We start from the raw sequence: 54,363 nt of genomic DNA, 5'->3' as shown, positions 1-54,363 counted from the left end.
ACATCGGCCTTGCTGCGCACGTTGCGGTCGTCGCTCCACACGGTGAAGTGGCGGTGCCGCAGCGTCTCGCGCCCTTGTGCGCAGGGGCGGCCTTCCGCCTTCCACTTGGCGATCCCGCCATCAAGCAGCGCCACATTGGTCGCGCCGAACATCGTCAGCATGAACCAGGCGCGCGTTGCGGTCTTCACCGGGCTGTCGTCGTAAAGCACGATGCGGCTGCCATCGCCGAGGCCGAGGCTCTGCATCCTGCTGGCAAAGCGTTCGGCGCTGGGGAGCATGTTGAGCCCCGGACGCTCCGGGTCGGTCAGCTCCGCAAGGTTCATGAACACCGCGCCGGGGATGTGGCACGCCTCGTATTCCAGCACCGGATCGCGGCTGTGCTCGGGCAGGAATGCGCTCGCATCGACGATGCGCAGATCACTCGCGCCCAGCTCGCTCGCGAGCCACTGGGTCGAGACCAGGGAATCCATGGGGTTTGCTCCGTCCTGCATGCGGCCCGTCTTTGCGGGGCCTTGGGGCCAATGATTAACCCTCTTGCTGCGCTGCGGCAAGGAGGAAGGGAGTGCTCCTGCCCCTCACGCCCGCTTGCCCCGCCGCGTCCGCGGGTGCAAAGGCGCGCGCAAGAAAGGACTTTGCATGACCGATATCGGCGCCACCCCGCTGCATCTGGGCCAGACCAGCAGCCTGCCCGCCTCGCCCGAGGAGGCCGTGCTCGATTACGTGCCCAATCCGCGGCAAGGCTCGCTGTTCCTCGTCCGCTTCGCCGCGCCCGAGTTTACCTCGCTCTGCCCGGTCACCGGCCAGCCCGATTTCGCGCACCTCGTGATCGATTACGCTCCGGGTGAAACCATCGTCGAATCAAAGTCCTTGAAGCTGTTCCTCGGCGCCTTCCGCAACCATGCCGGCTTCCATGAGGACGTCACCGTCGGCATCGGCCAGCGCCTGTTCACCGAAATGCAGCCCCGCTGGTTGCGCATCGGCGGCTATTGGTATCCGCGCGGCGGCATTCCCATCGACGTGTTCTGGCAGTCGGATGCGCCCCCCGCCGGACTGTGGGTGCCCGATCAGGGGGTCGCGTCCTACCGCGGCCGCGGCTGAGGTTCACAAGCCCCAGCGCTGCCCTGCCGCCTCGTCGATCCAGTGGTCGATGCGGTCATAGTCGCGCTGGATCCGCCCGACCGCGCGCCAGTCGCCTTCGGCGCATTCGTGCTGTTCCCTCCACTGCAGCCGGTCGATATCGCGCTGGATGCGCCGTGCGGTGCGGTAGTCGATCAGCCCGCGGCTGGTCTTCCAGCGCAGCTGCCGCTCCAGCCCATAGCCGCGCTGGCCCGAGCAGGCGCCGCCGAAATCGCCGCGATCCCCGCGCCAGCCGCCGCCATAGGGCTGGTTGTAGCCCCAGCCGTTGTTCCAGCCGCCGCGCCAGTCGTGCGCGCTGGCCGTGCCGGAGATCGTCGCCGCGCTGCCGAGGGCGAGCGCCGCTGCCAGAACCTTGGTCATCGTCTTCATCGTCGTGTCCCTTCACTGGTGCCGATGGTGCGGTTGTGCCTGATTCGCCGTGGCACGAGCCTGAATGCGACGTTGGCATTTGTTCAGCTTTCATCGAACTTTTCTGAACACCCCGTCGATCCCCTTGCACAGTCCGCCATCCCTGCCGAAAAGGAGGGCCGAGAGGGCGAACCGCCCCGCTGGAGAGAATGCGCATGAGCGGCGATACCGATTTCACCGGCCGGAAGGTCCTCGTCGTCGGCGGATCGAGCGGCATCGGCAACGGCATCGCCCATGCCTTCCGCACACGTGGGGCGCAGGTCCATGTCTGGGGCACCCGTGCCCGGGCAGAAGACTATGACCCCGCCGAAGGCTCGGACCTCACCGGCCTCGGCTATACCTCAGTCGACGTCGGCGATCCCGGGGCCGTCGAGGCTGCACCCATGCCCTTCGCCAGCCTCGATGTCCTTGTCCTCTGCCAGGGCACCGTCGTCTACAAGCGCGGCGAGTTCCAGCGTGCCGGGTGGGACAAGGTCATGGCGGTCAATCTCGACAGCCTGATGCACTGCGCGATGAAGTTCCGCGCCATGCTGGCCGAAGCCAAGGGCAGCATTGTCACCGTCAGCTCGGTCGCCGCATGGGGCGCCAATATCGGCAACCCGGCCTATGCCGCGTCCAAGGCCGGTGCCGTCAGCCTCACCCGCACACTCGGCAATGCCTTCGCGGGCGAAGGTATCCGCGTCAACGGCATCGCCCCGGGCCTCGTCGCCACCAAGCTCACCAAGGTCACCACCGACCACCCCGAACGCCTCGCCGGTTCGATCGCCCGCATCCCGCAGGGCCGTCTCGGCACGCCCGAGGACATGGCCGGCGCGGTCCTGTTCCTCGCCTCGCCGCTCGCCAGCTACGTCACCGGGCAGACGCTCATCGTCGATGGAGGGCTCTCGCTGTGAAGTCATATCTTTCCTGCGCCCGCACCCTCCCCACGCCGCTCACCCTGAGCCTGTCGAAGGGTGCTGCCTGCGCGCGCAGTGCGGGCATGCTTCGACAAGCTCAGCATGAGCGAGGATGGGAGTGGCAGGAGACGAGCAGTTCACCGAAAGGGTCCCGCCCATGAAGGCTCTCCGCTACTACGGCGCGCGCGACGTGCGCTATGAAAGCATGGACGATCCTGCGCCCCAGTCCGATGGCGATGCCGTCGTCCGCGTCACCGCCTGCTCGATTTGCGGCTCCGATCTCCACATCTACCACGGCCACGGCTTCTCCAAGGATGTGGGCTTCTGCGTCGGCCACGAGGCGGTGGGCGAGATCGTCGAGATCGGCAAGGGCGTGCAGCGCCACAAGGTGGGCGACAAGGTGATGATCCCCGCCGCCGTCGGTTGCGGCCGCTGCCGCTCGTGCCTTGCGGGCGTGGTCAACACCTGCGAGTTCGGCATGGGCGCATGCTACGGCCTCTCCGCCGCGCTGCAGGGCTCGCAGGCCGAAGCCGTGCGCGTCCCCGCCGCCGATGCCAACGCCGTCGCCATCCCCGAAGGCGTCAGCGAGGAACAGGCGCTGATGATGACCGACGCGCTCGCCACCGCCTGGTACGGCGTGCGCAATGCGGATGTCGTCCCCGGCGCGTCGGTCGCGGTGATCGGCCTCGGCCCGATCGGCCTCATGGCGGTAGACAGCGCGATGGTGATGGGCGCGCACGTCGTCTACGCCATCGATCCCATCCCCGAACGCCGCGCCATCGCCGAAGCCAACGGCGCCATCGCGCTCCACCCGGACGAAGCGCTCGAACGCATCAAGGCTGACGGCAAGGGGAAGAAGCTCGATTGCGTGGTCGAAGTCGTCGGCAGCGACGCCACGGTCGATTTCGCCCTGCGCCTCGTCCGCCCGCGCGGCACTGTCTCGGTCATCGGCGTCCAGCAATCCCGCCGCTTCGCCTTCCCCTTGGAACGCGCCTTCGCCGCCGGCCTCACCTTCCGCACCGGCACCTGCTCGGTGCCGGAGGAACTGCCTGCGCTGTTCCCGCTGGTCCGCTCGGGCCGCCTGAAGCCCGAACGCTACGTGAGCCACCGCATGCCGCTGAGCGCAGGCGCGGAGGCTTATCGGTTGTTCGAAGCGCGCGAGGCGGGTGCGCTGAAGATGGTGCTCACGCCGGATTGAGTAACCGCCACACCACTTCCCGTTCGTGTCGAGCGAAGTCGAGACACCAAGCGCCGCGCATTGTGTCTCGACTTCGGGTCTTTGACCCGAAGTTTATCCCGAGCTTTTCGAGGGGCTCGACACGAACGGGAGGGGCAAATTAGACTACCAGAAAACCGCTCATGCTGAGCTTGTCGAAGCATCATCCGTCTCGGTCCGCCGCCACAGGATAAACACTGCATTGGCAGTCGAACCCATGGCCTTGATCATTTCCGCTTCATCGAACCCGGGCAACGTCATCAGATAGTTGACCACGTCCCTCTCACCATCGATCCCTTGCGGAAATGCGCCCGCCAGCGCGTTGTCCGGCCCAAACAGAATCCACCACACGTCATCGCCCCAAGGGCCGCTGTCGTTGGTCTCGATGATGACGGACGAAATGTCGTCCTTTGCGATCGAACGGACATCGCCCTTGATATCGTGAATCGTGATGGTTTCTGCATCAATGGTGGCGGCCCATTCACTTTTTGGCGCGCGCTCGCGGCGAAATCTTTTCAGCCATCCGAACATGTGTACCTACCCCGCCACCACCAGCTCCACCCCCGCCGCCTTCACCATCGCTGCATGCTCCGGCGCGATCCCTGCGTCCGTCACCAGCACGTCCACCTCGTCCAGCCCGCAGACGATGGTGCCGGACCCGGAGGCGAACTTCGCCGAATCCACCAGCAGGATCACCTGCTCCGCCCGGTCGATCAGCCGCCGTTCCGCCGCCACCAGCACCACATCCTGCTGCATCACGCCCTGCGGCCCCACCGCAGCCGCGCCCATGAACAGCTTGGGCGCATGGAAGCGCGGCATCGATTCCTCACCCGCCGCGGCCAGAATGATGTTCTGCTCGCGAAACACCGTGCCCGATGGCACCAGAATGCGCGTCCCCGCCTGGGGCAGCAGCGCGTTCACGATATGGAGCGAATTGGTCAGCACCTGCAGGCCGAGGCCAGCGAGGTGCGGGCACATCTGCAAGGTCGTCGTGCCGCCGTCGATCATCACGCCTTCGCCCGGCTCGCAGCGCAAGGCCGCCGCCGCGCCGATGGCGCGCTTGGCCGCCATGTTTCGGTTGATCGATTGGTCGAACGGCGTGCCCGCCAATTGCAGCACCGGCGCGCGCGGTCCTTCGACCAGCTTCGCCCCGCCGTGCACCCGCACGATGGCCCCGGCATCCTCCAGCCGCGCCAGATCGCGCCGGATCGTCGCGGGCGAGGCCTCGAGCGTTGCCTCCAGCTCGCGATAGGTGACGAAGCCGGTGCCCTGCATCGCCTCGACGATCACCTTTTCGCGTTCCGCCGCGTGCACCGATGCCTCCGTGATTACATGCAATCAAAAACCGTCATGCCGCTCGGTCTCGAGTTGTTCAAGGCTTTTGCCCTCGTTGCGCGGTGCCCACACGAAGCCGATCACCCCGGAGATCATGAGAAAGCCGGTCAGGATCAGCGCCAGCGTGGTAAAGCCCGTCGCGGTCAGCAGCGGCACGAACACGCTGAACACGCCAAGGCTCACCCGCACGATGGCAAAGCAGATCCCCTGCGCGGTCGAGCGCAGCATGGTCGGAAACATCTCCGCGCTCCACAGCTGGAAAAAGCTCTGCGCGCCGAACCCGCCGCCGAACTGCAGCAGGAACACATGCAGCAGCGCCACCGGGATCGTCAGCGGGAAGACCGCGAGCAGCGCCATGCCGACGACCTGAACCACCGCCGAAATCGCAAACAGCGTCCGCTGGTTCACCCGGTCCGCGAGTTGCATGAACACCAGCCCGATCGAGGCCATGCCGATGGCAAACGAAAGCGCCTGGATCGCCACCGCCTGCGCCTGCGTCGCCGCGCCCACCGTGCGCAGGATATAGGGGAAGAAGAACCCGTTGGTGCCCGCCCACAGGTTCCAGAAGCCATACATGCCAACCAGCCCAAGGATCGAGGCGAGGTGCTTGCCCTTCAGCAGCGAGGAAATCGGCGGTCGTTTCGCGCCTGAAGCTTTGGCTTCCTCCCACCGCGCCGATTCCGCCATGCGCGAGCGCAGGAAGGTCAGCGCAATCGCGATCACCAGCAGGTGCCCGAACACGATCCGCGCGCCCAGTTCGCCCAGCGAGGTGAGCGCCAAACTCATCAGCAGCACCACGACCGGCCCGAGATACCACAGCACTTGCGCCATCCCCGAATGCCGCGCGCGCTGCCCCTCCGGCGCGCCCTCCGCAATCAGCGACCACGAGGCGGGAATATCCGCGCCCACCGCCAGCCCGACAATCAGGAACCCCGCAATGATCATCCACGGCGCGACAGCAAAGACCAGCAGCGCCATGCCCGCCGCATAGAGCAGCATGTCCCACTGGTAGATCGTCTTGCGCCCCAGCCGGTCGCACAGGATGCCGCCGACCAGCGCGCCGATCCCCGCGCCGATGGCATTGGGCCCAAACGCCCCGATCAGCCCCAGAAACCCCGGCGAAAGCTGGTAATGCTCCTGCCACAGCGCCAGCGCCACCGACCCCGCCACGATCGAGCCCGCATCGATATAGTTGGCGAGCCCCGCAAGGATCGTGTCGCGCCAGTGGTGCGAAGGTGACGTCAACTATTCTCTCCCCCTGATACCAAAAACCTCGTCGGCCCGTGCTTGACACGGGGCTTGGCTGGCCTTGGCCGCCCAGAAAAGCCCAGGCCCGTGTCAAGCACGGGCCGACGAGACCGGGGTTGAACCGTTCCAACCCGTCATGCCAGATTATCCCGGCTGATCCGGTCCACCCGCGTCACGCCGGTCAGCGCCATTGCCACGCGCATTTCCGCCTCGATCAGGCGCAGCATCTTGGCGACGCCCGCCTCGCCGCCCGCCGCCAGCGCAAAAGCCCAGGCCCGGCCCAGCAGCACGCCCTTCGCGCCCAGCGCCAGCATCCGCACCACATCGAGCCCCGAGCGCACGCCGCCATCGGCGAGCACCGTCAGCTTGTCCCCCACCGCATCGACAATCGGCGGCAAGGCGCGCGCGGTCGACAGCACACCGTCGAGTTGCCGCCCGCCATGGTTCGAAACCACGATCCCGTCCGCGCCGACGTCCGCCGCCGCCTTCGCATCCTCCGGATCGAGAATGCCCTTGAGGATCAGCGGCCCGGTCCACTCGCTGCGGATGAAGTCGAGATCGCGCCAGTGGATCGAGGAATCGAAATTCGCCCGCATCCAGGCGAAAAAGTCCTCCAGCCCCGTCCGCCCTTGCAGCAAAGGCGCGATGTTGCCGAGGTGGTGTGGGCGGCCCCAAAGGCCTACGTCCCAAGCCCAGCCGGGGCGCATGGCTGCCTGCACCACGCGCCGCATCGCGCCCAGCGGACCCGCCGCGCCCGCCAGTCCCGAACGCACGTCGCGATACCGGCTCCCCGGCACGGCCATGTCGACCGTGAACACCAGCGCCGGGCACTGCGCCTCGCGCGCCTGCGCCAGCAATTCGCGCATGAAGCCCCGGTCCTGGATCATGTAGAGCTGGAACCAGAAGGGCCCACGCGCCGCCTTGCGCACTTCATCCAACGGGCAGACCGATACGGTAGAGAGCGTGAACGGCACCCCCGCCGCCTCCGCCGCGCGCAGGGCCTGCACCTCGCCGCGCCGCGCGTTCATGCCCGCGAGGCCAATCGGTGCCAGCGCCACCGGCATGGCCAGCTTCTGGCCGAACAGCTCCGCCGAAAGGTCGATATCCGCCACATCGACAAGGATGCGCTGCCGCAGCGCGAGGGCCGCCAGATCGCTCACATTGCGCCCCAGCGTCGCCTCGGCATAGGAACCGCCGTCGATATATTCGAACAGGAAGTGCGGCAGCCGCCGCCGCGCGGCTTCGCGAAAGTCGGCGATATTGGCAATGATCATGTTACCGGTCACTGGGCGGTCTCCTGCAGCCACCGCGTGCGATAGGCCTCCCAATCGCCCGCCAGCGGCTCCACTTGCCTGAGCCGCGCGGCCGGCGCCAGACCGGATTTGATCAAACGGAGCGCCCCGAACGCGGCATCGCACGGCCCGTCCGCCACCAAGACGCGGCAGTCCGGCCGCAGCCCTGCCAGTGCCCGCACGAACACTTCGGCTGCCGCGAACCGCCCCTCGACCAGCACGGTTTCCCGCGCCCCGATCAGCTCCAGCGCCGCATCCGCCATCAGCGCCGCGTAAAGGCACGCCGCCGCGCGCCCATCGCCCGGCTCCCCGATCCACCGCGCCGTGCTGTCCGGAAACGGCCCGCAGCCGGGCGCCAAGGTCGGCAGCAGCATCGTCCCCGCCGCCAGCAGACCCGGCACTGCAGCCAGCATGTCCGCCTGCTCCGCCGGATCATCCACTCGCGCCCCATGCGCCGCCAGCTCGATCTCCCGCCCGCCCATGAACCGCGCCGAAGGCACCGCGCGCCCGTCGGCATCCACGTTCACCAGGCAGTCGCGCCCCTCCGGCAGCACCGGCGCATCGCCTTGCGCCCGCCGCATCGCGACAAACCACGTACCCGTCGAAAGCACCGTCGCCTCGCGGTCCGCCACTTCGGCAAACCCCCGCGCCGCATGGAGCGCCGCGTTGGAATCATGCACTCCGGCCAGCACGCGCACCTCTGGCGAAAGCCCCGTCGCCGCCGCGATCTCCCGCCTCAGCGTGCCGACAACAGCCCCCGAATGGACCACCGGCGCAAACCGCTCCGCCCAGCCCATCCGCTGCGCCAGCGGCGAGAACGCGGCCTCAGCCGGCGCCCACAGATCGGTATGGCACCCCAGCGAGCTCACCTCGCTCACCGCCGCACCGCTCAGGTACCACGCCCAGTATTGCGCCCAGGGCAGCAGCGTCGTTCCCTCCAGCGCGCCTTGTTCTTCCAGCCACCAAAGCTGCGCGCCAAGGTTCAGTCCATGGGGCAGGGCAGGGGAGCCCGTCACCTCAAACGGATCGCGCGCCGCGCGGTACCGCGCCATGACGTCATCCGGAATCGTCGCCTCATAGTCCACCGGCGCAAAGGCCAATGCGCTGTCCTTCAGCGCCGCCACCCCGGCGCCATGCCCCACTGGCACGATCGCCTCCACCGGATGCCCCCCAAAGGCCCCCAGCGCATCGACCAGCCACGCGGAAATCCCGGCAACATCGAGCACACCGCCAGCCGCCACATTGGGGCGCGTGCGCACATCGAGCCGCCGCCCGGCCCGGTCCCACAGCGAAACCTTGGCCAGCGTCTTGCCCATGTCGATCACGATGAATGCGCCGTGCTTCAGCGTCCGTCTCCCTTTTCTCAAACGATCAATATCAATCAATATTGATCGTTTCTAGTAGAAATGTTAGCAGGCTCTCGCAATCGCAGCCCATCGCTGCCCCCGGAAGGATGCCATGAACGCCCATACGCCTGTAGCTCCAGCGATTCCCTTCGCCGTGCCCGCCAGCCGCTGGGACGATGCGCACGCCGCCACGCTCAGCCCCGAGGAACTGCTGCTCTATCGCTCGAACCTCCTCGGCAGCGATCTTACCGTCACCAACTTCGGCGGCGGAAACACCTCGGCCAAGCTTACCGGCATCGATCCGCTGACCGGCGCGGACGTCCCCGTCCTCTGGGTCAAGGGCTCGGGCGGCGATATCGGCTCGATGAAACTCGACGGCTTTTCAACGCTCTATCAGGACAAGCTGCTCGCGCTCGAAGCGCACTATTCCGGGCCGGACGACGACGACAAGATGGTCGGCTTCCTTCCCCACTGCACCTTCAACCTGAACGCCCGCGCTGCCTCGATCGACACCCCGCTGCACTCGCTGCTGCCCTTCGCGCATGTCGATCACGTCCACCCCGATGCGATCATCGCGCTCGCGGCCAGCTCCGGCGGCGAGGCGGCGACCCGCGAGATCTGGGGCGGCCGGGTCGGCTGGCTCCCCTGGAAGCGCCCCGGCTACACGCTCGGCGTGATGCTGCGCGACTATGTCCGCGCGAACCCGCAGGTCCAAGGCGTCATGCTCGCCGGCCACGGCATCATCTGCTGGGCCGACAGCGCCAAGGCTTGCTACGAACACACCATTGGCCTGATCGCCGACGCCGCGCGCCATCTCAATGCCGCGATGGCCGGAAAGCCCGCGTTCGGCGGCCAGGTCATCGCGCCCCACCCGGACCGCGCGGCCATCGCCGCCGATCTCATGCCCCGCCTGCGCGGGCTGATGACCGGCACGCGGCGCAAGCTGGGCCACTTCTCGGATGATGCCGAAGCCCTCGAATTCACCGGCAGCGCGGACTTCCAGCGCCTCGCCGCGCTCGGCACCTCGTGCCCCGATCACTTCCTGCGCACCAAGATCGCGCCGCTGACGCTCGACCCTGCGCGCCTGACCGATGACGCCTATCTCGCGCAGCAACTCGCCGACTACCGCGCGCTCTACGCTGCCTATTACGAGCGCTGCAGACGCCCCAATTCCCCCGCCATGCGCGATCCCAACCCGGTCGTCGTCCTCGTCCCCGGGGTGGGCCGCATCACCTTCGCCACCGACAAGACCACCGCGCGCCTCGCCGGCGAATTCTACGGCAACGCCATCAACGTCATGCGCGGCGCCGAGGCCATCGGCGACTACATTGCGCTGGACGAACAGGAAGCCTTCGACATCGAATATTGGCTGCTCGAGGAAGCTAAGCTCCAGCGCATGCCCGCGCCAAAGCCGATGGTCGGCCGCATCGCGCTCGTCACCGGCGGGGCGGGTGGCATCGGCGCCGCCACCGCCGCGCGCTTCCTGCGCGAAGGCGCCTGTGTCGTCCTCGCCGACCGCGATGCCGCCGCGGCCGAAGAAGTCCGTGCCGGTTTCGCCGCCCAGTTCGGTAAGGACGTCGTCCGCGCCGTCGCTTGCGACGTCACCGACGAAGCGCAGGTGGCGGCCACCTTCGCCTACGCCGCGCGTGAGTTCGGCGGCCTCGATGTGCTGGTCGCCAACGCCGGCATCGCCAGCTCCGCCCCCATCGAGCAGACCACGGTCGAACTGTGGGACCGCAACTTCGATGTCCTCGCGCAGGGCTACTTCCTCACCGCCAAGCACGCATGGGGCCTGCTCAAGCGCATGAAGGAGCAGGGCGGCTCCTCGGTCGTCTTCATCGGCTCGAAAAACGCCGTCGCCGCCGCCGCCGGGGCCTCCGCCTATGCTTCCGCGAAGGCCGCCGCCAACCACCTTGCGCGCTGCCTCGCGCTGGAAGGCGCGCCCGAAGGCATCCGCGTCAACGTCGTCAATCCCGATGCGGTCATCAAGGGCAGCAAGATCTGGGACGGCGACTGGCGCAAGGAACGCGCCGCCTCCAACAAGGTCGACGCCGGCGAGGAACTCGAAGCCCACTATCGCAATCGCTCAATGCTGAAGCGCGACGTCCTCCCCGAAGATATCGCCGAAGCCGCCTTCTGGCTGGGCTCCGATCTTTCGGCCAAGTCCACCGGCAACATGATCAATGTTGACGCAGGCAACGTCCAGGCGTTCACCCGGTAAGCGGGAAGGGGAGAGAGAATGACCGAATTGCCCATCTCGTCCGACCTCATCGGGACATGCAACCACGCCCACCGCGAGGCGCTGGAGGACGACTACGCCGCCCTGGGCCGCAAGCTCGCCCGCGCCGGGATCGATATCGATGCGGTGAAGGCCAAGGTTGCCAGATTCTCCGTCGCCGTCCCCTCATGGGGCGCAGGGCGCGGCGGCACGCGTTTCGCCAAGTTCCCGATCCCCGGCGAGCCGACCAATATCCATGAGAAGCTGGAAGACTGCGCCGTCATCCAGCAACTCGGCCGCACCACGCCGCGCGTCTCGCCCCATTTCCCGTGGGACAAGGTCTCGGATTACAAGGCGCTGCGCGAGCACGCCGCCGCCCTCGGCCTCGGCTTCGATGCGGTCAATTCCAACACCTTTCAGGACCAGCCCGGCCAGCCCCACACTTACGCCCACGGCTCGCTCGCCGCGCAGGATGCCGCCACGCGTCAGCAGGCGGTCGAACACAACATTGAATGCATCGCAATCGGCCAGCAATTGGGCTCCACCGATCTCACCGTCTGGGTCGGCGATGGCACGAACTTCCCGGGCCAGCAGGATCTTGGCCGCAGCCTCGATCGCTATCTCGAAGCCGCCGCGCAGATATACGCCGCGCTCCCCGATGACTGGCGCATGCTCCTCGAACACAAGATGTTCGAGCCTGCTTTCTATTCCACCGTGATCAGCGACTGGGGCTCATCCATCCTCGCCGCGCAGGAACTCGGCCCCAAGGCCAAGTGCCTCGTCGATCTCGGCCATCATGCGCCCAACGTGAACATCGAACAGATCGTCGCCCGCCTCCACCGCTTCGGGAAGCTCGGCGGCTTCCACTTCAACGACAGCAAGTACGGCGACGACGACCTCGATTCCGGGTCCATCAACCCGCACCAGCTGTTCCTCGTCTTCAACGAACTGGCCGAGGCCGAGCTCAACCCGCGAGACGGCTTCAACCCCAGCTACATGATCGACCAGTCGCACAACGTCACCGATCCCATTGAATCGATGCTCTCTTCTGCCGAGACGATCACCCAGTGCTACGCCAAGGCCGCGCTGGTGGACCGCGCCACGCTCCACACCGCGCAGCAAGCCAACGACACGATGATGGCCTTCCAGGCCCTGCGCCGCGCCTACAACACCGATGTCGCGCCCATCCTCGCCATGGCGCGCTTGGAAGCCGGCGGCGCGATCGACGTGCTCGAGGCCTACCGCCTCAGCCAATATCGCAGCCGCAAGGCGCAAGAACGCAAAGCAGTGGGTCTGGGCGCAGGTATTGTGTAAGCAGACGCGATACTGCCCATGAAATCTGACGATATCTCGTCAAATTTCAGTCACGAAACTGGCGTTGCCACGCAACCGATGGTCTAGAGATCGCGGTTTTACCGGGAGTCTTTACCATCCGTCAGATTGCTGCCCTGCCGTACCGCTTCGAAGACGTCTCTGCCGATGCGCAGGTGCGGCTGATGCTGGTCACCTCGCGCGAGACGAAGCGCTGGGTCATTCCCAAGGGCAATCTGCCGGGCTCGCTGCTGCCCCACGTCGCCGCCGCGCGCGAGGCGGAGGAAGAAGCGGGCGTGTCCGGCGCCGCCTGCCCCACCCCGCTCGGCAGCTATCGCTACCGCAAGAAGCGCGGCAACGGCGCTTCGCTGATGGTCGATGTCGATGTCTTCCCGCTCGCCGTGACCCGCGAAATGCCCGCGTGGAAGGAACAGCACCAGCGCGAGCGCCGCTGGTTCACGCTGGCCGAAGCGGCGGACGCGGTCGACGAGCCGGACCTGCGCGATCTGATCCGATCTTTTGCCGCATCAGAATTCAGGGCAGCGACACAGCGTACGAGTGTGCTAGGGGCGGCCCTACACCACACACGGATGGGATCGATGTTCGCCTGGTTTCAGCGTCTCCTGCCCCGCACGGGCAATTTCTTTGACATGTTCGAGGCTCACGCCACCGCTGTCCTCGCTGCTTCGGACGCCATGGCGCGCCTGCTCGAGGAAGGCTCCTCCAGCGCCGACCACATCCGCGAGATCATCGAGCGCGAGAACGATGCCGACGAGATCACCCGCTCGGTGCTCCAGACCGTGCGCAAGACCTTCCTCACCCCGTTCGACCGCGGCGCGATCACCAGCCTGATCGGCGCGATGGACGATACGGTGGACGAGATGCACTCGGCCGCCAACGCCATCGCCATCTACGAGCTCAAGACTTTCGCGCCCGAAATGCGCGACATGGCCGCGATCATCGTCGATGCCGCGCGCGTCATGGCCGAGGCCGTGCCGCTGCTGCGCGATGTCGCCCGCAACGGCGCGCGCCTCCACGAACTCACCGAGCGGCTGGTGCGGATGGAAGCCCATTCGGACGAGATCCACGCCGCCGGCCTGCGCCGCGCGCTGCGCGATCATGGCGCGACCGATACGCTGCGCTTCGTGGTCGAGCGCGAGGTCTACAAGCATCTCGAACGCATCGTCGACGCCTTCGAGGATGCGGCGAACGAGATCGACGGCATCGTCATCGATCATTCGTAAGGCGGGCAGGGGGCTTACCGCATGCATGAGCTTGCCTTCCCGCTGCTGGTCGGGCTGATCCTGATCGCGCTGGCGTTCGATTATCTCAACGGCCTGCACGATGCGGCGAACTCCATCGCCACGGTCGTCGCCACGCGCCTGCTCAGCCCGGTGCAGGCGGTGGTCTTTGCCGCCGTGTTCAATGCCGGCGCCTATTTCCTGACGATCACGTTCCCCAGTTTGCAGGCTGTCGCCGCCACCATCGGCAAGGGCCTGATCGACAAGGACCTCGTCACCCCGGCGGTCGTCTTCGGCGCGCTGATCGGGGCGAGCACATGGAACATCCTCACCTGGCTCAAGGGCATTCCCTCCTCCTCCAGCCACGCGCTCGTCGGCGGGCTGATCGGCTCGGGCCTCGCCCATGCGGGGATGACCGGCATCCAGTGGAGCGGCCTCAACAAGACGCTGATCGCGATTGTCCTTTCGCCCACCATCGGCATGCTGCTGGCGATGCTGGTCATGCTGCTGACCAGCTGGCTCTTCCGCAACGCCACCGCGCGCGGCGCCGAGACGCGTTTCCGCTATCTCCACCTGCTCTCCTCCGCCGCCTATTCGCTGAGCCACGGCCTGAACGACGCACAAAAGACGATGGGGATCATCACCGTGCTGCTCTATTCGACCGGGCGGCTCACCGGGCCCTTCGAGGTGCCGCACTGGGTGGCGATCTCGTGCTACCTCGCCATCGGCCTCGGCACGCTGACGGGCGGCTGGAAGATCATCGAGACGATGGGCGGGCGCATCACCAAGCTCTCGCAGCACCAGGGTTTCAGCGCTTCGGCGGCAGGCTCGATCGTGCTGTTCGGCGCCTCGGCGCTCGGCATTCCGGTCTCGACCACCCACACCGTCACCGGCGCCATTATCGGCGCCGGCACTGCTCGTCGCGCCTCCGCCGTGCGGTGGGGCGTGGCACAGAGCGTGGTCGTCGCCTGGATCATCACGATCCCGGCGTCCGCCGCTGTCGGCGCGCTGTTCTATGCGCTGACGACGCTGTTCTGAGGTTCGCGCCGGCAGGCGTCCGGTCCGTTTCTTCGCCGGACCTGTAGCTATTTGCCCGTACCGTCCGAACCCGTCGGACTGCAAAAGAGAGGGATCATGCCGGAGCACAGCTTCATCCTGTGGGGCACGCCGCATTCGCTGTTCACCGGCAAGGTGCGCAGTTATCTTCTGAAGCACGGCATTCCCTTCACCGAACGGACGCCCGCCGATCCCCGCTTCGCCGCCCAGATCGTCCCCGCCATCGGCTTGCAGGTCGTGCCGGTGCTCGAGACTCCGGACGGCGCGTTGTGGCAGGACAGCACGGTCATCATCGACCGGCTCGAGCACCGCGAACCGCGCTTGCAGGCAGCTGGCACGGGGCTGTGCGGCGTCATCGCGCACCTCCTCGACGCCTTCGCCTGCACGGCGCTGCTCCCCATGGCGATGCATTACCGCTGGAGCTACCGCGACCAGCAAGAGCAGTTCCTGCTCGCCGAATTCGGGCGGGCGATCCCTCCGGGCGCCGTCCCCCCGGCCCACAAGGCGGCCACCACGGCCAGGGTCATGGACAAGTTCGCCGGCTTTCTTGCCGGTCTTGGCGTGACAGCGGACGTCATTCCGGTGATCGAGCAGGACTACCTCGATCTGCTTGCCGCGCTCGAAGATCACTTCCAGCATGAACCCTATGTGCTGGGCCGCGCGCCCAGCCTCGCCGATTTCGGCTTGATGGCGCCGCTCTACGCCCATCTGGCGCGCGATCCGGTCCCCGGCTTCATCATGAAGACCAGGGCGCCGGCAGTGGCCCGCTGGACCGAGCGGATGAACACACCGGGACTTAGCGATCCTGAATTTGGCCCCGCCGAAACATCCGAACCGGCAGGCTTGCCGCCGACGCTGCCCGCCATTCTCGAAGTCGTCTTCCGCATCTGGACACCCGGCCTGCTGGCCGACGCGGCGCTGTTCAATGCCTGGTGCGGCGCGCTCACCGATCCGGCCCCCGGCACGCTGGTTTCGGCAGATTCGCGGCGGCTCGTCCATGCGCGCCTGGGTCCGGTCACCTACACGCGCGGCGGCACCACGTTCAGCCGGGAAAGCCAGCCGCAGGCACTGTGGCATCTCGCCAGAGCGCAAGCCGCCGCTGCCGCGCTGGAGCCGCACCAAGCCTCCGAATTACACGCGCTTCTGGAGCAGACGGGCGGGCTGGGGGCAATGGGGATCAGCCTTGCGCGGCCGATCGTCCGTCACGACAACGTGCTGGTGCTGGGGTAGAGTGTTTGGGAAATGGTGCCGGCTGAGGGATTTGAACCCCCGACCTTCGGTTTACAAAACCGCTGCACTACCACTGTGCTAAGCCGGCGCTGAAAGCCCCTTAGCGTCAGGTGGCGCCAAAGGTCCAGCCCTCGGTGCGGGCAATTGCATCCGTAAGGCCTGCCGGGGCCCACAGCGCCGGATCGTGCGCCACCTTGCGCAGCCATGCTGAGGTGATCAAGGCATCGCAGGTGTGGTCGTCAACTGGGCCGCGCAAGCCTGCCCGAGCGCTCCCCAGCTGCGCCAGCGCTTCATCCAGTTCCGCGCCATCCCTGATCTTCGACCGGCTCGCACTCCGCCCCGCCGCCATCGCGGCGATCGTTGTGTAGATTTCGCAGACGACCGAGCCCGTCTCCGGAAACGGATCGATCGGCCAGACCGGCAGCCCTCCCTCCAGCCGGTGCAGCACGCGCATTCCCGAAAGGCTCGATTTGCCCACTTGCGCCGCGCCGACCAGATTGAAGTTTGAATAAGGCGAGCAGCCCATGGCCTGCTGCGCCAGTTCGGTCACCCGCAGCCGCCCGCGCCCGCCTCCAAAGGCGGCGCCTTCACGCCCGCCATGCCGCCGGAAATGCGCACTCGCCTCGGGATGGTCGACGAACGCCCCCACCGACAAGTGCGGCTCATCGGCGCAAATCGCGTCGATCAGCGCCCACAAGCCCTTGGCATCTGCGGGGCTTTCCGGCCAGCCGGGAAAGAACGCGCCTCGATCCACAAAGGCGAGAGAGATCCCAAGGTCCACCCCCACCAGCGTATCCGCCGGCAGGTCCTCCACCAGCCAGTGCAGCACGTCGGTGCGCGACCACCGGTGACCCGCCCGCACCAGCCTTGGCGCAGCTGCACCCTCGTCGCAAATCGCCAGCGCAATTCCCCGGTGCCGTTCGCCCGCCGCGCCGGACCAGTCGATGGCCGCGAAATGCCGGAACCGTCCGGCTCTCATTCCCCCCGCCGCTCACGCCGCTTCTTGTCCCACCAGTCGAGCCGCTTCTGGATCTCGCGCTCGAACCCGCGCTCGACCGGCTTGTAGAACGTCTGCGCGCGCATCCCCTCGGGCCAGTAGTCGGCGCCCGAAAAGCCGTCCTCCGCCTCGTGGTCATAGGCATAGCCCTCGCCATAGCCGATCTCCTTCATCAGCTTGGTCGGGGCATTGAGGATATGCGCCGGAGGTGAAAGCGATCCCGTCTCCCGCGCGCTCGCGAAAGCCGCCTTCTGCGCCGCATAGGCCGCGTTCGATTTGGGCGCGGTGGCGAGATAGAGGCACGCCTGCACGATGGCGAGTTCCCCCTCCGGCGAGCCGAGGAACTGGTAGGCATCCTTTGCCGCCAGGCACTGCACCAGCGCCTGCGGGTCGGCGAGCCCGATGTCCTCGCTGGCAAAGCGCACCAGACGTCGCAGCACGTAGAGCGGCTCCTCGCCTGCCGTCAGCATCCGCGCCATGTAGTAGAGCGCCGCCTGCGGGTCCGAACCGCGCAGCGCCTTGTGGAGCGCGGAAATCAGGTTGTAGTGCCCGTCGCGGTCCTTGTCGTAGACCGCCACCCGCCGCATCAGGAACTTCGCGAGGTCCTCCGGCCCGAGCGGCGCAGGCAGCGAGACATCGAACAGCGTCTCCGCCTGCCCCAGCAGAAACCGCCCGTCGCCATCCGCCGAGGCAATCAGCGCCTCGCGCGCCGGCGGCGTCAGCGGCAAACGCAGGCCCGTCAGCTCCTCGGCCCGCGCCAGCAACGATCCCAGCGCCTCGGCATCCAGCCGGTGCAGGATCAGCACTTGCGCGCGGCTGAGGAGCGCCGCGTTCAGCGCAAAGCTCGGGTTCTCGGTCGTCGCGCCGACCAGCGTGACGGTGCCCTTCTCGACATAGGGCAGAAACCCATCCTGCTGCGCCCGATTGAAGCGGTGGATCTCGTCCACGAACAGCAAGGTCTTGCGCCCGATCTGCGCCATGGCTTCCGCCTCGGCAAAGGCCTTCTTGAGGTCCGCCACGCCCGAAAACACCGCGCTGATCGCCACGTAGCGCAGCCCCACCGCATCGGCGAGCAGCCGCGCGATGGTCGTCTTGCCCGTGCCCGGCGGCCCCCACAGCACGATCGAGGAGAGCTTCCCCGCCGCGACCATCCGGCCAATCGCGCCGTCCGGCCCCGTCAGGTGATCCTGGCCCACGACTTCGCCAAGGTTTGCCGGACGCAGCCGCTCGGCCAGCGGCGCATCATCGGCAGCGTGCTCGCGCGGCGTTTCGGCGGGGGCAGGGGCGAAGAGATCGGCCATCGTCCTCCCGATCTAGTCACCTCCAGACGATTTTGCATCCACCCTCTTGCCAAGATTGTTTAAAGATATATCTTAGAGCCATCATGAAACATCAAGGACGCACAATGCGATTCGCCAAGGACAACTCTTTTCACGGCCACGGACATGGCCATAAACACCACTTCGCCATGAAGATGATGGCCAGAGGATTTGGCGGCGGTTGGGGACACCGCGGCGGCTTCGGTGGCTGGGGCGGCGGCGAGGACTGGGACGATGAAGGCCCGGGCTTTGGCGGACGCCGCGGCCGCCATGGCGGCAGGGGTGGCCGCATGTTCGGCCCCGGCGAACTGCGCCTCCTGCTTTTGCTCTTGCTCGACGAGCAGGACCGCCACGGCTACGAACTGATCAAGGCGATCGAGGAACTCGCCGCCGGCGCCTATGCGCCCAGCCCCGGCGTGGTCTATCCCACGCTCTCGCTTCTGGTCGACGAAGGCATGATCGCAGAGGTTCCGGGGGAGGGCGCCCGCAAGGCCTTCACCATCACCGATGCTGGCCGCGCCGAACTTGCGCCCCGGCTGGAGGAAGCCAAGGCCATCGTCCAGCGCCTCGGCGATTTCGGCAAGGCCCGCGCTGACGCCGAAGGCCGCACCGGCAGCCCGCCCTTGCGCCGCGCCATGGCCAACCTGATGATCGCGCTGCGCCACCGCGCCGGCCGCGGTCTCGACGAACCTACCGCCCACCAGATCGCCGATATCCTCGACGAAGCCGCCCGCAAGATCGAACGCCTCGGAGCCGCGCAATGAGCCCAGAGTCCAGCAGTGCAATCGCCAACGTCGCCACAGCCCATGCCAGCAAGTACCTCCAACAGGTCTGCAAGCACTGGGAACACAACCTTGCCGTCAGCTTCGATGCGCAGCGGGGCACCGTCACCTTCCCCCGCGACGCGCGCGGCGCCTCGTGGGCGGGTGACGCGCTCGTCACCTTCACGGCGCACCCCGAAGCACTCGAATGCCGCATCGATGCCAGCGAGCCGGGCCAGCTGGGCGGCCTCAAAGGCGCCGTCGAACGCCACATCGACCGCTTCGCCTTCCGCGAGACGCTGACGTGGGATTGGTCCGATCTGGCAGGTTGATTGCCCTTCCTTCCGCTCCGGCGTATCATCGGCGCCGGAGCGGGAGAACACTGATGCCCCTGAACCCAAGACCTAGAGCAACGGTATCCTTCTGGTTCGTCGCCGTCCTCAGCCTGCTGTGGAACCTGTTCGGCTGCTACGATTATCTGATGTCCAAGCTTTCGCCCGAAAGCTATTTCGCCAGCATGGGGATGAACGCCGAAAGCGTTGCCTACATGGCCGCATTGCCGGGCTGGCTCACCGCCTTCTGGGCACTCGGCGTGTGGGGCTCCCTTGCAGGCTCGCTCCTGCTGCTGGCCCGCTCGCGCCTCGCCGTACCCGCCTTCGCGCTTTCGCTCGCCGGTCTTGCGGTCAGCCAGCTCACGCAGGAGTTCTGGCTCCACCCACCGCAGGCAGGCCCCATCGGCCTGATCCTCATGGTGTGGTCCGCGCTCGTCTTCTTCCTGATCTACGCGCGCAGCATGGCCGCCAGGGGCGTACTGCGCTAGCGCCGCTTCAGCGCGTCCTTCTGGCGGATCAGCCTCAGGTAGGTGTCCGCCACCGCCTGGTTGATCGCATCCCAGCTGAAATCGAGCGACCGCCGTTCGCCCGCCGCGCCGTGCTGCGCACGCAGGTCGGCATTCTCGACATAGGCCCGCAGCGCCTCGGCAAAGTGATGCAGTGCCCCCGGCGCGATCAGGCGGCCCGAAACGCCGTCGGAAACAAGGCTCTGGCTCCCCGTCGCCGCCGCCGCCACGACCGGTACCGCGCAGGCCATCGCTTCCAGCGTCACGTTGCCGAATGTCTCGGTCACGCTCGGGTTGAACAGCACGTCCATCGCCGCCACCGCGCGCCCCAGATCCTTGCCGCCCTGAAACCCGGTGAACACCGCGCCCGGCAGCCGCGCCTCGAACCACGTCCGCGCCGGGCCTTCGCCCACCACCATCACCCGGTGGCGCGTGCCTTCACGCGTGCCGCGGCGGTTAAGCTCGTCGATCGTGTCCGAAAACACGTCGAGCCCCTTTTCCATCACCAGCCGCCCGAGAAAGCCGATCACCACCTCGTCGTCGGCAATGCCCAGACTGCGCCGCCATTCCAGATCGCGCCGGCCGGGGTTGAAGATCGTCCGGTCCACCCCGCGCGACCACAGCGAGATGTCGTAGTTCATGCGCTCCTCGCGCAGCACTTGCGCCATCGATTCGGACGGCGCCACCAGCGCATCGCAGCGGCGGTAGAACCGGCGCAGCAGCGCGGTCAGGATCGGCTCCAGCCACGCCATGTTGTAATAGCGCGGGTAGGTGTCGAAGCGGGTGTGCACGCTTGCCAGCACCGGCAACCCGCGTCCGCGTGCCCAGGTCACCGCGCGGTGCGCCGCCGGATCGGGCGAGGAGACGTGGACGACATTCGGCTGGAATGCCTTGAGGTCGGCGCGCGCCTTCCGGCCCAATGCGAAGGGAATGCGATACTCCGCGCGGCCCGGCACGGGAAACGAAGGCAGCCCCACCAGCTTGCCCATCGAAGGAAACGCGGGCTTTCTCACCTTGGGCGCGAACACATGGACTTGCGCGCCCTGCCGCTGGAGATAGCCCACCAGCCGGTTCAGTGCCTGGTTCGCCCCGTCGCGCACATAATTGTAATTGCCGCTCAGCAGCGCGACCCGCAGCCCCTTGAGCGGCGCTTCGGCGAAGCTCGGTTCCGGCGCGGTATCGAAGCTCTCGGCTGGGGCAGGGCGGTCCATCCGCGCGGCCATAGTGTCTTTTGCTCATATAAGAAAGGCGCACCGATCACCTTGGCGCATGACGCCGCAAGGTGACCGGTGCGTGCAGGGGTTCGTGGAGGCGCAAGCTTGGAGGACCCGAGCTTACCAACCGCGCCAGCCTCCACGATCACCCCAACGATCATGCTCCCAGCGTTCGTGTTCCCAACGCTCGTGCTCGCGCCAGCGCCGCCATTGTTCATAGCGCGGATCATAGCCGCGCCACACCGGATAGGGGCGGTAGACCGGATAGGCCGGGTAGTAATACCCGCCGTAATAGCGCGGGCGGTTGTCATAGCGGACATAGACGTCCGAATTGCGGTCCGATGCGATCGCCGCGCCCACGGCTAGCCCCAGCACGCCTGCGCCGATCGCGATGGCGGCATCGTTGCCGCGCCGCCCGTGCGCCTCGGCCGGCACCGCCATCGCCATGCTGCCCGCAGCGAGCGCGGCAGCGACAAGTCCTGGTTTCCAAAGCTTCATGGCTGTTCTCCTTGGCAGGCCCGGTCCGGCCTGCATGTGCTGCAAAGAGGAGCGCCTCCGGGCTGAACCGTTTCTGAAGCGGCGCGGGCAATGCGCCGCGCCGCTCCAAAGCTGCGATCAGTTGCCGTCCTGGTCATAATCCGGATCGCGATAGCCGCGCCGGTCGTAGTAGCCGTCGTTCCCTTGCGGATAACCATCGCGGCTGTAGCCCGGCTGCCCGCCCTGATAGCGCTGGTCATAGGGATCGCCGTTATAGGCGCCCTGCCAGCTGGGCTGGCCCCGATACTGGTTCTGGTATTGGCCCTGATAGCGGTTGTCGTACCGGCGATAGGCGTGGTCGCGATCCCGGTTGCGATTGCTGTTCGCCGCCGAAACGATGATCGCCCCAAGCGCAAGGCCGATGATGCCCCCCGCAATCGCCGCGCCGGTGCTGTCGCCGCCGCGATGGTGGCGATAGCCGCCATAGCCGCCGCCGTAATAGGGATCCGCCATCGCCGGCGTGGCGCTGGCGAGCGCGGTGGCGGCAAGGGTGACTGCCAGCACGGCCTTCTTCGCGAAGTTCAACATGGTCCATCTCCTGCGGGCGAAGGAAAGGCCAAGCGGATCATCCCGCCGCGATTCGTCGCCGTCGAGGATGGGATTAGGCTTTGCCGCCTGACTGCACGCGGAATGGCCAATGCAGCCGTTGTTCAGGTTTGCGATGATTTAAATGAACAAAACACCCCGATCTCGTCACTGCGAGCGCAGCGAAGCAATCCAGAGCAGCCACGCGCGCCGCTTGCAAACTCACGCGCCTCTTTCCAGCTCCGCCACAAAGCCCCGCACAATTGCCAGATCGTTCGCAAACACCGCATGATCCGGCGCCAGCGCCACCAACGCAGCGCTGATCCCCTCCGCCTGCCGCGCAAGCTCAAGCGCCTCAGCGCTCCGGCCAAGCTCCGCAAGCACCCCGGCCACGCGAATGAGCGAAACGAACACATCGCGTTTGTTGCTCGCCGAGGAAGGATCGGCCCTGGCGAGCGCTTCGCGGATGCCAAGGCCGCGTTCAAAGCGCGTGAGCGCGTCGTCCAGGCGTCCCTGCGCCACCATAACATCGCCGACCTTGTTGAAGCTGACCGAAATATCGCGGCGGAGGCTGGCCGAGGAGGGATCGGCCTCGGCCAGCGCTTCGCGGATGCCAAGGCCGCGTTCGAAGCGCGCGAGCGCGTCGTCCAGGCGTCCCTGCGCCACCATGACATCGCCGACATTGTTGAAGCTGACCGAAATATCGCGGCGGAGGCTGGCCGAGGAGGGATCGGCCTCGGCCAGCGCTTCGCGGATGCCAAGGCCGCGTTCGAATCGCTCGAGCGCGTCGTCCAGGCGTCCCTGCGCCACCATGACATCGCCGACGCTGTCGAGGCTGACCGAGATGTCGCGGCGGAGGCTGGCCGAAGAAGGATCGACCCTGGCGAGTGCTTCCATGATTTCGAGGCCGCGTTCGAAGCGCTTGAGCGCGTCGTCCAGGCGTCCCTGCTCCACCATGACATCGCCGACCTTGATGAGGCTCACCGAAATGTCGCGGCGGAGGCTGGCCGAGGAGGGATCGGCCCTGGCGAGTGCTTCCATGATTTCGAGGCCGCGTTCGAAGCGCTTGAGCGCCTCGGTAAGGCGTCCCTGCGCCACCATGACATCGCCGACCCTGTTGAGGCTAACCGAAATGTCGCGGCGGAGGCTGGCCGAGGAGGGATCGGCCGCGGCGAGCGATTCTGCGATTTCGAGGCTGCGGTCGAAGCGCTCGAGCGCGTCGTCCAGGCGTCCCTGCGCCACCATGACATCGCCGACCTTGATGAGGCTGACCGAAATATCTCGGCGGAGGCTGGCCGAGGAGGTATCGGCCCTGGCGAGCGCTTCGACGATGCCAAGACCTGCCTGGAATTCGTGCAAGGCTTCGGCCAGATTGCCTTCTGCGACCAGAACGGCCCCGAGTTCGTTATGGAGTACGCTGCGGTCGCGCTCATCCGTAACGTGTTGCAAGGCGCTGCCGAAGCACGTGCGCGCGGCGGCGAGCGTCTCGTAGTCTGCCTTCAGCCTGCCGAGTTCGATCCACGACCAGACATCGGTGGGGTCAAGCAAGACCGCTTGTTCATACGCTGCCTTCGCCTTTGTTCGGGCAAACGGCGCATAGATACGGGCAGCTCGTCTGGCGGTTTCGGCATCGCGGCGCTTGCCTTCGTGCACCTGCGCCATAAGGCTGTCACCGACAACCTCCGGACCTCCATCGACAATCTCCGCCAGGATGCCTTGATCCTCGGCCTTGTCAGAAGCGGCAAGCTCTTCGGTCGCCACCGCAAAGGGTGCTGCTTCCCGCTGGTCTGATATCTGCGCCGAAAGAGCAGCGATCGCCGCCAGAATTGCTTCATTCTGCGCGGTTGTTTTCGCGAATCCCGCGTTCATTTCGGCGCGGAGATCGGCAATCGCGTCGATCAGGCCTTGTATGCGGGCTGACTGCGCCTCGGCGAGTTCGACCAGCGCCTCGGCGCGCGCGTAGATGGCATTGCTGCGGTCGAACTGCAGAATGCGGAACAGCGGGGTCGATGATTTCACCTTGTCCGCGAAGAACAGCTCGAAACTGCCGGCCCAACCGGGATATGTGCCATGCCCGAAGCGAAAGACCGCGCGAAGCCCGTCGGTGAGCGGCACGCCCATCGCGCTTTCGACAATGGTGATGACGCTGGCTGTCGCTGCCGCTGCAGCATTGATGCCGTCATGCCCGTAAATCGCCTCGACCCGCTCCTGCAGCAGCGCGACAGGAACATTCGAAGCATCGGGGTGCATCCGGGTCAGACTGCCCGAGCGCACCATCCGGTTCAGCGCCTGAGATGCGCCATAGTCCTGCACGGTCACGTTGGCATCCGCACAGGCCTTGGCCATCACACCCAGCGATTCCGCGAAAGCCTCGTGCATCGCGTTCAGCACATGATGGTTTTTCGGGAATGTCTTGAGATCAAGCAGGTCCGCACATTGCTGTGCCGCATGCAGAACTCCGGCGTCGAACCGATTGCCGAGCAGGCCCCCGATGCAGGAGCCCAGAATGTCGACCGACGCGAAGAGAGCAATCGCACTCACGCCGGAAAGGATGACGCGAGTGGGTGACAGTTTCAAGGTGCGAAGACCACAATAAATGGTCTTCGCACATGACTATCGCAGGTATGAAAGGCTGAAAATGCGCAGCGCTTACGCCGCTTCCTTCTTCCGGCTCGCCTTCTTGCGCTCATGCGGATCAAGGATCGCCTTGCGCAGGCGGATCGACTTCGGCGTCACTTCGACCATCTCGTCGTCGTCGATATAGGCGATGGCCTGCTCCAGCGTCATGATCTTCGGCGGGGTCAGGCGGATCGCGTCGTCCTTGCCGCTCGACCGGAAGTTCGTCAGCTGCTTCGACTTCATCGGGTTGACTTCGAGGTCTTCCGGCTTCGCGTTCTCGCCGATGATCATGCCTTCATAGAGCGGCGTGCCAACGCCCACGAACAGGATGCCGCGCTCTTCGAGCGGCCCAAGGGCATAAGCAACCGCCTCGCCGGTGCCGTTCGAGATCAGCACGCCGTTCTTGCGGCCCTCGATGCGGCCTTTGTAGGGGCCGTACTTCTCGAACAGGCGGTTCATGATGCCGGTGCCGCGCGTGTCCGAAAGGAACTCGCCGTGATAGCCGATCAGCCCGCGCGAAGGAGCGGAGAACGTGATGCGGGTCTTGCCGCCGCCCGAGGGGCGCATGTCGATCATCTCGCCCTTGCGGTTGGCCATCTTCTCGACGACCGTGCCCGAGAATTCATCGTCCACGTCGATCACGACCGTTTCATACGGCTCGGTGCGCTCGCCGTTCTCGTCCTCGCCGAAGAGCACGCGCGGGCGGCTGATGCCCAGCTCGAAGCCCTCGCGGCGCATCGTCTCGATCAGCACGCCCAGCTGCAGTTCGCCGCGGCCCGCCACTTCGAAGCTGTCCTTGTCGGCGCTCTCGGTCACGCGGATCGCGACGTTCGATTCGGCCTCGCGCTCGAGCCGGTCGCGGATCATGCGGCTGGTCACCTTGGTGCCCTCGCGCCCCGCCATCGGCGAATCGTTCACCGCGAAGCGCATCGAGAGCGTCGGCGGATCGATCGGCTGCGCGTGGAGCGGCTCGGTCACGGTCGGATCGGCGATGGTGTTGGCCACCGTCGCCACGGTGAGGCCCGCGATCGAGATGATGTCGCCCGCCTTGGCTTCGTCCACCGGCACGCGCTCGAGCCCGCGAAACGCCATCAGCTTGGAGGCGCGGCCCGTCTCGACGATCTTGCCATCCCGGTCCAGCGCGTGGATCGGCGAGTTCACCTTGATCGTGCCCGACTGGACCTTGCCGGTCAGGATGCGGCCGAGGAAGTTGTCGCGGTCGAGCAAGGTCACGAGGAACTTGAACTGCCCGTCGACATCGGCGGCCGGCGGCGGCACGTGGTCGACGATCTTCTGGAACAGCGGCGTCAGCGTGCCCTCGCGCGCGTCCTGGTCCTCGCTCGCATAGCCGTTGCGGCCCGAGGCATAGAGCACCGGGAACTCGAGCTGCTCGTCATTGGCATCGAGGCTGACGAAAAGGTCGAACACTTCGTCGAGCACTTCCTGCGGACGGCCATCGGGGCGGTCGATTTTGTTGACGACGACGATGGGCTTGAGGCCGAGCGCCAGCGCCTTGCCGGTCACGAACTTGGTCTGCGGCATCGCGCCTTCGCTGCTGTCCACCAGCAGGATCACGCCGTCGACCATGCTCAGGATGCGCTCCACCTCGCCGCCGAAGTCGGCGTGGCCGGGGGTGTCGACGATGTTGATCCGCGTGCCTTCCCACTCGACCGAAGTGCACTTGGCCAGAATGGTGATCCCGCGCTCCTTTTCGAGATCGTTCGAATCCATCGCGCGCTCTTCCACGCGCTGGTTGTCGCGGAAAGTGCCGGACTGGCGGAACAACTGGTCCACCAGCGTGGTCTTGCCATGGTCGACGTGCGCGATGATCGCGATATTGCGCTGGGCATTGGACATGAGCATGCTTTCGGTTGAATATCTGCGGCGCAGCCCGCTGGCTCCGCCGTATCCGGCCAAACTGAGGCCGGACTAACGGGCGCGCGCTTACCCGCAATTGTGCGCTGCGGCAAGGGTACGTGGGTGCCAAAGCGGGGGCAATGCTTGCCGCACCCGCCGATTTGTGGCTCAACCTTGCCAAACGGCACCACCACGGGAGGCGCGCGATGAACTGGATGCTCATGCCATACCGGCGCTACGCCGAGTTCACCGGCCGCTCGCGCCGCCGGGAGTACTGGAGCTTCGTGCTGTTCTATATCCTGGTGTTCGTGGTGCTCAACGCCCTGTTCGGCACCAACGAGCTCACCCGCACGCCCACCGGTTTCGGCTATGGCAGCCGCCTCGTCGGCGGGGGCGGCGTGCTCGGCGGCCTCTTCGCGCTCGCCAGCTTCATCCCTGCACTCGCGGTTTCCGTCCGCCGCCTGCACGATCAGGATCGCTCGGGCTGGCTGCTGCTGCTCGGTCTGATACCCTTGTTCGGCGGCTTCGCGCTGCTCGTCCTGATGTGCCTCGAAGGCACGCGCGGCCCCAACCAGTACGGCCTCGATCCCAAGAACCCCAGCAGCGTCGACATCTTCAGCTAGTCACAACCGGAAGCCCCCCTCCCCGGCGGGGAGGGGATGGGGGAGGGGGCTCGGCCTCTCTGGCAAACGTGGCGCACCCCCACCCGGCCTCCCCCGACCGGGGGAGGGGAAGAGAAGATTAGGGGTCAGCGCTAAAGCGCTCGCAGCGCCTCGGCCGGCCGCGTCCGCAGCACCGAAAGCGAGCCCAGTACCGCCAGCACCAAGACCAGCGCCACCCCGCCGCCGAGCACAGCGAGCACACGCCCCCAGTCCGGCGCCCAATCAAACTCGAACAGTTCCACGATCACCAGCCACGCCGTCCCCCCGCCCAGCACCAGCGCCACCGCCGCCAGCACCGCGCAAAGCAGCGCATATTCCGCCGCCAGCAGCGCCAGCAATTGCCCCCGGCTCGCGCCCAGCACGCGCAGGATCACGCTGTCATACTGCCGCGCCGCCCGCGCCGCCGCGATCGCGCCCGCCAGCACGGCAAGCCCCGCCAGCACCGCCACCCCCGCCGCCGCAAAGATCGCCGTCCCGACCTGTCCCAGCAGCGTGCGCGCCTGCCCCAGCACCGGCCCCACTTCGATCACCGAGCTTTCCGGCAGTGCCTTGACCAGCCCCGAAAGGATCGCGCGGCGCACCCCATCGCGCTTTTCCGGCGCAGCCAGCGTGATCGTCGCAGCGTAAGTATGCGGCGCGTCCTCCAGCGCATTGGGGCTGAACACCAGCGCATAGTTGAACCCGAACGAGGACCAGTCGATCCGCCGCAGCGACGCCACCCGCGCCTCGCGCTCGGTCCCCAGCAGGCTGATCCGCAGCTTGTCACCCACCTTGAGGCCAATCGCTTTCGCCTGATCCGCATCGACCGAAACCAGCGGCTCGCCCTTGTAGTCCTTCGGCCACCAGCGCCCCTCGGTCAGCGTGTTGCCCGGCGGCACCTCGTCGGCATAAGTCAGCCCCCGGTCGCCGCGCAGCAGCCAGGTCTCGTCGGGCACCGCCTTCAGCGTGGCGACATCGGTCATCGCACCCTCCGGCCCGAAGGCCAGCACGGTGCCGCGCATCGCGGGCACCATCCGCACCGCCGCGCCGGGCGCCTCGCGCCGCACCAGCGCCTTGAACGTCTCCGCGCCTGCCCCCCTCGGAACATCAAGCACGAAGTAATCCGGCGCCCGCTCCGGCACGCGCTTGGCGATGTTCGCATCGATGCTCGTCTGCACCGCCGCCAGCAGCACGAAGGCCGCCAGCGCAAAGCCGAGCGCCACCACCAGCGCCGATGTCTGCGCGCCCGGCCGGTGCAGATTGCCCAGCGCCATCCGCAGCAGCGGCCGCGACGGACGCGGCAAGCGCGCCGCCCCCCACGCGAGCGCCCGCCCGATCAGCGCGAGCAGCGCAAACACCGCTGCCGCACCGCCCAAAAACCCGGCTGCAAGCCAAGGTTGCGGCGAAGTCAGCACCGCCAGCGCGGCAATCCCCATCAGCCCGAGCCCGACTGGCAGCACCCACAACGGAACCTTCCACCCGCGTCCCACAGGCGCCACCCGCGCCCGCAGCAAGGCCATCGCCGGCACCCGCCGCGCTTCCAGCAAGGGCGGTGCCGCAAAAGTCAGCGCGATCAGCAGGCCATAGGCGCCCGCCACCGCCAGTGCACCCGCATCCACGGTAAAGCCCGGCGGGATCGGCAGCAGCCCCTCCAGCGCCCGCGCCAGCAGCGGCGTGATTCCCACACCCAGCGCCAGCCCAAGCGTAAGCGCCGCCAAGGCCGCCGCCGCGATCTGCAGCAGATAGATCCGCACCACGTCGCCCGACTGCGCACCCAGAATCTTCAAGGTAGCAATGCTCGCCCGCCGCATCTCGAGGTACGAGGATACGCCCCCCGCGATCCCGATCCCGGCAATCCCCAGCGCGGCGAGCGCCACCAGCACCAGAAACTGCCCCATCCGCTCGACAAACCGGTCCAGCCCCGGCGAGGCCTTGTCGCGCGTCTTCACCTGAAAACCCGAATTCACGAACCGCGCCTTGAACGCGTCCGCCAGCGCCGCCGCATCCGCTCCCTTGGGCAGGCGCACGCGGTACTTCCAGCGCGCCATCGAGCCGACTTGCACCAGCCCCGAAGCCCCCAGCGCCGCCTCGCTCACGATCACCGTCGGCCCCAGCGCAAAGCCTTCGGAAAGCCGGTCCGGCTCACCCGCGATCACCCCGCCGATCACCAGCTCGGCGTCGCCGACGCGCAGATGGTCCCCCGCCTTCACCCCCAGCCGGTCGGCTACGCCGGGGTCGATCCACGCGGTCATCCCCTGCGGCGCACCCACCACGCGCCCGCTGTCTACCTTGAACTGCCCGTACAGCGGCCACCGTGCATCGACAGCCTTGAGCTCCACCGGCGCGGCATCCTCTCCCCGCCGTGCCATCGCCTGCAGCCGCGTTCCCTGCGAGACCGTGCCCAGCACCTGCATCGCTGCCAGCTCATCCGCCGCAGCTTCACGCCCCGCCAGCGTCAGCTCCAGATCGCCGCCCAGCATCGCTTGCCCGCGCGCCGCCAGTTCGCGCCCGATCCCGCCGGTCAGCGTTCCGATCGCCGAAAGCGCCGCTGTCCCCAGCACAAGGCACACGATCAGCAGCCTGAGGCCGCGAAACCGCCAGTCCAGCCCCCGCCGCGCGAGGCGCCACGCCAGTGCCCAGCGGTTCAAGATCCTTGCTCCAGACAAAAAGGCTCGCTCACCCTGAGCCTGTCGAAGGGTCCTCGCGCAACCTCGGCCCCATAGCCCCTCACGCCGCGCTGTCCGAGGCGATCCGCCCGTCCTCCAGCCGCACGATCCGCCCGCAGCGCCTCGCCAGGGCCTCGTCATGCGTCACCATGATCAGGGTCGCGCCCGCGTCCGAGACCTGCGCCAGCAGCAAGTCCGCCACCGCCTCGCCATTGGCATGGTCGAGGTTGCCCGTCGGCTCGTCGGCAAACACCAGCGCCGGACGCGGCGCCAGCGCGCGGGCAATCGCCACGCGCTGCTGCTCGCCGCCCGAAAGCTGCGCCGGATAGTGCCCCAGCCGGTGCCCGAGGCCGACCGCCTCCAGCGCCGCCTTTGCCTGCGGCGCCGCATGGCGCTCCCCCGCCAGCTCCAGCGGCGTCGCCACGTTTTCAAGCGCGGTCATCGTCGGCAGCAGGTGGAACGCCTGCAGCACCACCCCGATCCGCCCCCGCCGCGCCGCCGCCAGCGCATCTTCCGAAAGGCCCATGAAGTCCTGTCCCGCAACCGTCAGCGTACCCCCGCCGGCGCGCTCCAGCCCCGCCAGCACCGCCAGCAGCGAGCTCTTGCCCGAACCCGAAGGCCCCAGCAGCGCGAGCCGCTCGCCCGCTTCCACCCTCAGGCTCACCCCGCGCAGCACGTCCACCCGCGCCTCGCCCTGACCAAGGCTGAGCGTGATATGGCGGGCATCGATAAGGGGCGAAGCGGGGGAGGGGCTTGTCACCTGTCGACATTGGCATAGATCAGTTGCATGGTGCAACCTGATCTAAGGCGCACCCCCATTTCCGTTCGTCCCGAGCGAAGTCGAGGGACAAACGGCCGAGCGCAGCCGAGGCCCCACGCAAGTTCTCGGCTTCGCTCGAACAGGTCCCTCGACTTCGCTCGGGACGAACGGGTAGGTGGAACTGTTTCTTATGCCGGGGACTCCGATGCGCCGCCTTCTGCCGCTTATCGCTTTTGCTCTCGCCGCCTGTTCGCAGAGCGCGCCCGTCCCCGAAGCCCCGAAATCGCAGGCGAGCGCCACCCCCGCCATCCCCGCCGACGCCCCCGTCATCCTCGCTTTCGGAGACAGCCTCTACGCCGGCTACCGCCTCGCGCCCGGCGAAGGCTATCCGCCTCGCCTCGAAGCCGCGCTCAATGCGAGTGGCGTGAAGGCCCGCGTCGTCAATGCCGGCGTCTCGGGCGATACCACCGCCGCCGCGCGCGAGCGCCTCGCCTTCACGCTCGACAACCAGAGGCGCAAGCCCGCACTCGTCATGGTCGGCCTCGGCGGCAACGACATGCTGCGCGGCCTCCCCCCCGCCGAAACCCGCGCCAATCTCGATGCCATCCTCACCGAGCTCGACAAGCGCCAGATCCCCGCGCTGCTCACCGGCATGCTCGCCGCGCCCAACATGGGGAAGGACTATGTCGCTGCCTTCAACCCGATCTACCCCGCGCTCGCCGCCAAGCACAAAGCGCCGCTGGTGCCGTTCTTCCTGCAAGCGGTGATCGGCAACGACAAACTGATGCTGGACGACCACGTCCACCCCAATCCGGCGGGTGTGGACAAGATCGTCGCGGCCACCAAGGACGAAGTGGCCAAGGCGCTCAAGGCGGCCACGTCGCGCTAGAACCCACCCCCAACCCCTCCCGCAAGCGGGAGGGGAGCAGGACAGCGCACAGACAAAGCCCCTCCCGCTTACGGAAAGGGAGAGGACACCACTGCTCTTTAAGCCCCTCCCGCTTGCGGGAGGGGTTTGGGGTGGGCCGCCTGCAAACACTACCGCGCCACCGCCCCATCCGCCACGCGCCACACTGCCGCATCCGCCCCCAGCGGTTCGAACGGCGCCAGTTCCGTCCCCGTCATCCACACTTGCGCCCCGGCCTTGCCCAGCCGCTCGTAAAGCGCGGCCCTGCGCAGCGGATCAAGATGCGCAGCAATCTCGTCGAGCAGCAGCACTTGCGGCCGCGCTCCCTTGGTCAGCGCGGCATGGGCGAGCACGATCGAAATCAGCATCGCCTTCTGCTCACCGGTCGAACAATCCGCCGCCGGTGCGTCCTTGCTCTCCATCCTGACGCCCAGATCATCGCGGTGCGGCCCGACGAGCGTGCGCCCCGCCGCCCGGTCGCGCCGCCGGCCTTCCCGTAGCGCCCCTCGCAGCGCATCGACTTCCACCGGCCCGCCCGCCACATAGGCCAGGCCCGGCCGCGCAAACGGCGCCTCGGGCAGGTCCGCCAGTGTCTCCGTCAGCCCCGCGATCAGCGCCATCCGCGCCCGCGCCAGCTCCGCCCCCGCTTCGGCCAGACCCGCCTCGATCCCGTCGAGCCACAGCGGATCGGGCTCGCCCGGCGCCTCCAGCAAACGGCCCCGCTCCCGCAGCGCCGTTTCATAGCGGCTCGCGGCCCGCGCATGCCCCGGCTCCACCGCCAGCACCAGCCGATCGAGAAACCGCCGCCGCGCCGAGGCGCCTTCGGCAAAGAGCCGGTCCATCGCCGGGGTGAGCCACGTGATCGAAAGCCATTCGCCCAGCCGCGCCGCCGGACCATCCGCGCCGTTGATGCGCACAGTCCGCCGCCCCGGTGCCGCCGGAGACGTGGAGGTCGCCAGCAAGACCGCGCCGTCCTCCAGTTCCGCCGCCACCGCAAAGCTGCCGTCCCCGCCGCGCCCCGCCATCTCCGCCGGCTGCGCCCGCCGCAGGCCCCGCCCGGGCGAAAGCAGGCTGATCGCCTCCAGCACATTGGTCTTGCCCGCGCCGTTCTCCCCGATCAGCACATTGAACCGCGCCGTCCCCTCCAGCCGCGTCGCGGCATGGTTGCGAAAATCGCGCAAGGTGAGGCGGGTGAGCGGCATCGGTTCGCGGCGTTAGAGCTTTTGCGCGCGCGGTGCAAAGCTGCCCGATTGACAAGACCCCGTGCCAAACGGAAACTCACCCCATGCGCTTCCTCCTCCCGATTGCTGCCGCGCTCCTGCTCAGCGCCAACGGCCCGGCACCGAGGCTCCCGATGAACCCCGTCGTCCATTTCGAAATCCCCGTCACCGATCTCGACCGCGCCGTCCGCTTTTACGAAGCCGTGTTCGAGATGAAGCTCGCCCGTCAGGACGTCGATGGCTATGCCATGGCCTTCTTCCCCCGCGCCGATGGCAAGCCCGGCGCCAGCGGCGCGCTCGCCAAGGGCGATGTCTATGTGCCCACGAAGTCGGGTGCGATCCTCTACTTCGATGTGCCGAGCATCGACCCGGTCCTCGCCCGCGCTGCGGCGAGCGGCGGCAAAGTGCTCTATCCGAAGAAGGACATCGGCGAGGCAGGTTTCGTCGCCGAGATCGAAGACAGCGAAGGCAACCGCATCGCGCTGAGCGCGCCTGCAAACTAGCCCACTTCCCCCCGCTCCAGCAGCCCGTGCTTCCTCAGGCAATGCCGCAGCTGGTCATAGGTCAGCCCCAGCGCCTTCGCCGTCTGCCGCTGGTTATACCGGTTGCGCCCGAGATGGTGCTCCAGAATGGCCCGCTCGTGTGCATCGACCGCGCTGCGCAGGTCCGCCACCGCGTCGAAATCGCTGGCGACCGCCGCCGGGGCAGGGCGGTCCACCGCTGCCGAACGCGCCGGCACCGGCGCCCCCATCAGGGCAGCAGGCCGCCACGGGCTTTCAAACGGATCGAACTGGATATGCCCGATCGCACGGCCCGGATCATCCCAGCGATAGACCGCGCGTTCCACCACGTTGCGCAGCTCGCGCACGTTGCCGGGCCAGGCATACTTGTCCATCTGCTCGCTGACGTGCGCGGCGAACCCCGGCCACGCAGGCCAGCCCAGTTCCGCCGCCATGCGCCGCCCGTAGTAGTCCGCCAGCACCGCCACATCGCCCTCGCGCACGCGCAGCGGGGGGAGGGTGATCACCTCGAAGCTCAGCCGGTCGAGCAGGTCGGGGCGAAAGCGGCCTTCCTCTGCCATTCGCGGCAGGTTCTCGTTGGTCGCCGCGACGATGCGCACGTCCACCGTGATCGGCTTGTTCGCCCCGATCCGCGCCACTTCGCCATATTCCACTGCGCGCAGCAGCCGTTCCTGCGCGCCCATCGAAAGCGTGCCCAGTTCGTCGAGGAACAAGGTGCCGCCGTTGGCTTCCTCAAACCGCCCCGCCCGTGCCCGCGTCGCCCCGGTAAAGGCGCCCGCCTCGTGGCCGAACAGCTCCGCCTCGATCAGCGTTTCCGGGAGCGCCGCACAGTTCATCGTCACCAGCGGTTCCTGCCACCGTGTCGAGAGGCGGTGGAGGCGTTCGGCGATCAGTTCCTTGCCCGTCCCGCGCTCGCCAATCACCAGCACCGGGCGGCGCATCGGCGCGGCTCGGCTGGCGCGCTCCACGGCATCCAGAAACGCGCTCGACTGGCCGATGAACTGGACTTCGCGATCCATGGGGAACCCTACCCTTGTGAACGCGCCTAGGAGTAGCAGAATTTCCCAAACCTAGGCAAGAATTCCCATATAAGCATTTCCGCCGATCCGCCGAAACCGCGTATTTTGCGCGCTTCACGCGAATTGGCACGCCTCCTGCAAAGCATGGTGCATACCCGGCAACGGGATCTGACAGGAGACTACCGATGTACACTGCCCGCTTCTTCTCGACCCAGCTCGGCCGCGCGGCGCTGATCAGCATCGCTGCAATGTTGGCGCTCAACGTCGCCGTCGCTACCCGCCCGGTTTCGGCCGCTGCCACCCCCTCGGTCGTCGCTTCGAGCGCCGCGATCACGGGTGAGCTCGCCTGATGGGCGCCGATACGCCCGTTCGGCCTTCTGCCGGCGGGCGCCCGCAATCCCGTTTCGAAATCGAGCTTGGTGCGCTACGCCAGCACGACAACGAGACCTCACGGCCATTCACGCCTTTTGCCACCGGAGCCAACCTGATGGGCATCTTCTCCCGCACCCGCGACATCATCGCCGCCAACTTCAACGACCTGCTCGACAAGGCCGATGACCCGGCCAAGATGATCCGCATGATCATCATGGAGATGGAGGAAACCCTCGTCGAAGTGCGCGCCTCGGCTGCCCGCACCATCGCCGATCAGAAGGAGATGGCCCGCCACGTCGCCAAGCTCGAGAGGCTCCAGGCCGATTGGGCGGACAAGGCCCAGCTCGCTCTTTCGAAGGGCCGCGAGGACCTCGCCCGCGCCGCGCTGGTCGAAAAGAACAAGGCCGCGGACATGGGCGCCCAGCTGCGCAGCGAGATCGCCATTCTCGACGACTCGATGCGTGCCTACGAGGCCGACATCGAAAAGCTGCAGACGCGCCTGCGTGAAGCCCGCAGCCGCCAGACCGCGATCGCCGCGCGCCTCGAAAGCGCCGAGAACCGCGTCCGCCTGCGCACCTTGATGACCAACGAGCGCGTCGACGAGGCACTCGCCCGCTTCGACCAGCTCGAACGCCGCGTCGATTATGCCGAAGGCCGCGCCGATGCGCTCAGCCTCGCTGATGGCCAGCCCGCCAGCCTTGCGGACGAGATCGCCGCGCTCGCCGGGCAGGACAAGGTCGACGAGGAACTCGAAGCGATGAAGCGCGCGCTCGGTGAGAAGAAGGAGGGCTGACCGATGGAAGACATCGTCGTTCCGCTGATCGCGATGGTCTCGCTGTTCATCGCCTTCCCCTGGGTCGTGCTCCACTACATCACCAAGTGGAAGACCGCCGCCACGCTCACGTCGGGGGACGAGGCGCTGCTGGAGGAACTCTACCAGCTCGCCCGCCGGCTCGATGAGCGCATGGATACCGTCGAGCGCCTCGTCGCTGCCGACAATCCCGAATTCCGTCCCGCCCGCCTTCTGCCCGATCGCGACGAGGACAACCAGAAACTGCGCGAGCTCGACCGCATGCTCGCCGCACAGAGGGGGACTTCCAAATGAGCAACCAGCTGCCCCAGCGCACCAAGTTCTATCGCGACAAGGTCAATGGCAAGTTCATGGGCGTCTGCTCGGGGATTGCCGACTACACCGGGATCGATGTCCTCTGGATCCGCCTCGGTTTCATCGTCCTCGCCTTCTCGATGGGCTGGCCGTTCCTGATCTACTTCGCGCTGGGCTTCCTCGCTGAAAAGAAGCCGGCCCGGCTCTACGCAGACCGCGAAGAGCAGAAGTTCTGGCAGGGCGTGCGCCAGTCGCCCTCCCGCACGGCCCGCGAAGTGCGCTCGTCGTTCCGCGACATTGATCGCCGCCTAGCCGAGGTCGAGCAGTTCTACGTATCGGGCAACCCGCGCCTCTCCGCCGAAATCGAAAAGCTCCGGTAAGCGCCGGATCACCTTGGGGGAACTCCAATGGACAACGGTACAATCGCGCTGATGATCCCGGTCCTCGCGCTCCTCATCCCGATCATCGCGATCTGGACCCAGCACCAGCGCAAGCTCGAGGAAATCCGCGCCTCCACGCTCACCGAAAGCGCCAATCAGATTGGGGCGCAGGCCGCCGCCAGGGCGCAGGCGCTGGAGGAACGGGTCCGCGTCCTCGAAGCCATCGTCACCGACAAGAGCTACGATGTCGCCAGCCAGATCGAGGCGCTTCGCGGCGAAGCGATCGAGCACAGGAGGAACTGATGGGCCCCGAGGAACTCTCGAAACTGGGCGAACTCATGCCGCTGGTCGGCACCGTCACCATCGCCGGCGTGGTCGGCTGGGTCCTCACCACCTGGATGCGCGTCCGCCATGGCTACCCGCTGGATGGTGCATGGGGGCAGGCGGTCTATCCCAAGACCGCATCCGAGGAACTGGAGCGGATCAAGCTGCTCAGCCAGGAAAACGCGCAGCTGCGCGCCGAACTCGGCTCGGTCAAGGACCGCCTCGCCAATGTCGAGCGCATCGTCACCGACAGCGGCTATCATCTGACGCACGAGATCGAGGCCCTTCGTGGCCAGGGGAGCACCAAGCAATGAACGCCGCCGAAGCCATTGCCTTTGCCGCGCTGATGATCGGGCTCATCTCGATCTTCGGAGTCGCCGCCGATGTCTACAAGCGCCGCCTTGCCTTCAAGGAGCGCAAGCTCGAACTCGCGGCCAAGGAAAGCGCCGAGCAGGCCGCCAGCTTCGCCGCTCAGGCACAAAAGCTTGAACAGCGGGTCCGCGTCCTCGAGCGCATCGCCACCGATCGCCAGGGTCAGGAAGTGGCCGCGCTCGCCAGCGAGATCGAAGACCTGCGCACCGCCGCGGCCAATTGAGCCTGCCCGCCGCCCTCCAAAGCCAAACCCTCCAAGGCCAAACCCTCCAAGGCCAAACCCTCCAAGGCCAAACCCTCCAAGGCCAAACCCTCCAAGGACTGAATCCATGAGCTTTACGAGCGCCATCGTCGCGATCGTCGCCATCATTGCCTGGGCCTATCTGCGCAGCACGCGCGAGAGCCGCCTCGGCCCGCGTACCGACCTGCGCGACGCGCTGCCCGCCAACCCCGCGCTCGAACGCGAAGTCGTCGAACTGAGGAAGCGCGTCGAAGTGCTCGAACGCATCCTCACCGATGGCCGCGATGCCAGCCGCCTCGCGCAGGATATCGAAGCCCTGCGCGAACATTGATCCACCACGGAGCCTTCGCCATGCCCTTCACCACAGCCGCCGTGCTCGCCGCCGCCACGCTGGTGGCCATCGCGATCCTCGCCCGCACCGCGCTCACCGCATGGAACGGCTGGCTCGATCTCAAGCGCGCCGAAATCGCCCGCCCTGCCGATACCGGCACCAGCCACGCGCTCGGCCTGATCGACCTCAGCGACATCAAGGAACGCCTGCGCAAGCTCGAAGCCATCGCCGCCGGCGTCGATCTCTGACGACTACGGTCCTCCCCATTTTTGTCCTGAGCTTGTCGAAGGGCACAAATGGGGAGGTGGCCCGCGAAGCGGGTCGGAGGGGTAATCCCTCCCCGAGCTCGTCTCGGGGAGGTGGCAGCCCCGCTCATCCTGAGCCTGTCGAAGGAAGGGCTGGCGGAGGGGCCCTTCTACCGTCTTGCCCGTCTCGCGCGATCCGCTATGTCCCCCGCCCATGAGCCACCTCGACGACATCCTTGAAGAGTACGAATTCCTCGACGCGGACGAACGCTACCGTCTGCTGATCGATCTCGGCCGCAAGCTCGAGGCCATGCCCGAAGCGCTCAAGACCGATGCCACCCTCGTGCGCGGCTGCTCGGCCAGCGTCTGGGTCTATCCGGTCGCCGGAAGCGGGGATGCCTTGCACTTTCTGGCAGACAGCAACGCCGCGATCACCAAGGGCATCGTCGCCCTCGTCCTCGCCGCAGTTCAGGATCAGCCCGCGAAGCAGGTTGCCGAAACCGATATCGCCGCGCTGCTCGCGCCGTTCGACCTCAAGAACCAGCTCTCCTCGAACCGCACGCAAGGCGTCCCCAACATGATCGCCCTCGTGCGCGAACACGCCGCGCGGATCGCGGGGGGATAACCGGGTGCGCCGCCACCTCTGGACCGGGGCGGGCCTCTTCTTCGTCGGCGTGGGCGCGGTCGGCGCCTTCCTGCCGCTGCTGCCCACCGTGCCGTTCCTGCTCCTCGCGCTGTTCTGCTTCGCGCGCGGCAATCCGGTGTGGGAGCAGCGCTTGCTGGCGCATCCCAAGTACGGCCCACTGCTGCTCGATTGGCGCCAACGCCGCGCCATCCCCCGCCGCGCCAAATGGGCCGCGCTGATCGCGATGGCGGTATCGGTCCTCGTCACCGGCATGACCGCTGGCTGGCCCTGGGTGCTGATCCCGGTCGCAGTGATGGCGCTCTCCGGTACCTGGATCTGGACTCGCAACGAGTAACCACGAGGCTTTAGCCGCGCGGACCAATCCGAATGTCCGATTGCGCCCAGTTGCGGACATCACGGCTTACCATCGCCACCAAAAACCCACCGTCACCCCGCGCTTGACACGGGGTTTGGCTGTTCTTCTAACGCCCGGCGTGAAAGGAAAAGCCAAGGCCCGTGTCAAGCACGGGCCGACGGGCAGTGTGCAGGTGGAATTGTCCGCTCCCCACCAATTCCAGCCTTTCACCCCATCACGCAATCTGCCAGCGCAGCCTACTCCACCGCGTCCCGCACCACCGCAATCCCCGCCTCGCGCTGGCGCCGCAGTTCCTGCTTCAGCTTGGCCGGATCGAGCGCAATGATGAAGCCGAAGCTCACCCCGCCTTCCTTGCCGATCGTCGCGTGGTGCAGCTTGTGCGCCTGCACCACCCGCTTGAAATAGCCCTTGCGCGGCACATACTTGAACCAGCGCTGGTGGACGAGCCCGTCGTGGATCAGCGTATAGATGATCCCGTAGATCAGCACGCCCACGCCGATCCACGTCGCCGGCCACCAGGCATAAGCGCCCGCAATCAGCGGACTGCCCCACATGAACCCGCTGATCGAGATCGCCGCGCCGACCACCGCATAGAGGTCGTTGCGCTCGAAAAAGCCGTCGTGCGGTTCGTGATGGTCGCGGTGCCACGCCCAGCCGAAGCCGTGCATCACGTACTTGTGGCTGCTCCAGGCGACGAACTCCATCGCCCATACGGTCGCGAACACGATCAAGAACTGAATCATGCCCCGCCCTCTACACCACCCGGCGCCGCGATCCCAGCCATCCTCTGGGGCAGGTCCGAAAGGTAACAAAATTGCGCGATCATGCCCTCACGCGCCTTGAAAAGCATCCGCACCGGGTCTAGCGCGCAGGCCATGACCAGCACCGCAAAAACGCTCTACGAAAAGATCTGGGCCGCCCACGTCGTCGAGGATCGCGACGATGGCACCAGCCTCGTCTACATCGACCGCCACCTCGTCCATGAAGTGACGAGCCCGCAGGCGTTCGAGGCGCTGCGCCTTACCGGGCGCAAGGTGCGCCGCCCCGATCTCACCCTCGCGGTGCCCGATCACAATCTGCCGACCACCGCCCGCCGCGATGCCAGCGGCGCGCGCGTGCCCATTGCAGACCGCGAAAGCCGCGCGCAGCTCGAAGCGCTCGAAGCCAACGCGCCCGCCTTCGGCATCCGTTATATCGGCGATGCCGATGCGGAGCAGGGCATCGTCCATGTTGTCGGGCCGGAGCAGGGCTTCTCGCTCCCCGGCGCGACCATCGTCTGCGGCGATAGCCACACCGCCTGCCACGGCGGCCTCGGCGCACTCGCCTTCGGCATCGGCACCAGCGAGGTCGAGCACGTGCTCGCCACGCAGACCCTGCTGCTCAAGCGCTCCAAGACGATGGAAGTCCGCGTCGAAGGTACGCTGCTCCCCGGCGTCACCGCCAAGGACGTCGTGCTCCACATCACCGGCGTGCTCGGCGCGGCGGGCGGCACCGGCCATGTCATCGAGTATACGGGTCAGGTCATCCGCGATCTTTCCATCGAGGGCCGCCTCACCGTCTCCAACATGGCGATCGAGCACGGCGCCCGCGCGGGCCTCATCGCGCCGGACGACAAGACCTTCGCCTACCTCAAGGGCCGCCCCTACGCCCCCAAGGGAGAGGAGTGGGACAAGGCCGTCGCCTGGTGGCGCAGCCTCGCCACCGATGCCGGCGCGAAGTACGACAAGACCGTGGTGATCAACGCAGCCGATATCGCCCCCAGCGTCACGTGGGGCACCAGCCCTGAGGACGTCCTCCCGATCACCGGCCTCGTCCCCGCGCCCGAAAGCTTTGCCGATCCTTCCAAGCAGGCCGCTGCGCGTGCCAGCCTCGATTACATGGGGCTCGAACCCGGCCAGCCGCTCACGTCGGTCGAGATCCAGAACGTCTTCATCGGCTCGTGCACCAACAGCCGCATCGAAGACCTGCGCGCCGCCGCCGCCGTGCTCAAGGGCCGCAAGAAGGCGCCGAACGTCTCATGGGCCATCGTCGTCCCCGGCTCGGGCCTCGTGAAGCGTCAGGCCGAGGAAGAGGGCCTCGACAAGATCTTCCTCGAAGCCGGCCTCGAATGGCGCGAACCCGGCTGCTCGGCCTGCCTCGGCATGAACCCTGACAAGGTCCCCGCCGGCGAGCGCTGCGCCTCGACCTCCAACCGCAACTTCGTCGGCCGCCAGGGCCCCGGCGCCCGCACCCACCTCGTCAGCCCCGCGATGGCGGCGGCTGCGGCGGTGACGGGCCGGCTGACGGACGTGCGGGAATTGGTCTGATCGCTGGGGTACGCTGACGAAATCGAACGACTGTTTGCGCCCAGTTGCGGACATCACGGCTTACCATCGCCACCAAAAACCCACCGTCACCCCGTGCTTGACACGGGGTTTGGCTGTTCTTCTAACGCCCGGCCTGAAAGGAAAAGCCAAGCCCCGTGTCAAGCACGGGGCGACGGGTGGGTTGCTGAAATGAGGTCCACTTCCCACCCAATCTCAGTCGCGCCCGCCCTGCTGAGTTTGTCCACGCGGCCAAGCGTGCCTGTGCTACGCCAAGGCTTGCCAGCGCTCTCCAACCCGATATAAGTTGTGTTTTGCAACGTATATCGGGGGCATCCCATGCGCATCGTGATGACCGGCGCCACCGCCGGCTTTGGCCTCTACGCCGCGGAGCGTCTGGTGGAGGCCGGCGCCACGCTCACCATCGGCGCGCGCAACCCCGCCGCGCTGCCCCCGACGCTCCAAGGCCGCGTCAGCGCGCTCCCGCTCGATCTCGATGCGCTCGCCAATGTTCGCCAGTTCGCCGCCGCGCTGGGGGAGGGGCCGATTGACGTCCTCGTCCTCAACGCCGGGCTCCAGCTCGCCAAGCCCGCACGCTCCGCCGATGGGTTCGAGCGCACCTTCGCGGTCAACCACCTCGCGCACTATCTCCTGCTGCGCCTCCTCGCCCCGCGCCTCACCACTGGCGCGCGTGTCATCTTCACCGGCAGCGGCACGCACGATCCGGCGGAGAAGACTCCCGTCACGCCGCCCGTCCACGCTGACGCCATGCGGCTCGCGCGCCCGGAAACCGATCCCACCGCGGAAAAGGGCGTCCGCCAGGCCTGCTTCCGCGCCTACAGCACCTCCAAGCTCTGCAATATCATGACCGCGCGCGAGGCAGCCAAGCGCCTCTCCGGGATCGATGTGCTCGGCTTCGATCCGGGCTACGTCCCCCACACTGGCCTCGGGCGCGACAACGGGCAGGTGATCGCCGCGCTCGTCAGCTATATCCTCCCGCTCCTGATGAAGCGCGACCGCTCGAGCACGATCCCGCGGTCGGGCCAGTTCCTCGCCGATCTCGCCCTGTCGCCCCGCTATGCCGGCGCGCGCGGGGACTACTGGTCGGTGCGCGGGCCTGCACTCATCCGGATCGAGCCCTCGACTCTGGCGCGCGATGACGCCGCCTGCACCCGTCTGTGGGACGACAGCGCTCGCCTCGTCGGGTTATGATGTCGCCCCGCCGCGCCCCCGGAACGCCTCGTCGATAGCACCAAATCGGGCGCTTTCAGGGGCTTGTGCACGCCGGCAACGTTCTGTCGCAGCACCCGCACGGCGCAGCCTTCGCGCGGCCCGTCTCATCCGGTCTGTTCATCTGGCAGCAAGCCTGCTGCAGCAGGGAAGAACCCGAAGCCGTTCATCTTCACGCCGCAAAACCTTGCAGCGAAGAAATCGACTTCCCCCCGCGGCGCCCCGCGCGGCGTCATGACAGAGCTTGAAGGAGTAACCCGATGCGTGCCCCCAATCCCGGAAAGACCGGCCTGATCCTCGTGACAGCGCTGGCCGCTTCCATGCCCGTGCTGGCGCAGGAACTCCCGCCGGTCAGCCAGTCCCAGACTTCGGCCCAGCCCACCGCCAGCGGCGAAATCAGCACCACCGTCGCACCGGGAGCGGCCGACACGGCCTCGCTCCCCAAGGGCCCTGACATCAAGGGCGTCATTTCCCGCCGCAGCGCCGATCGGATCGAGATCACCGCCGATGATGGCACGAAGACCATCGTCAACGTCAACGACTACACCAAGATCCGCTCCAGCAAGGGCCTCTTCGGCATGAGCCGCCAGCAGCTGGCCGCCAATTCGCTGCTCAATGGCCTGCCGGTCACGGTCCACACCCTGCAGTCCGGCGATGCGCTGATGGCGAGCGACATCCAGTTCAAGGACAAGGATCTCAAGATCGCCAACATGATCCGCACCGGCACCAAGCAGGGTTTCGAGGAGGCATCCGCCGCGACCGCCGAAGTCCGCGCCATGACCGAGGCACTGCGCAGCCGCTTCGCCGATATCGACGAATTCAACATCAAGAGCACCACCAACGTGAACTTCGCCTCGGGCAAGACGCAGCTGACCGAGCAGGGCAAGGCCGATCTCTGCGCCACCGCCACGCAGGCGCAAGGCATCAAGAACGCGGTCATGCTCGTCGTGGGCTATGCCGACAGCCGGGGCAGCGAAGAGCTCAACCAGCGCCTCAGCGACCAGCGCGCCACCCGCGTGGTCAACTATCTGCAGCAGGCCTGCGGGTGGAAGCCCTACCGCATGCTCACGCCCAGCGGCATGGCCACCGCCAACCCGCTGGCCGACAACTCCACGCCCGAAGGCCGCGCGCAGAACCGCCGTGTCTCGGTCAATGTCATGGTCAGCAAGGCCGTCGACGGACTCTGATCCTTCTACTCCCCTCCCGCTTGCGGGAGGGACTCGCTTGCTTGACCCCCTCCCGCTTGCGGGAGGGGCTGGGGGTGGGCACCTCGCAAACACACCTGCGGATAGCCCCCCAAGCCCGCTTGCAATCCGGTCCCGCCAAGGCCACTTCGGGTGCAGGCGGGATCAAGGAGCACCTACGTGACCAAGAAGACCGACAAGGATAGCCCCCGGGATAGCAGCAGCAACTGGACCGGCCCTGCCGCCATCGCCGGTGCGGCCATCGGCTCGGCAGCACTCGCCGCCGCTCTCCTCTATTCCTCGCGCCGCAAGGAACGCGCGGACAAGGCCAAGCCCAAGCCCCCTGTCGATCCCATCGAAACAGACTGACCACCCATCAAGCCCCTCCCCGCTCGGGGAGGGGCCCAGGGAGGGGTGAGAGCACTCACAAGCAAAGCTGAAGCCTTGCATCAAGCGCCCCCCGCAGTCTAAGGCGCGGGCCATGGAACCTGTCAGCACCATCGATGGCCGCGCCATCCCGTTCGGCCGCAAGAACATCGATACCGATGTGATCATCCCTGCCGAGTGGCTGAAGACGATCAGCCGCGAAGGCCTCGGCAAGGGCGCATTCCAGGCGCTGCGTCAGGATCCGGACAACATCTTCGACTCGCCCACGTTCAAGGGCTCGCCGATCCTCATCGCGGGTGACAACTTCGGCTGCGGCTCCAGCCGTGAACACGCCGCCTGGGCGCTGCTCGATCTCGGCATCAAGGCCGTCATCGCGCCCTCGTTCTCGGATATCTTCTCGGGCAACGCCTTCAAGAACGGGATCGTCACCGTGGTCCTGCCGCAGGAAGCGATCGACCGCCTGATGGAAGTCGCCCAGACCGAAGCCATCCACATCGACCTCGAAGCGCAGACCGTGACCACCCCGTTCCAGGACCGCTTCACCTTCGAGATCGACGCTTTCCGCAAGCACTGCCTCTTGAACGGCCTCGACGAAGTCGGCCTCACCATGGCCCGCGGCGACGCGATCAGCGCCTACGAAGCAAAAGCCAGCGCCGAGCGCCCTTTCCTCGTCCACCCGGCCTGAGCATTTGACTGGGCAGGCGCCCCGTCCACCTCACCACCATCCCCACCCCGCTCACCCTGAGCCTGTCGAAGGGTGCTGGCGCCGCGCCTGATGCTTCGACAAGCTCAGCATGAGCGGCGTGGGACGACTTAATCCAGCTTAACCACCCGCTTGAATAGGGCTTCCCAAGCCCGTCAAAACGTGGCTCAACGGTGCAAACACATGCATCGGAGAGACCCATGAAAGCCTTGCGCACCCACGCCGTTGGCGGCCCTGAAACCCTGACCCTCGACGAAATCGACGCGCCCGTCGCCGGCCCCGGCCAGGTCGTCGTCGCGGTCAAGGCCTGCGCGATCAACTTCCCTGATACGCTGATGATCCGCGACATGTACCAGTTCAAGCCGCAGCGCCCCTATGCGCCCGGCGGCGAACTCGCCGGTGTCATCGAGAGCGTCGGCGAAGGCGTCACGCAGTGGAAGGCGGGTGACAAGGTCATCGGCATGTGCGGCAACGGCGGCCTTGCCGAAAAGGTCGTGCTCGATCAGGGCCGCATGTTCCCGCTGCCCGAAGGCGTCTCGTTCGAGACCGGCGCGTCCTTGCTGATGACCTACGGCACCACGATCCACGGTCTCAAGGATCGCGGCCGGATCAAGGCGGGTGAGACCATGCTCGTCCTCGGCGCCGCCGGCGGTGTCGGCATTTCCGCCATCGAACTGGGCAAGGCCTATGGCAACCGCGTCATCGCCGCCGTCTCCAGCGAGGAGAAAGCCGCCGCAGCGCGCGAAGCAGGGGCAGACGATGTCGTCATCTACGGCCGCCCGCCCTTCGACAAGGACCAGAGCAAAGCCCTGGCCGACGCGTTCAAGGCCGCCTGCGGCCCGAACGGCGCGGACATCGTCTACGATATCGTCGGCGGCGACTATTCCGAGCCCGCGCTGCGCGCCATCGCGTGGGAAGGCCGCTTCCTCGTCGTCGGCTTCCCCGCCGGCATCGCCCGCCTGCCGCTCAACCTCACGCTGCTCAAGTCCTGCGACGTCTGCGGCGTGTTCTGGGGCGCCTTCACCGCGCGCGAACCGCAGAAGAACGCCGAGCATGTCGCCGAACTGTTCGACCTCCTCAAGGCCGGCAAGATCAACCCCCGCGTCTCCGCCCGCTTCCCCCTCGAACGCGGCGGCGAAGCCATCGCCATGCTCGCCGACCGCAAGGCGGTGGGCAAAGTCGTGGTCACGATGGAGTAACGAGGCCCCCTCGTCCTCCCCATTTTCACGAAGTGCAAATGGGGAGGTGGCCTGCCGCAGGCAGGTCGGAGGGGTACTTCCCTCCTACTTCACCTTCGCCCAGACCTGCGTCTTGCACAGCGGCCAGACAACGCAGCCCTTCACCGTCATCTCGCTCGCTGATTTCAGCGTCACCGTCGCGGAATAGGTCCCGCCATCGCTGGGATTGTAGATCGAGCCCTTCCAGCTGCCGCCCGCCGGCTTGAGCCCGCGGAACACATAAAGGCCGATCAACTGGCGTGAACGCAGCGCCGGGTTCTTGTTGTTGCGGTCGAACCTGTCTTCCGGGCTGCTGCCAGTCCCGCCCAGAATCTTGCCGCAGAGCCCGCCGTCGCACTGCGAAACCTCGATCAGCCCGCCGCGCTCGGGCGTACGCCACGTGCCATAGGGGCTCGCCTGCTCCGCCGCACCAGCGCTCGCCGCCATCACCAGCGCGCCAACCAACAGACCTTTCCGCACCCTCATTCTCCCTTGTCCCGTGTGCGCCCATAGGCCGGCAGTGCCAGCTGCCACTGGATCGCCGCCCCGCGCAGGCCAAAACCCGCCAGCGCCGCCAGCGGCCATACGATCATCTTGTCCACCCCTGCCATATGTCCACCCGCGCAAAGCGCCGAAGTGAGCGCGGCGGGCGTCACATAGAGTTCGGGCCGCATGATGATCGAAGGGCGCCCGGCGATCACGTCGCGGATCACTCCGCCCACGCAGCCGGTGATCACCCCCATCATTGCCGCGGGCACCGGCGCAACGCCCAGCGCCAGCGCCTTGGCCGTCCCCAGCACGGCATAGGCGCCAAGCCCCGCCGCGTCGGCCCATTCGATCACCCGCGTGCTCTCGCTCTGCCACCACCGCGCCGGGCTGAACCACACCAGCAGTGCCGCGCCGAGGCACACCGGCGCGGTCCACGCATTGTGCACCCAGAACACCGGTGCCCCGATCAAAAGGTCGCGCACGGTCCCGCCGCCCACGCCCGTCACCAATGCAAAAAACGCCATGGTAACAAAGGTCTGCCGCATCCGCGCCGCCAGCAGCGCCCCGCTCAGCGCGGTGATCGCGATGCCCGCCGGGTCGAGCGCCGCGATCAGCGCGAACACGTCCGAGGCCGGCAGGCGCGTCGCGGCGGGCAGGCTCAGCGCAAGGACATCGATCGGGCTCATTAACGCTCCCCTTAGGACGAAAGTAACCAACCCATGTCTAGGATGGAATCCGGATCGGTCCTTTTCTCCAACAGGCTTTCTGCGCCACGTGAAGAATCTGCTCAAGCCCTGGCAGGCGTCCCGGCGGCCGCAACCGCCGCCTCCGTGCGACGATGCGGCCGACCGCGCGCAGCACCGGGCGTCTGTCTTCGAGGATATCGAGCGGGGCCATTCCGGTTGGTTCTGGGCCACCGACGCGGCCGGCTGCCTGTCCTACATCTCCCCCGCCGCCTGCGAACGCTTCGGCCTCGCCGCTGAGGATCTGATCGGCAAACCCTTTACCAGCCTGTTCGAGACCGATCCCGAACACCCCGGCGAACGCTCCGACCGTCCGCTGCAGTTCCTCCTCGGCGCGCATGCCCGCCTCGCCGACGTCACCGTCCGCCTCGTCCCCGATCGCTGCCCGCCTGGCGCGCGCCCGGCATGGTGGGCGCTGTCCGGCCAGCCCAAGATCGACGTCGCCCGGCCCGGCTCCGATGGCGCCTTCCACGGCTATCGCGGCAGCGCGCGCGACATCACGCTCGAATACGAGCGCCGCATCGAGGACTCGCGCCTCGCCGAATTCGATTCGCTTACCGGCCTTGCCAATCGCCATCGCATCAGCCGCCGGTTCGATGCGATGCTCGCCGCGTTCAAGGGCACGTTGCGCCCGGTCACGCTGATGATGCTCGATCTCGACCGGTTCAAGCAGGTCAACGACACGCTCGGCCATCCCGCCGGGGATGAATTGCTCCGCCAGGTTGCCCAGCGCCTCACCCGCGTCGTCGGCACGGTGGGCGACATCGGCCGCCTCGGCGGCGACGAATTCCAGATCCTGCTCCCCGACATCGAGGATCGCGGCAAGCTTGGCGAACTCGCCGACAAGATCATCGGCCTCGTCTCGCAGCCCTACCGGATCGACGACAACCACGTCGTCATCGGCGTCTCCATCGGCATGGCCATCGCCCCGTTCGATGGCGGCGAGCGCGAGGACATCGTCCGTGCGGCGGACCTTGCGCTCTATGCCGCCAAGCACGGCGGACGCGGCCAGTTCCGCTTCTACTCCGCCGATCTCAAGGACGAGAAGGAAGAGCGCCGCCAGCTCGAAGAGGCCCTGCGCGAGGCCATCTCCTCCGTGGAGGGCGATGCCGACAACTGGGACGAACCCCAGCTTGCGATGGTCTACCAGCCCGTCGTCCGCACCGACGATCACGTCGTCGTCGGGTTCGAGGCGCTGATGCGCTGGGAACATCCCCAGCGCGGGGCCATTCCGCCGTCGGTGTTCATCCCCGTCGCCGAAGATACCGGCATGATCCTACAGCTGGGCGCCTGGGCGCTGCGCCAGGCCGCGCGTGATGCTGCCGCATGGCCGCATCCCTTGCGCATCGCGGTCAATGTCTCGGCGGTGCAGTTTGCCCACCCCGATTTCCCGCGCATCGTCTCCGATGTGCTCGATAGCGCCGGCCTCGATCCTGAACGGCTCGAACTCGAACTCACCGAATCCGTGTTCATGGGCGACAGCGAGACCACCGATGCGGCGTTCAAGGCGCTCAAGGCTCTCGGCGTGCGGCTCGCGCTCGATGATTTCGGCACCGGCTATTCCTCATTGAGCTACCTCCGCGCCGCACCCTTCGACAAATTGAAGGTCGATCGCAGCTTCGTCGACAGCTGCACCCTCAGCGATCAGAACAGCGCCAAGATCATCGCCGCGATCATCGGCCTCGCCGATGCGCTTGGCATGGAAACCACCGTCGAGGGCGTCGAAGCATTCGACCAGCGCGATGTCGTCTGCGCCAAGGGCGCGCGGTTCATCCAGGGTTTTCTCTATTCGCCCCCGCTCGAACAGGCGGTCCTGCTCGAACGCATGGCGGCGGGCGAACTGCGCATCCCGCCCGAAGGCCCCAAGCGCCATCGGCCCGAGCGCCGCTCGGTCTATCGCCGCATCGGCGTGATCCACGAAGACCACCGCTACGAGGCGCTGCTGCGCAACCTCTCGGCCACCGGCGCGCGCATCGAAGGGCTCGTCGGCGTCCCCGTCGGCACCAGCCTCGTGCTTGATCTCGGCGCGGGCCAGCTCGCCGTCGTCACCGTCTCGCGCTCGGAAGACGCGACCATCGGCGTCGAGTTCGAAACCCCGCTCGTCAGCGATGGTGCCGGCGGCCTCGTCACCCGCTACCGCGCCAGCTCCTACGCGCTCGCCGCCGCCGCCCGCATGGTCAGCACCAGCGCCCCCCAGTTCCTCGAAGTAGAAGTCCGCAAACGCGCCTGACGGTGCCGCACAATAGATAGGGACAGTCCCCCTCTTTTTAGGGGACTGTCCCTATCTATTGTGCGGCACAGCGTCCCCTCAAATATGAATCGGCTTCCCGCCAATCCCCATCGCCGCTTCCTTCAGCGCCTCGGCATGGGTCGGATGCGCGTGGCAGGTATAGGCGATGTCTTCCGCCGTCGCGCCAAACTCCATCGCCAGCGCCGCCTCGGCAATCATCGAACCCGCGACGCTCGCGATGCACCACACGCCCAGCACGCGCTCGGTCTTCGCGTCCGCGATCACCTTCACGAAGCCGTCGGGCTCGTGGTTGGTCTTGGCGCGACTGTTGGCCAGCATCGGGAACTTCGAGACCTTGACCGGCCCCGCTTCCTTTGCCGCTTCCTCGGTCAGGCCCACGCCCGCGATCTCGGGGAAGGTATAGACCACGCCCGGAATCACATTGTGGTTCACGATGCCTGTCTGCCCGGCGATGAACTCCGCCACCGCAACGCCCTCGTCCTCGGCCTTGTGCGCCAGCATCGGACCCGGGATCACATCGCCGATGGCCCAGACGCCCGGCACGCTCGTGCGGAAATCATGCCCCGTCTCGATCTGCCCGCGCTTGTTGAGCTCCAGCCCGATCTTCTCGAGGCCAAGCCCATCCACATTCGGCCGCCGCCCGATGGCCACCAGCACGCAGTCCGCCGTCAACTCCTCAACATCCGCTCGTCCTGAGCCTGTCGAAGGACCGCCAGCAGGCTCCACCGTCAAGGTCGCGGTCTTGCCCTTCACGGCAACGCCCGTCACCTTGGTGGAGAGCTTCAGCTCCATGCCCTGCTTCTTGAAGATCTTGGCGGCTTCCTTGCGGACATCGCCGTCCATGCCGGGCAGCAACTGGTCGAGGAACTCCACCACCGTCACCTTCGCGCCGAGCCGCCGCCACACCGAACCCAGCTCCAGCCCGATCACGCCGCCGCCAATCACCACGAGATGCTCGGGCACGCGCTCCAGCGCCAGCGCGCCGGTGGAATCGACCACCACGCCCGCATCGTTGTCCACGGTCACGCCCGGCAGCGGCGTCACGCTCGAACCGGTCGCGATCACCACGTCCTTCGCGGTCACCTTCGCGCCGCCCACGGAAACGGTGTGCGCATCCTCGAACGCGGCATAGCCCTTGAGCCAGGTCACCTTGTTCTTCTTGAACAGGAACTCGATCCCGCCGGTCAGCTGCTTCACTGAATCGAGCTTCTGCTGCTGCATCGCCGCCAGATCGAGCGTCACCGGCCCGGTCTTGATGCCATAGCTCGCAAACGTGCCATCGACGGCCTCGGCAAACTTCTCCGACCCATGCAGCAGCGCCTTCGAAGGAATGCACCCCACGTTGAGGCACGTACCGCCCAGCGTCTCGCGGCTTTCCGCACAGGCCACCTTCAGCCCCAGCTGCGCCGCGCGGATCGCCGCAACATAGCCGCCGGGACCGGCACCGATGACAAGCACGTCGTAGTCGTATTCAGCCATGTCTCTTACCTCTTCGGGGCCTGCACGCGCAGCGTCCGGCTCATGTGCGTAACGATCGGATCCCAAAAGATCCGCTCGTCAGCTGGATATGTCATATGCAACTCGACAGTCTCGGTCGCATCACTTGCGCCGACACGATATGTGCGACCAAGTTTTTCGGCGTGATAAATGACTTTTCCGTTCAATAGACAGGAATAAGCAAACAGCTCCGGCTTGCTGACCTCATAAGTTACCGAGCCGCCGTCGCAATTGACCGAACGCTCGTCCACGTGAGGTGTTGACCATGCAAGATCAAACTCGGCTCGCTGCGAGCCATGCTGAACGACGAAGCGACCGCTCCTTGATCTCAAGGCTGTTGCCGGAATTTCAACTGTGAGAAACGCCTCATGATACGTGACATACTGCTCCGGCGCAGCAATCGCATGGAGGGGCATGACGCCCCCCAGCATTGTCACCGCAGTAAGCGCGCGCACGTCCAGTTCCCTATGTCTCAGTCAGCAGGCACACGCCTTGCTGTTGTTTTCTAAACAGATGCCGCAAAGAGCTTTGCCGCTTGCAAGTGGCTGCCTGCGATGCCCGGGTAGGACTCTTCGATTTCCTCTTGAGTCCAACCCGCTTCGAGGAGGTTGAGCACAAACTCCACCTTGATCCGCGTTCCACGAAAGATCGGCTTTCCAAAGCCGATATCAGGATTGGTGTAGATGTAGTCCCTCCAATCCATCAAAACAGCCCTCACATATCAATCAGCAGACGCGTCGGGTCTTCTATCGCTTCCTTGATCGTCTTCAAAGCCGTCACCGCCTCGCGGCCATCAATGATGCGGTGGTCATAGGAGAGCGCGATATACATCATCGGCCGCACCACGATCTGCCCATCGCGCACCACCGGCCGGTCCTCGATCCGGTGCAGCCCCAGCACCGCCGACTGCGGCGGGTTGATGATCGGGGTGGACATGAGCCCACCAAACACGCCGCCGTTGGAGATCGTGAAGGTGCCGCCCGCCATGTCGGCCATGGTCAGCGTGCCGTCGCGCGCCTTCTTGCCGTATTCGGCGATGGCCTTCTCGATCGCCGCAAAGCTCATCTTGTCGACATCGCGCACCACCGGCACGACAAGGCCATTGGGCGCCGATACCGCGACCGAAATGTCCACGTAGTCGAAGTAGACGATCTCATCACCCTGCATCTGCGCGTTGACCGAGGGAATGTCCTTCAGCGCCAGCACCGATGCCTTGGCGAAGAAGCTCATGAGGCCCAGCTTCACGCCGTGCTTCTTCTCGAACACGTCCTTGTACTTCGCGCGCGCTTCCATCACCGCGCTCATGTCCACGTCGTTGAACGTGGTGAGCATCGCGGCGGTTTCCTGCGCCTGCTTCAGCCGCTTGGCGATGGTCTGGCGCAGGCGGGTCATCTTGACCCGCTCCTCGCGCCGCTCGCCGCTGGCGCTGACAACCGGCGCGGGGGCCGGGGCAGGGGCCGGAGCCGCCACCACCGGCGCGGGCGCGGCCTGCTTGGCCTGCGCGGCCGCCAGCACGTCTTCCTTGGTCAGGCGCCCGTCCTTGCCGGTGCCCTTCACCGTCGCCGGATCGATCCCATGCTCCAGCACCGCGCGGCGCACCGCCGGCGAAAGCGCCGCCGCATCATCCGCAGCCGCCGCAGCAGCCGGAGCCGCAGCCGCCGGGGCAGGAGCTGCCGCCGGAGCCGTCGCCACCCCGCTCGTCTCGATCAGGCCCAGCAGCGCGCCAACCGCCACGGTGTCACCCTCGGCAGCCACATGCGCGCCCATGATCCCCGCAACCGGGGAGGGCACTTCCACCGCGACCTTGTCGGTCTCGAGGCTCGCGATGGGCTCATCCAGCGCCACCGCCTCGCCGGGCTGCTTGAGCCACTGGCCGACAGTCGCCTCGCTGACGCTTTCGCCGAGCACCGGAACTTTGACTTCGATAGACATGCTTCAATCTCTCAAACGAAAGGGGTTCAGGCCTTCTTCTTGGTCCGGCGCAACTCGCCGCGCACCGAAAGCGAAAGCGCATTGCTGACAAGCGCGGCCTGTTCAGCCGCATGGCGCTTGGCAAGGCCGGTCGCCGGCGAAGCCGCCGCGCTACGGCCCGCATAGCGCGCGCGCTTCACCTTGCTGCCCGCCGCCTTCAGCGCCTCCTCGATCAGCGGCTCCACGAAGAACCACGCACCGTTGTTCTTCGGCTCTTCCTGGCACCACACGACTTCTTCGAGGTTCGTCATGCGCGAAAGGCGCAGCGCCAGCGGCTCGCCCGGGAACGGGTAGAGCTGCTCCAGCCGGATGATCTGCGTATCGGTGATCCCCGCGGCATCGCGCGCCTCGATCAGGTCGTAGGCCACCTTGCCGCTGCACAGGACCACGCGCCGGGTATCCGCGTCCGCCGCCGGATTGAGGTCGGAAAGGATGCGCATGAAGTGCCCCTCGCCGACGAAGTCCGAAGCCTTCGATTTCGCCAGCGGATGGCGCAGCAGGCTCTTGGGCGTCATGATGATCAGCGGCTTGCGGAACGGCCGCTGCATCTGCCGGCGCAGCACGTGGAAGTAGTTCGCCGGGCTGGTGATGTTGCAGACCTGGATATTGTCCTCGGCACACAGCTGGAGATAGCGCTCCAGCCTTGCCGACGAGTGCTCCGGCCCCTGTCCCTCATAGCCATGCGGCAGCAGCATCACGAGGCCGTTGGCGCGCAGCCACTTGGCTTCGGAGGCCGCGATATACTGGTCGATCATGATCTGCGCGCCGTTGGCAAAGTCGCCGAACTGCGCTTCCCACAGCACCAGCGTCTTGGGGTCCGCGCTCGCATAGCCATATTCGAAGCCCAGCACGCCGTACTCGCTCAGCGGGCTGTCATGCACTTCGAACTTGCCATGCGGCAGCGTGGTCAGCGGCACGTACTTGCGCTCGTTGGTCTGGTCGACCCACACCGCATGGCGCTGGCTGAACGTGCCGCGCCCCGAATCCTGCCCGGACAGCCGCACATTGAAGCCCTCGGTCAGCAGGCTGCCGAACGCCAGCGCCTCGCCGGTCGCCCAGTCGAAGCCTTCGCCATCCGCAAACATCGCCTTCTTGGCCTCGATCACGCGGCCCAGCGTCTTGTGGATGGTGAGGTCCTCGGGCACCGTCGTCAGCGTCCGGCCCAGCGCATCGAAGCGCTTCTGGTCGATACCCGTCGCCACGTTGCGCCGCGCCGTTTCCGGGTCCGCCGGCTTGTTGAGCCCGCTCCAGCGCCCGCCGAACCAGTCGGCATGGTTCGCCTTGTAGCTTTTCGCCGCGTCGAATTCGGCCTCCAGCGTTGCGACGAAGCGGTCCTCGGTCTCGCCCTTCCAGTCCTTCTCGATCACGCCCTGCTCGATCAGGCGGCGGGCATAGATCTCGGATACTGCCGGATGCTGCTTGATCTTGGCGTACATCAGCGGCTGGGTGAAGCTCGGCTCGTCGCCCTCGTTGTGGCCGAAGCGGCGATAGCACCACATGTCGACCACCACGTCGCGGCCGAACTTCTGGCGGTAGTCGATCGCGAGCTTGCACGCGAAAGTCACCGCTTCCGGATCATCGCCGTTCACGTGGATGATCGGCGCCTGCACGCCCTTGGCCACATCGCTCGGATAGGGCGAACCGCGGCTGAACTGCGGGCTCGTCGTGAAGCCGATCTGGTT

At 66.8% G+C, this 54,363-nt stretch carries 58 protein-coding genes and 1 tRNA gene (2 of these 59 cut by a window edge); 32 read left to right on the top strand and 27 right to left on the bottom strand.

Annotated elements, in window-relative coordinates; translation table 11 throughout:
• Positions 1-470, bottom strand: the 5' portion of a protein-coding gene (sseA, locus tag NDB2M1_RS03190) for a 3-mercaptopyruvate sulfurtransferase (RefSeq protein ID WP_054120520.1). The gene continues 376 nt to the left of window position 1, outside the view; only the first 470 of its 846 coding nucleotides appear in the window; its start codon is at positions 468-470; its stop codon lies off the left edge, out of view.
• 166 nt (positions 471-636) lie between these two features.
• Between sseA and queF the strand changes: the two genes are divergently transcribed.
• Positions 637-1,098 carry a preQ(1) synthase gene (gene queF, locus NDB2M1_RS03185; RefSeq protein ID WP_054120519.1) on the top strand — a complete coding sequence of 154 codons (462 nt, stop codon included), beginning with the start codon at positions 637-639 and terminating at the stop codon, positions 1,096-1,098.
• 3 nt (positions 1,099-1,101) lie between these two features.
• Here queF and NDB2M1_RS03180 read toward each other — a convergent pair whose 3' ends face one another.
• The gene (locus NDB2M1_RS03180; RefSeq protein ID WP_083554620.1) at positions 1,102-1,506 is read right to left on the bottom strand and encodes a hypothetical protein; all 405 of its coding nucleotides are present in this window, start codon (positions 1,504-1,506) and stop codon (positions 1,102-1,104) included.
• Between the two features lie 194 nt (positions 1,507-1,700).
• On the opposite strand from NDB2M1_RS03180, the gene NDB2M1_RS03175 reads away from it, so the two are divergent.
• Positions 1,701-2,438, top strand: a complete 738-nt coding sequence (locus NDB2M1_RS03175; protein ID WP_054120517.1) for an SDR family NAD(P)-dependent oxidoreductase — start codon at positions 1,701-1,703, stop codon at positions 2,436-2,438.
• 160 nt (positions 2,439-2,598) lie between these two features.
• Positions 2,599-3,639 carry an alcohol dehydrogenase family protein gene (locus NDB2M1_RS03170; protein WP_072380078.1) on the top strand — a complete coding sequence of 347 codons (1,041 nt, stop codon included), beginning with the start codon at positions 2,599-2,601 and terminating at the stop codon, positions 3,637-3,639.
• Positions 3,640-3,798: 159 nt separating this feature from the next.
• On the opposite strand, the gene NDB2M1_RS03165 is transcribed toward NDB2M1_RS03170, so the two are convergent.
• From NDB2M1_RS03165 to NDB2M1_RS03145, 5 genes are all read right to left on the bottom strand, one after another.
• The gene (locus NDB2M1_RS03165; RefSeq protein WP_072379434.1) at positions 3,799-4,188 is read right to left on the bottom strand and encodes a hypothetical protein; all 390 of its coding nucleotides are present in this window, start codon (positions 4,186-4,188) and stop codon (positions 3,799-3,801) included.
• 6 nt (positions 4,189-4,194) lie between these two features.
• On the bottom strand, positions 4,195-4,971 hold the full coding sequence (locus NDB2M1_RS03160; protein ID WP_072380076.1) for a DeoR/GlpR family DNA-binding transcription regulator: 777 nt from the start codon (positions 4,969-4,971) through the stop codon (positions 4,195-4,197).
• Between the two features lie 24 nt (positions 4,972-4,995).
• Positions 4,996-6,237, bottom strand: coding sequence for an MFS transporter (locus NDB2M1_RS03155; protein ID WP_072379432.1), 1,242 nt, complete (start codon positions 6,235-6,237; stop codon positions 4,996-4,998).
• Between the two features lie 137 nt (positions 6,238-6,374).
• Positions 6,375-7,514: an FMN-dependent L-lactate dehydrogenase LldD gene (lldD, locus tag NDB2M1_RS03150; protein ID WP_072380074.1), complete on the bottom strand. Its 1,140-nt coding sequence runs from the start codon at positions 7,512-7,514 to the stop codon at positions 6,375-6,377.
• An 8-nt stretch (positions 7,515-7,522) separates the two neighbouring features.
• A complete protein-coding gene (locus tag NDB2M1_RS03145) occupies positions 7,523-8,848 on the bottom strand; it encodes an FGGY-family carbohydrate kinase (protein WP_072380072.1) in 1,326 nt (441 codons plus the stop codon).
• 142 nt (positions 8,849-8,990) lie between these two features.
• Here NDB2M1_RS03145 and NDB2M1_RS03140 point away from each other — a divergent pair, with 142 nt between their 5' ends.
• The 5 genes from NDB2M1_RS03140 (at position 8,991) to NDB2M1_RS03120 (ending at position 15,934) form a co-directional block, all read left to right on the top strand.
• Positions 8,991-11,099, top strand: a complete 2,109-nt coding sequence (locus tag NDB2M1_RS03140) for a bifunctional rhamnulose-1-phosphate aldolase/short-chain dehydrogenase (RefSeq protein WP_072379430.1) — start codon at positions 8,991-8,993, stop codon at positions 11,097-11,099.
• An 18-nt stretch (positions 11,100-11,117) separates the two neighbouring features.
• Positions 11,118-12,410 (top strand): L-rhamnose catabolism isomerase, encoded by a 1,293-nt coding sequence (gene rhaI, locus NDB2M1_RS03135; protein ID WP_072379428.1) that lies wholly within the window; start codon positions 11,118-11,120, stop codon positions 12,408-12,410.
• Between the two features lie 179 nt (positions 12,411-12,589).
• Positions 12,590-13,651 (top strand): DUF47 family protein, encoded by a 1,062-nt coding sequence (locus tag NDB2M1_RS03130; protein ID WP_072380070.1) that lies wholly within the window; start codon positions 12,590-12,592, stop codon positions 13,649-13,651.
• Between the two features lie 21 nt (positions 13,652-13,672).
• Positions 13,673-14,686 (top strand): inorganic phosphate transporter, encoded by a 1,014-nt coding sequence (locus NDB2M1_RS03125; RefSeq protein WP_054120510.1) that lies wholly within the window; start codon positions 13,673-13,675, stop codon positions 14,684-14,686.
• A gap of 96 nt (positions 14,687-14,782) precedes the next feature.
• Positions 14,783-15,934: a glutathione S-transferase family protein gene (locus tag NDB2M1_RS03120; protein ID WP_072379426.1), complete on the top strand. Its 1,152-nt coding sequence runs from the start codon at positions 14,783-14,785 to the stop codon at positions 15,932-15,934.
• Between the two features lie 13 nt (positions 15,935-15,947).
• On the opposite strand, the gene NDB2M1_RS03115 is transcribed toward NDB2M1_RS03120, so the two are convergent.
• The 3 genes from NDB2M1_RS03115 to NDB2M1_RS03105 all read right to left on the bottom strand — a co-directional run bounded on the left by NDB2M1_RS03115 (position 15,948) and on the right by NDB2M1_RS03105 (position 18,232).
• A tRNA-Thr gene (locus tag NDB2M1_RS03115) sits at positions 15,948-16,022 on the bottom strand.
• 18 nt (positions 16,023-16,040) lie between these two features.
• Positions 16,041-16,913 (bottom strand): hypothetical protein, encoded by an 873-nt coding sequence (locus NDB2M1_RS03110; RefSeq protein ID WP_072379424.1) that lies wholly within the window; start codon positions 16,911-16,913, stop codon positions 16,041-16,043.
• A complete protein-coding gene (locus NDB2M1_RS03105; RefSeq protein ID WP_072379422.1) occupies positions 16,910-18,232 on the bottom strand; it encodes a replication-associated recombination protein A in 1,323 nt (440 codons plus the stop codon). The genes NDB2M1_RS03110 and NDB2M1_RS03105 overlap by 4 nt, the downstream gene beginning before the upstream one ends.
• A gap of 167 nt (positions 18,233-18,399) precedes the next feature.
• Between NDB2M1_RS03105 and NDB2M1_RS03100 the strand changes: the two genes are divergently transcribed.
• Genes NDB2M1_RS03100 through NDB2M1_RS03090 form a run of 3 tightly spaced genes read left to right on the top strand, consistent with a single transcriptional unit; the run spans position 18,400 to position 19,831 of the window.
• Positions 18,400-19,014 carry a PadR family transcriptional regulator gene (locus NDB2M1_RS03100; protein ID WP_072379420.1) on the top strand — a complete coding sequence of 205 codons (615 nt, stop codon included), beginning with the start codon at positions 18,400-18,402 and terminating at the stop codon, positions 19,012-19,014.
• Positions 19,011-19,343: a DUF2218 domain-containing protein gene (locus NDB2M1_RS03095; protein ID WP_054120505.1), complete on the top strand. Its 333-nt coding sequence runs from the start codon at positions 19,011-19,013 to the stop codon at positions 19,341-19,343. Before NDB2M1_RS03100 ends, NDB2M1_RS03095 begins: the two co-directional genes overlap by 4 nt.
• A gap of 53 nt (positions 19,344-19,396) precedes the next feature.
• Entirely contained in the window at positions 19,397-19,831 is a 435-nt protein-coding gene (locus NDB2M1_RS03090; protein ID WP_072379418.1) for a hypothetical protein, read from the top strand.
• On the opposite strand, the gene NDB2M1_RS03085 is transcribed toward NDB2M1_RS03090, so the two are convergent.
• The 5 genes from NDB2M1_RS03085 to typA all read right to left on the bottom strand — a co-directional run bounded on the left by NDB2M1_RS03085 (position 19,828) and on the right by typA (position 26,601).
• Complete coding sequence (locus NDB2M1_RS03085) at positions 19,828-21,060, bottom strand: glycosyltransferase family 4 protein (RefSeq protein ID WP_083554663.1); 1,233 nt, start codon at positions 21,058-21,060, stop codon at positions 19,828-19,830. The two genes, NDB2M1_RS03090 and NDB2M1_RS03085, sit on opposite strands and share 4 nt — an antisense overlap.
• 123 nt (positions 21,061-21,183) lie before the next feature.
• Positions 21,184-21,561, bottom strand: a complete 378-nt coding sequence (locus NDB2M1_RS03080) for a hypothetical protein (RefSeq protein WP_054120503.1) — start codon at positions 21,559-21,561, stop codon at positions 21,184-21,186.
• A 117-nt stretch (positions 21,562-21,678) separates the two neighbouring features.
• Positions 21,679-22,128: a hypothetical protein gene (locus NDB2M1_RS03075; protein ID WP_072379416.1), complete on the bottom strand. Its 450-nt coding sequence runs from the start codon at positions 22,126-22,128 to the stop codon at positions 21,679-21,681.
• A gap of 219 nt (positions 22,129-22,347) precedes the next feature.
• Positions 22,348-24,666 (bottom strand): tetratricopeptide repeat protein, encoded by a 2,319-nt coding sequence (locus tag NDB2M1_RS03070; protein ID WP_072379414.1) that lies wholly within the window; start codon positions 24,664-24,666, stop codon positions 22,348-22,350.
• Positions 24,667-24,774: 108 nt separating this feature from the next.
• Positions 24,775-26,601, bottom strand: a complete 1,827-nt coding sequence (gene typA, locus NDB2M1_RS03065) for a translational GTPase TypA (RefSeq protein ID WP_072379411.1) — start codon at positions 26,599-26,601, stop codon at positions 24,775-24,777.
• A gap of 206 nt (positions 26,602-26,807) precedes the next feature.
• Between typA and NDB2M1_RS03060 the strand changes: the two genes are divergently transcribed.
• Complete coding sequence (locus NDB2M1_RS03060; RefSeq protein ID WP_072379409.1) at positions 26,808-27,224, top strand: DUF805 domain-containing protein; 417 nt, start codon at positions 26,808-26,810, stop codon at positions 27,222-27,224.
• Between the two features lie 131 nt (positions 27,225-27,355).
• Here NDB2M1_RS03060 and NDB2M1_RS03055 read toward each other — a convergent pair whose 3' ends face one another.
• Both NDB2M1_RS03055 and NDB2M1_RS03050 read right to left on the bottom strand, forming a co-directional pair.
• Positions 27,356-29,890 (bottom strand): ABC transporter permease, encoded by a 2,535-nt coding sequence (locus NDB2M1_RS03055; protein WP_253185748.1) that lies wholly within the window; start codon positions 29,888-29,890, stop codon positions 27,356-27,358.
• A 79-nt stretch (positions 29,891-29,969) separates the two neighbouring features.
• Complete coding sequence (locus NDB2M1_RS03050; protein ID WP_072379407.1) at positions 29,970-30,668, bottom strand: ABC transporter ATP-binding protein; 699 nt, start codon at positions 30,666-30,668, stop codon at positions 29,970-29,972.
• A gap of 205 nt (positions 30,669-30,873) precedes the next feature.
• Here NDB2M1_RS03050 and NDB2M1_RS03045 point away from each other — a divergent pair, with 205 nt between their 5' ends.
• Positions 30,874-31,557 carry an arylesterase gene (locus NDB2M1_RS03045; RefSeq protein WP_072379405.1) on the top strand — a complete coding sequence of 228 codons (684 nt, stop codon included), beginning with the start codon at positions 30,874-30,876 and terminating at the stop codon, positions 31,555-31,557.
• 149 nt (positions 31,558-31,706) lie between these two features.
• Here NDB2M1_RS03045 and recF read toward each other — a convergent pair whose 3' ends face one another.
• The gene (gene recF / locus NDB2M1_RS03040; protein WP_072379402.1) at positions 31,707-32,777 is read right to left on the bottom strand and encodes a DNA replication/repair protein RecF; all 1,071 of its coding nucleotides are present in this window, start codon (positions 32,775-32,777) and stop codon (positions 31,707-31,709) included.
• Between the two features lie 83 nt (positions 32,778-32,860).
• Here recF and NDB2M1_RS03035 point away from each other — a divergent pair, with 83 nt between their 5' ends.
• Positions 32,861-33,298: a VOC family protein gene (locus NDB2M1_RS03035; RefSeq protein ID WP_216233930.1), complete on the top strand. Its 438-nt coding sequence runs from the start codon at positions 32,861-32,863 to the stop codon at positions 33,296-33,298.
• On the opposite strand, the gene pspF is transcribed toward NDB2M1_RS03035, so the two are convergent.
• Entirely contained in the window at positions 33,295-34,335 is a 1,041-nt protein-coding gene (gene pspF / locus NDB2M1_RS03030) for a phage shock protein operon transcriptional activator (protein WP_072379401.1), read from the bottom strand. The two genes, NDB2M1_RS03035 and pspF, sit on opposite strands and share 4 nt — an antisense overlap.
• Positions 34,336-34,520: 185 nt before the next feature.
• On the opposite strand from pspF, the gene NDB2M1_RS22540 reads away from it, so the two are divergent.
• From NDB2M1_RS22540 to NDB2M1_RS02980, 11 genes are all read left to right on the top strand, one after another.
• On the top strand, positions 34,521-34,685 hold the full coding sequence (locus NDB2M1_RS22540; protein ID WP_171955305.1) for a hypothetical protein: 165 nt from the start codon (positions 34,521-34,523) through the stop codon (positions 34,683-34,685).
• Positions 34,685-35,500, top strand: a complete 816-nt coding sequence (gene pspA, locus NDB2M1_RS03025) for a phage shock protein PspA (protein ID WP_082364844.1) — start codon at positions 34,685-34,687, stop codon at positions 35,498-35,500. The genes NDB2M1_RS22540 and pspA overlap by 1 nt, the downstream gene beginning before the upstream one ends.
• Before the next feature lie 3 nt (positions 35,501-35,503).
• The gene (gene pspB, locus NDB2M1_RS03020) at positions 35,504-35,812 is read left to right on the top strand and encodes an envelope stress response membrane protein PspB (RefSeq protein ID WP_054123717.1); all 309 of its coding nucleotides are present in this window, start codon (positions 35,504-35,506) and stop codon (positions 35,810-35,812) included.
• Positions 35,809-36,192, top strand: coding sequence for an envelope stress response membrane protein PspC (pspC, locus tag NDB2M1_RS03015; protein ID WP_072379399.1), 384 nt, complete (start codon positions 35,809-35,811; stop codon positions 36,190-36,192). The genes pspB and pspC overlap by 4 nt, the downstream gene beginning before the upstream one ends.
• Positions 36,193-36,219: 27 nt before the next feature.
• Positions 36,220-36,495, top strand: coding sequence for a hypothetical protein (locus tag NDB2M1_RS03010; protein WP_072379396.1), 276 nt, complete (start codon positions 36,220-36,222; stop codon positions 36,493-36,495).
• On the top strand, positions 36,495-36,830 hold the full coding sequence (locus tag NDB2M1_RS03005; protein ID WP_054123714.1) for a hypothetical protein: 336 nt from the start codon (positions 36,495-36,497) through the stop codon (positions 36,828-36,830). The genes NDB2M1_RS03010 and NDB2M1_RS03005 overlap by 1 nt, the downstream gene beginning before the upstream one ends.
• Positions 36,827-37,111, top strand: coding sequence for a hypothetical protein (locus NDB2M1_RS03000; RefSeq protein WP_072379394.1), 285 nt, complete (start codon positions 36,827-36,829; stop codon positions 37,109-37,111). The genes NDB2M1_RS03005 and NDB2M1_RS03000 overlap by 4 nt, the downstream gene beginning before the upstream one ends.
• 106 nt (positions 37,112-37,217) lie before the next feature.
• Positions 37,218-37,460 (top strand): hypothetical protein, encoded by a 243-nt coding sequence (locus NDB2M1_RS02995; protein ID WP_072379392.1) that lies wholly within the window; start codon positions 37,218-37,220, stop codon positions 37,458-37,460.
• A 20-nt stretch (positions 37,461-37,480) separates the two neighbouring features.
• Positions 37,481-37,708 (top strand): hypothetical protein, encoded by a 228-nt coding sequence (locus NDB2M1_RS02990; protein ID WP_072379390.1) that lies wholly within the window; start codon positions 37,481-37,483, stop codon positions 37,706-37,708.
• A gap of 211 nt (positions 37,709-37,919) precedes the next feature.
• Complete coding sequence (locus NDB2M1_RS02985) at positions 37,920-38,330, top strand: SufE family protein (RefSeq protein WP_072379388.1); 411 nt, start codon at positions 37,920-37,922, stop codon at positions 38,328-38,330.
• 4 nt (positions 38,331-38,334) lie between these two features.
• Complete coding sequence (locus tag NDB2M1_RS02980; protein ID WP_072379386.1) at positions 38,335-38,685, top strand: YbaN family protein; 351 nt, start codon at positions 38,335-38,337, stop codon at positions 38,683-38,685.
• Positions 38,686-38,942: 257 nt separating this feature from the next.
• On the opposite strand, the gene NDB2M1_RS02975 is transcribed toward NDB2M1_RS02980, so the two are convergent.
• Positions 38,943-39,449, bottom strand: coding sequence for a sterol desaturase family protein (locus tag NDB2M1_RS02975; protein ID WP_072379384.1), 507 nt, complete (start codon positions 39,447-39,449; stop codon positions 38,943-38,945).
• A gap of 132 nt (positions 39,450-39,581) precedes the next feature.
• Between NDB2M1_RS02975 and leuC the strand changes: the two genes are divergently transcribed.
• The 6 genes from leuC to NDB2M1_RS02945 all read left to right on the top strand — a co-directional run bounded on the left by leuC (position 39,582) and on the right by NDB2M1_RS02945 (position 45,712).
• Positions 39,582-41,012 carry a 3-isopropylmalate dehydratase large subunit gene (gene leuC, locus NDB2M1_RS02970; RefSeq protein ID WP_072379382.1) on the top strand — a complete coding sequence of 477 codons (1,431 nt, stop codon included), beginning with the start codon at positions 39,582-39,584 and terminating at the stop codon, positions 41,010-41,012.
• 336 nt (positions 41,013-41,348) lie between these two features.
• Positions 41,349-42,221 (top strand): SDR family NAD(P)-dependent oxidoreductase, encoded by an 873-nt coding sequence (locus NDB2M1_RS02965; protein ID WP_072379380.1) that lies wholly within the window; start codon positions 41,349-41,351, stop codon positions 42,219-42,221.
• Positions 42,222-42,499: 278 nt separating this feature from the next.
• On the top strand, positions 42,500-43,426 hold the full coding sequence (locus NDB2M1_RS02960) for an OmpA family protein (RefSeq protein WP_072379378.1): 927 nt from the start codon (positions 42,500-42,502) through the stop codon (positions 43,424-43,426).
• Between the two features lie 177 nt (positions 43,427-43,603).
• Positions 43,604-43,792: a hypothetical protein gene (locus tag NDB2M1_RS02955; RefSeq protein WP_054120551.1), complete on the top strand. Its 189-nt coding sequence runs from the start codon at positions 43,604-43,606 to the stop codon at positions 43,790-43,792.
• A gap of 112 nt (positions 43,793-43,904) precedes the next feature.
• Positions 43,905-44,495 (top strand): 3-isopropylmalate dehydratase small subunit, encoded by a 591-nt coding sequence (gene leuD, locus NDB2M1_RS02950; protein ID WP_054120550.1) that lies wholly within the window; start codon positions 43,905-43,907, stop codon positions 44,493-44,495.
• Positions 44,496-44,713: 218 nt separating this feature from the next.
• On the top strand, positions 44,714-45,712 hold the full coding sequence (locus NDB2M1_RS02945) for an NADPH:quinone oxidoreductase family protein (RefSeq protein ID WP_054120549.1): 999 nt from the start codon (positions 44,714-44,716) through the stop codon (positions 45,710-45,712).
• Positions 45,713-45,796: 84 nt separating this feature from the next.
• Here NDB2M1_RS02945 and NDB2M1_RS02940 read toward each other — a convergent pair whose 3' ends face one another.
• Positions 45,797-46,216, bottom strand: a complete 420-nt coding sequence (locus NDB2M1_RS02940; RefSeq protein ID WP_072379376.1) for a DUF2147 domain-containing protein — start codon at positions 46,214-46,216, stop codon at positions 45,797-45,799.
• The gene (locus tag NDB2M1_RS02935; RefSeq protein WP_083554617.1) at positions 46,213-46,905 is read right to left on the bottom strand and encodes a trimeric intracellular cation channel family protein; all 693 of its coding nucleotides are present in this window, start codon (positions 46,903-46,905) and stop codon (positions 46,213-46,215) included. Before NDB2M1_RS02935 ends, NDB2M1_RS02940 begins: the two co-directional genes overlap by 4 nt.
• 88 nt (positions 46,906-46,993) lie before the next feature.
• Between NDB2M1_RS02935 and NDB2M1_RS02930 the strand changes: the two genes are divergently transcribed.
• Complete coding sequence (locus NDB2M1_RS02930; protein ID WP_072379374.1) at positions 46,994-49,192, top strand: sensor domain-containing protein; 2,199 nt, start codon at positions 46,994-46,996, stop codon at positions 49,190-49,192.
• Positions 49,193-49,270: 78 nt separating this feature from the next.
• Here NDB2M1_RS02930 and lpdA read toward each other — a convergent pair whose 3' ends face one another.
• The 5 genes in view from lpdA to NDB2M1_RS02905 are tightly spaced (at most 50 nt apart) and all read right to left on the bottom strand, a layout consistent with a single transcriptional unit that may run on beyond the window.
• Entirely contained in the window at positions 49,271-50,692 is a 1,422-nt protein-coding gene (gene lpdA, locus NDB2M1_RS02925; RefSeq protein WP_072379372.1) for a dihydrolipoyl dehydrogenase, read from the bottom strand.
• 5 nt (positions 50,693-50,697) lie between these two features.
• The gene (locus NDB2M1_RS02920; protein ID WP_072379370.1) at positions 50,698-51,165 is read right to left on the bottom strand and encodes a hypothetical protein; all 468 of its coding nucleotides are present in this window, start codon (positions 51,163-51,165) and stop codon (positions 50,698-50,700) included.
• A 50-nt stretch (positions 51,166-51,215) separates the two neighbouring features.
• The gene (locus tag NDB2M1_RS02915; RefSeq protein ID WP_072379368.1) at positions 51,216-51,413 is read right to left on the bottom strand and encodes a DUF433 domain-containing protein; all 198 of its coding nucleotides are present in this window, start codon (positions 51,411-51,413) and stop codon (positions 51,216-51,218) included.
• 11 nt (positions 51,414-51,424) lie between these two features.
• Positions 51,425-52,642 (bottom strand): 2-oxoglutarate dehydrogenase complex dihydrolipoyllysine-residue succinyltransferase, encoded by a 1,218-nt coding sequence (gene odhB / locus NDB2M1_RS02910; RefSeq protein WP_072379366.1) that lies wholly within the window; start codon positions 52,640-52,642, stop codon positions 51,425-51,427.
• Between the two features lie 26 nt (positions 52,643-52,668).
• A protein-coding gene (locus tag NDB2M1_RS02905; protein ID WP_072379364.1) for a 2-oxoglutarate dehydrogenase E1 component crosses the window boundary here: on the bottom strand, positions 52,669-54,363 show its 3' portion. Its footprint extends 1,146 nt past the window's final position; only the last 1,695 of its 2,841 coding nucleotides appear in the window; its start codon lies off the right edge, out of view — the gene reads right to left on this strand; the stop codon is at positions 52,669-52,671.

The organism is Novosphingobium sp. NDB2Meth1, from assembly GCF_900117425.1.
Taxonomy (GTDB): domain Bacteria; phylum Pseudomonadota; class Alphaproteobacteria; order Sphingomonadales; family Sphingomonadaceae; genus Novosphingobium.
The sequence above is the reverse complement of the archived record's forward strand: the minus strand, read 5'-3'. Positions and strand labels throughout refer to the sequence as shown.

Bases quoted from the DNA above. Each gene is read 5' to 3' on its own strand.
- queF (WP_054120519.1), top strand. From the start codon at position 637: ATGACCGATATCGGCGCCACCCCGCTGCATCTGGGCCAGACCAGCAGC.
- NDB2M1_RS03180 (WP_083554620.1), bottom strand. From the start codon at position 1,506: ATGAAGACGATGACCAAGGTTCTGGCAGCGGCGCTCGCCCTCGGCAGC.
- NDB2M1_RS03175 (WP_054120517.1), top strand. From the start codon at position 1,701: ATGAGCGGCGATACCGATTTCACCGGCCGGAAGGTCCTCGTCGTCGGC.
- NDB2M1_RS03170 (WP_072380078.1), top strand. From the start codon at position 2,599: ATGAAGGCTCTCCGCTACTACGGCGCGCGCGACGTGCGCTATGAAAGC.
- NDB2M1_RS03165 (WP_072379434.1), bottom strand. From the start codon at position 4,188: ATGTTCGGATGGCTGAAAAGATTTCGCCGCGAGCGCGCGCCAAAAAGT.
- lldD (WP_072380074.1), bottom strand. From the start codon at position 7,514: ATGATCATTGCCAATATCGCCGACTTTCGCGAAGCCGCGCGGCGGCGG.
- NDB2M1_RS03145 (WP_072380072.1), bottom strand. From the start codon at position 8,848: ATGGGCAAGACGCTGGCCAAGGTTTCGCTGTGGGACCGGGCCGGGCGG.
- NDB2M1_RS03140 (WP_072379430.1), top strand. From the start codon at position 8,991: ATGAACGCCCATACGCCTGTAGCTCCAGCGATTCCCTTCGCCGTGCCC.
- rhaI (WP_072379428.1), top strand. From the start codon at position 11,118: ATGACCGAATTGCCCATCTCGTCCGACCTCATCGGGACATGCAACCAC.
- NDB2M1_RS03125 (WP_054120510.1), top strand. From the start codon at position 13,673: ATGCATGAGCTTGCCTTCCCGCTGCTGGTCGGGCTGATCCTGATCGCG.
- NDB2M1_RS03120 (WP_072379426.1), top strand. From the start codon at position 14,783: ATGCCGGAGCACAGCTTCATCCTGTGGGGCACGCCGCATTCGCTGTTC.
- NDB2M1_RS03110 (WP_072379424.1), bottom strand. From the start codon at position 16,913: ATGAGAGCCGGACGGTTCCGGCATTTCGCGGCCATCGACTGGTCCGGC.
- NDB2M1_RS03105 (WP_072379422.1), bottom strand. From the start codon at position 18,232: ATGGCCGATCTCTTCGCCCCTGCCCCCGCCGAAACGCCGCGCGAGCAC.
- NDB2M1_RS03100 (WP_072379420.1), top strand. From the start codon at position 18,400: ATGAAGATGATGGCCAGAGGATTTGGCGGCGGTTGGGGACACCGCGGC.
- NDB2M1_RS03095 (WP_054120505.1), top strand. From the start codon at position 19,011: ATGAGCCCAGAGTCCAGCAGTGCAATCGCCAACGTCGCCACAGCCCAT.
- NDB2M1_RS03090 (WP_072379418.1), top strand. From the start codon at position 19,397: ATGCCCCTGAACCCAAGACCTAGAGCAACGGTATCCTTCTGGTTCGTC.
- NDB2M1_RS03085 (WP_083554663.1), bottom strand. From the start codon at position 21,060: ATGGACCGCCCTGCCCCAGCCGAGAGCTTCGATACCGCGCCGGAACCG.
- NDB2M1_RS03080 (WP_054120503.1), bottom strand. From the start codon at position 21,561: ATGAAGCTTTGGAAACCAGGACTTGTCGCTGCCGCGCTCGCTGCGGGC.
- NDB2M1_RS03075 (WP_072379416.1), bottom strand. From the start codon at position 22,128: ATGTTGAACTTCGCGAAGAAGGCCGTGCTGGCAGTCACCCTTGCCGCC.
- typA (WP_072379411.1), bottom strand. From the start codon at position 26,601: ATGTCCAATGCCCAGCGCAATATCGCGATCATCGCGCACGTCGACCAT.
- NDB2M1_RS03060 (WP_072379409.1), top strand. From the start codon at position 26,808: ATGAACTGGATGCTCATGCCATACCGGCGCTACGCCGAGTTCACCGGC.
- NDB2M1_RS03045 (WP_072379405.1), top strand. From the start codon at position 30,874: ATGCGCCGCCTTCTGCCGCTTATCGCTTTTGCTCTCGCCGCCTGTTCG.
- recF (WP_072379402.1), bottom strand. From the start codon at position 32,777: ATGCCGCTCACCCGCCTCACCTTGCGCGATTTTCGCAACCATGCCGCG.
- NDB2M1_RS03035 (WP_216233930.1), top strand. From the start codon at position 32,861: ATGCGCTTCCTCCTCCCGATTGCTGCCGCGCTCCTGCTCAGCGCCAAC.
- pspF (WP_072379401.1), bottom strand. From the start codon at position 34,335: ATGGATCGCGAAGTCCAGTTCATCGGCCAGTCGAGCGCGTTTCTGGAT.
- NDB2M1_RS22540 (WP_171955305.1), top strand. From the start codon at position 34,521: ATGTACACTGCCCGCTTCTTCTCGACCCAGCTCGGCCGCGCGGCGCTG.
- pspA (WP_082364844.1), top strand. From the start codon at position 34,685: ATGGGCGCCGATACGCCCGTTCGGCCTTCTGCCGGCGGGCGCCCGCAA.
- pspB (WP_054123717.1), top strand. From the start codon at position 35,504: ATGGAAGACATCGTCGTTCCGCTGATCGCGATGGTCTCGCTGTTCATC.
- pspC (WP_072379399.1), top strand. From the start codon at position 35,809: ATGAGCAACCAGCTGCCCCAGCGCACCAAGTTCTATCGCGACAAGGTC.
- NDB2M1_RS03010 (WP_072379396.1), top strand. From the start codon at position 36,220: ATGGACAACGGTACAATCGCGCTGATGATCCCGGTCCTCGCGCTCCTC.
- NDB2M1_RS03005 (WP_054123714.1), top strand. From the start codon at position 36,495: ATGGGCCCCGAGGAACTCTCGAAACTGGGCGAACTCATGCCGCTGGTC.
- NDB2M1_RS03000 (WP_072379394.1), top strand. From the start codon at position 36,827: ATGAACGCCGCCGAAGCCATTGCCTTTGCCGCGCTGATGATCGGGCTC.
- NDB2M1_RS02995 (WP_072379392.1), top strand. From the start codon at position 37,218: ATGAGCTTTACGAGCGCCATCGTCGCGATCGTCGCCATCATTGCCTGG.
- NDB2M1_RS02990 (WP_072379390.1), top strand. From the start codon at position 37,481: ATGCCCTTCACCACAGCCGCCGTGCTCGCCGCCGCCACGCTGGTGGCC.
- NDB2M1_RS02985 (WP_072379388.1), top strand. From the start codon at position 37,920: ATGAGCCACCTCGACGACATCCTTGAAGAGTACGAATTCCTCGACGCG.
- NDB2M1_RS02975 (WP_072379384.1), bottom strand. From the start codon at position 39,449: ATGATTCAGTTCTTGATCGTGTTCGCGACCGTATGGGCGATGGAGTTC.
- leuC (WP_072379382.1), top strand. From the start codon at position 39,582: ATGACCAGCACCGCAAAAACGCTCTACGAAAAGATCTGGGCCGCCCAC.
- NDB2M1_RS02965 (WP_072379380.1), top strand. From the start codon at position 41,349: ATGCGCATCGTGATGACCGGCGCCACCGCCGGCTTTGGCCTCTACGCC.
- NDB2M1_RS02960 (WP_072379378.1), top strand. From the start codon at position 42,500: ATGCGTGCCCCCAATCCCGGAAAGACCGGCCTGATCCTCGTGACAGCG.
- leuD (WP_054120550.1), top strand. From the start codon at position 43,905: ATGGAACCTGTCAGCACCATCGATGGCCGCGCCATCCCGTTCGGCCGC.
- NDB2M1_RS02945 (WP_054120549.1), top strand. From the start codon at position 44,714: ATGAAAGCCTTGCGCACCCACGCCGTTGGCGGCCCTGAAACCCTGACC.
- NDB2M1_RS02940 (WP_072379376.1), bottom strand. From the start codon at position 46,216: ATGAGGGTGCGGAAAGGTCTGTTGGTTGGCGCGCTGGTGATGGCGGCG.
- NDB2M1_RS02935 (WP_083554617.1), bottom strand. From the start codon at position 46,905: ATGAGCCCGATCGATGTCCTTGCGCTGAGCCTGCCCGCCGCGACGCGC.
- lpdA (WP_072379372.1), bottom strand. From the start codon at position 50,692: ATGGCTGAATACGACTACGACGTGCTTGTCATCGGTGCCGGTCCCGGC.
- NDB2M1_RS02915 (WP_072379368.1), bottom strand. From the start codon at position 51,413: ATGGATTGGAGGGACTACATCTACACCAATCCTGATATCGGCTTTGGA.
- odhB (WP_072379366.1), bottom strand. From the start codon at position 52,642: ATGTCTATCGAAGTCAAAGTTCCGGTGCTCGGCGAAAGCGTCAGCGAG.